Origin of the sequence: Chitinophaga tropicalis (assembly GCF_009758205.1) — a bacterium.
Taxonomy (GTDB): domain Bacteria; phylum Bacteroidota; class Bacteroidia; order Chitinophagales; family Chitinophagaceae; genus Chitinophaga; species Chitinophaga tropicalis.
In genome coordinates this window covers 1-57,671 of sequence record NZ_WRXN01000019.1, presented here as the reverse complement: position 1 = coordinate 57,671, position 57,671 = coordinate 1, and the positions used below count along the sequence as shown (strand labels likewise).

At 43.3% G+C, this 57,671-nt stretch carries 43 protein-coding genes (1 of these 43 running past the window's edge); 30 read left to right on the top strand and 13 right to left on the bottom strand.

Annotation, left to right across the window (positions count from 1 at the left end):
* The 4 genes from GO493_RS27920 to GO493_RS27905 all read left to right on the top strand — a co-directional run.
* On the top strand, positions 1-236 hold the end of the coding sequence (locus GO493_RS27920; RefSeq protein WP_157309534.1) for a sporulation-delaying protein SdpB family protein. 670 nt of this gene lie to the left of the window's left edge; only the last 236 of its 906 coding nucleotides appear in the window; its start codon lies beyond the left edge, outside the window; it ends in the stop codon at positions 234-236.
* On the top strand, positions 226-537 hold the full coding sequence (locus tag GO493_RS27915; RefSeq protein ID WP_157309533.1) for a hypothetical protein: 312 nt from the start codon (positions 226-228) through the stop codon (positions 535-537). Before GO493_RS27920 ends, GO493_RS27915 begins: the two co-directional genes overlap by 11 nt.
* A gap of 110 nt (positions 538-647) precedes the next feature.
* A complete protein-coding gene (locus GO493_RS27910; RefSeq protein ID WP_157309532.1) occupies positions 648-1,817 on the top strand; it encodes an acyltransferase family protein in 1,170 nt (389 codons plus the stop codon).
* Positions 1,818-1,867: 50 nt separating this feature from the next.
* Positions 1,868-3,298, top strand: a complete 1,431-nt coding sequence (locus GO493_RS27905; RefSeq protein ID WP_157309531.1) for an alpha-L-fucosidase — start codon at positions 1,868-1,870, stop codon at positions 3,296-3,298.
* A 121-nt stretch (positions 3,299-3,419) separates the two neighbouring features.
* On the opposite strand, the gene GO493_RS27900 is transcribed toward GO493_RS27905, so the two are convergent.
* Positions 3,420-4,433, bottom strand: coding sequence for a hypothetical protein (locus GO493_RS27900; RefSeq protein ID WP_157309530.1), 1,014 nt, complete (start codon positions 4,431-4,433; stop codon positions 3,420-3,422).
* 141 nt (positions 4,434-4,574) lie between these two features.
* Here GO493_RS27900 and GO493_RS27895 point away from each other — a divergent pair, with 141 nt between their 5' ends.
* Both GO493_RS27895 and GO493_RS27890 read left to right on the top strand, forming a co-directional pair.
* The gene (locus tag GO493_RS27895) at positions 4,575-5,990 is read left to right on the top strand and encodes an aminotransferase-like domain-containing protein (RefSeq protein ID WP_157309529.1); all 1,416 of its coding nucleotides are present in this window, start codon (positions 4,575-4,577) and stop codon (positions 5,988-5,990) included.
* Positions 5,991-6,069: 79 nt separating this feature from the next.
* Positions 6,070-6,855: a PhzF family phenazine biosynthesis protein gene (locus tag GO493_RS27890; protein WP_157309528.1), complete on the top strand. Its 786-nt coding sequence runs from the start codon at positions 6,070-6,072 to the stop codon at positions 6,853-6,855.
* A 131-nt stretch (positions 6,856-6,986) separates the two neighbouring features.
* Here GO493_RS27890 and GO493_RS27885 read toward each other — a convergent pair whose 3' ends face one another.
* On the bottom strand, positions 6,987-7,544 hold the full coding sequence (locus GO493_RS27885; protein ID WP_157309527.1) for a dihydrofolate reductase family protein: 558 nt from the start codon (positions 7,542-7,544) through the stop codon (positions 6,987-6,989).
* A 22-nt stretch (positions 7,545-7,566) separates the two neighbouring features.
* Positions 7,567-7,953 (bottom strand): VOC family protein, encoded by a 387-nt coding sequence (locus GO493_RS27880; protein ID WP_157309526.1) that lies wholly within the window; start codon positions 7,951-7,953, stop codon positions 7,567-7,569.
* A gap of 296 nt (positions 7,954-8,249) precedes the next feature.
* Between GO493_RS27880 and GO493_RS27875 the strand changes: the two genes are divergently transcribed.
* On the top strand, positions 8,250-9,431 hold the full coding sequence (locus tag GO493_RS27875) for a hypothetical protein (RefSeq protein ID WP_157309525.1): 1,182 nt from the start codon (positions 8,250-8,252) through the stop codon (positions 9,429-9,431).
* 322 nt (positions 9,432-9,753) lie between these two features.
* Here the strand turns inward: GO493_RS27875 and GO493_RS27870 are convergent, their stop codons facing one another.
* The 4 genes from GO493_RS27870 to GO493_RS27855 all read right to left on the bottom strand — a co-directional run bounded on the left by GO493_RS27870 (position 9,754) and on the right by GO493_RS27855 (position 12,997).
* Positions 9,754-10,221 carry a DUF6934 family protein gene (locus GO493_RS27870; RefSeq protein WP_157309524.1) on the bottom strand — a complete coding sequence of 156 codons (468 nt, stop codon included), beginning with the start codon at positions 10,219-10,221 and terminating at the stop codon, positions 9,754-9,756.
* A 148-nt stretch (positions 10,222-10,369) separates the two neighbouring features.
* On the bottom strand, positions 10,370-10,810 hold the full coding sequence (locus GO493_RS27865; RefSeq protein ID WP_157309523.1) for a nuclear transport factor 2 family protein: 441 nt from the start codon (positions 10,808-10,810) through the stop codon (positions 10,370-10,372).
* Between the two features lie 63 nt (positions 10,811-10,873).
* Complete coding sequence (locus tag GO493_RS27860; RefSeq protein ID WP_232539135.1) at positions 10,874-11,872, bottom strand: NADP-dependent oxidoreductase; 999 nt, start codon at positions 11,870-11,872, stop codon at positions 10,874-10,876.
* 219 nt (positions 11,873-12,091) lie between these two features.
* A complete protein-coding gene (locus GO493_RS27855) occupies positions 12,092-12,997 on the bottom strand; it encodes a helix-turn-helix domain-containing protein (protein WP_157309522.1) in 906 nt (301 codons plus the stop codon).
* A gap of 561 nt (positions 12,998-13,558) precedes the next feature.
* Between GO493_RS27855 and GO493_RS27850 the strand changes: the two genes are divergently transcribed.
* On the top strand, positions 13,559-16,237 hold the full coding sequence (locus tag GO493_RS27850) for a leucine-rich repeat domain-containing protein (RefSeq protein ID WP_157309521.1): 2,679 nt from the start codon (positions 13,559-13,561) through the stop codon (positions 16,235-16,237).
* Positions 16,238-16,408: 171 nt separating this feature from the next.
* On the top strand, positions 16,409-18,064 hold the full coding sequence (locus GO493_RS27845; protein ID WP_157309520.1) for a hypothetical protein: 1,656 nt from the start codon (positions 16,409-16,411) through the stop codon (positions 18,062-18,064).
* A gap of 159 nt (positions 18,065-18,223) precedes the next feature.
* On the opposite strand, the gene GO493_RS27840 is transcribed toward GO493_RS27845, so the two are convergent.
* On the bottom strand, positions 18,224-20,785 hold the full coding sequence (locus tag GO493_RS27840; RefSeq protein WP_157309519.1) for a TonB-dependent receptor: 2,562 nt from the start codon (positions 20,783-20,785) through the stop codon (positions 18,224-18,226).
* Positions 20,786-21,434: 649 nt separating this feature from the next.
* On the opposite strand from GO493_RS27840, the gene GO493_RS27835 reads away from it, so the two are divergent.
* The 8 genes from GO493_RS27835 (at position 21,435) to GO493_RS27800 (ending at position 29,936) form a co-directional block, all read left to right on the top strand.
* Positions 21,435-23,981: a histidine kinase dimerization/phosphoacceptor domain -containing protein gene (locus GO493_RS27835; protein WP_157309518.1), complete on the top strand. Its 2,547-nt coding sequence runs from the start codon at positions 21,435-21,437 to the stop codon at positions 23,979-23,981.
* Positions 23,982-23,994: 13 nt separating this feature from the next.
* Complete coding sequence (locus GO493_RS27830) at positions 23,995-25,956, top strand: sigma 54-interacting response regulator (protein WP_157309517.1); 1,962 nt, start codon at positions 23,995-23,997, stop codon at positions 25,954-25,956.
* Between the two features lie 200 nt (positions 25,957-26,156).
* Positions 26,157-26,378 carry a 2TM domain-containing protein gene (locus GO493_RS27825; protein WP_157309516.1) on the top strand — a complete coding sequence of 74 codons (222 nt, stop codon included), beginning with the start codon at positions 26,157-26,159 and terminating at the stop codon, positions 26,376-26,378.
* A 10-nt stretch (positions 26,379-26,388) separates the two neighbouring features.
* Complete coding sequence (locus tag GO493_RS27820; RefSeq protein ID WP_157309515.1) at positions 26,389-26,970, top strand: cupin domain-containing protein; 582 nt, start codon at positions 26,389-26,391, stop codon at positions 26,968-26,970.
* Positions 26,971-26,973: 3 nt separating this feature from the next.
* Positions 26,974-27,552, top strand: coding sequence for a carboxymuconolactone decarboxylase family protein (locus GO493_RS27815; protein ID WP_157309514.1), 579 nt, complete (start codon positions 26,974-26,976; stop codon positions 27,550-27,552).
* Positions 27,549-28,361 carry an alpha/beta fold hydrolase gene (locus GO493_RS27810; protein WP_157309513.1) on the top strand — a complete coding sequence of 271 codons (813 nt, stop codon included), beginning with the start codon at positions 27,549-27,551 and terminating at the stop codon, positions 28,359-28,361. Before GO493_RS27815 ends, GO493_RS27810 begins: the two co-directional genes overlap by 4 nt.
* 12 nt (positions 28,362-28,373) lie before the next feature.
* On the top strand, positions 28,374-29,108 hold the full coding sequence (locus tag GO493_RS27805; RefSeq protein WP_157309512.1) for a putative quinol monooxygenase: 735 nt from the start codon (positions 28,374-28,376) through the stop codon (positions 29,106-29,108).
* Between the two features lie 18 nt (positions 29,109-29,126).
* Positions 29,127-29,936 (top strand): DJ-1/PfpI/YhbO family deglycase/protease, encoded by an 810-nt coding sequence (locus GO493_RS27800; protein ID WP_157309511.1) that lies wholly within the window; start codon positions 29,127-29,129, stop codon positions 29,934-29,936.
* 106 nt (positions 29,937-30,042) lie between these two features.
* Here the strand turns inward: GO493_RS27800 and GO493_RS27795 are convergent, their stop codons facing one another.
* Together GO493_RS27795 and GO493_RS27790 are read right to left on the bottom strand one after the other, a co-directional pair.
* Positions 30,043-32,367 carry a GH92 family glycosyl hydrolase gene (locus GO493_RS27795; protein ID WP_157309510.1) on the bottom strand — a complete coding sequence of 775 codons (2,325 nt, stop codon included), beginning with the start codon at positions 32,365-32,367 and terminating at the stop codon, positions 30,043-30,045.
* A gap of 23 nt (positions 32,368-32,390) precedes the next feature.
* Complete coding sequence (locus GO493_RS27790) at positions 32,391-33,509, bottom strand: acyltransferase family protein (protein ID WP_157309509.1); 1,119 nt, start codon at positions 33,507-33,509, stop codon at positions 32,391-32,393.
* Positions 33,510-33,918: 409 nt separating this feature from the next.
* On the opposite strand from GO493_RS27790, the gene GO493_RS27785 reads away from it, so the two are divergent.
* The 9 genes from GO493_RS27785 (at position 33,919) to GO493_RS27745 (ending at position 50,582) form a co-directional block, all read left to right on the top strand.
* The gene (locus tag GO493_RS27785) at positions 33,919-35,127 is read left to right on the top strand and encodes an MFS transporter (protein WP_157309508.1); all 1,209 of its coding nucleotides are present in this window, start codon (positions 33,919-33,921) and stop codon (positions 35,125-35,127) included.
* On the top strand, positions 35,127-35,876 hold the full coding sequence (locus GO493_RS27780) for a DeoR/GlpR family DNA-binding transcription regulator (RefSeq protein WP_157309507.1): 750 nt from the start codon (positions 35,127-35,129) through the stop codon (positions 35,874-35,876). Before GO493_RS27785 ends, GO493_RS27780 begins: the two co-directional genes overlap by 1 nt.
* Before the next feature lie 10 nt (positions 35,877-35,886).
* Entirely contained in the window at positions 35,887-36,279 is a 393-nt protein-coding gene (locus GO493_RS27775) for a VOC family protein (RefSeq protein WP_157309506.1), read from the top strand.
* Positions 36,280-36,449: 170 nt separating this feature from the next.
* The gene (locus GO493_RS27770; RefSeq protein WP_157309505.1) at positions 36,450-39,305 is read left to right on the top strand and encodes a TIM-barrel domain-containing protein; all 2,856 of its coding nucleotides are present in this window, start codon (positions 36,450-36,452) and stop codon (positions 39,303-39,305) included.
* A 19-nt stretch (positions 39,306-39,324) separates the two neighbouring features.
* Complete coding sequence (locus GO493_RS27765) at positions 39,325-42,447, top strand: SusC/RagA family TonB-linked outer membrane protein (protein ID WP_157309504.1); 3,123 nt, start codon at positions 39,325-39,327, stop codon at positions 42,445-42,447.
* A gap of 18 nt (positions 42,448-42,465) precedes the next feature.
* A complete protein-coding gene (locus GO493_RS27760) occupies positions 42,466-44,058 on the top strand; it encodes a RagB/SusD family nutrient uptake outer membrane protein (RefSeq protein WP_157309503.1) in 1,593 nt (530 codons plus the stop codon).
* Positions 44,059-44,170: 112 nt separating this feature from the next.
* A complete protein-coding gene (locus GO493_RS27755; protein WP_157309502.1) occupies positions 44,171-47,461 on the top strand; it encodes a T9SS type A sorting domain-containing protein in 3,291 nt (1,096 codons plus the stop codon).
* Between the two features lie 281 nt (positions 47,462-47,742).
* Positions 47,743-49,641, top strand: a complete 1,899-nt coding sequence (locus GO493_RS27750) for a glycoside hydrolase family 97 protein (protein WP_232539133.1) — start codon at positions 47,743-47,745, stop codon at positions 49,639-49,641.
* Positions 49,642-49,664: 23 nt separating this feature from the next.
* On the top strand, positions 49,665-50,582 hold the full coding sequence (locus tag GO493_RS27745) for an alpha/beta hydrolase (protein ID WP_198315852.1): 918 nt from the start codon (positions 49,665-49,667) through the stop codon (positions 50,580-50,582).
* A gap of 134 nt (positions 50,583-50,716) precedes the next feature.
* Here GO493_RS27745 and GO493_RS27740 read toward each other — a convergent pair whose 3' ends face one another.
* The gene (locus GO493_RS27740) at positions 50,717-52,618 is read right to left on the bottom strand and encodes a helix-turn-helix transcriptional regulator (RefSeq protein ID WP_157309501.1); all 1,902 of its coding nucleotides are present in this window, start codon (positions 52,616-52,618) and stop codon (positions 50,717-50,719) included.
* A gap of 154 nt (positions 52,619-52,772) precedes the next feature.
* Between GO493_RS27740 and GO493_RS27735 the strand changes: the two genes are divergently transcribed.
* Positions 52,773-53,003 (top strand): WGR domain-containing protein, encoded by a 231-nt coding sequence (locus tag GO493_RS27735; protein ID WP_157309500.1) that lies wholly within the window; start codon positions 52,773-52,775, stop codon positions 53,001-53,003.
* Positions 53,004-53,158: 155 nt separating this feature from the next.
* Here the strand turns inward: GO493_RS27735 and GO493_RS27730 are convergent, their stop codons facing one another.
* On the bottom strand, positions 53,159-53,890 hold the full coding sequence (locus tag GO493_RS27730) for a PQQ-binding-like beta-propeller repeat protein (protein ID WP_157309499.1): 732 nt from the start codon (positions 53,888-53,890) through the stop codon (positions 53,159-53,161).
* Positions 53,891-54,129: 239 nt separating this feature from the next.
* Here GO493_RS27730 and GO493_RS27725 point away from each other — a divergent pair, with 239 nt between their 5' ends.
* The 3 genes from GO493_RS27725 (at position 54,130) to GO493_RS27715 (ending at position 56,755) form a co-directional block, all read left to right on the top strand.
* Entirely contained in the window at positions 54,130-54,609 is a 480-nt protein-coding gene (locus GO493_RS27725) for a DUF2975 domain-containing protein (protein ID WP_157309498.1), read from the top strand.
* A gap of 3 nt (positions 54,610-54,612) precedes the next feature.
* Complete coding sequence (locus GO493_RS27720) at positions 54,613-54,840, top strand: helix-turn-helix domain-containing protein (protein ID WP_157309497.1); 228 nt, start codon at positions 54,613-54,615, stop codon at positions 54,838-54,840.
* A gap of 376 nt (positions 54,841-55,216) precedes the next feature.
* Complete coding sequence (locus tag GO493_RS27715; RefSeq protein ID WP_157309496.1) at positions 55,217-56,755, top strand: ATP-binding protein; 1,539 nt, start codon at positions 55,217-55,219, stop codon at positions 56,753-56,755.
* A 346-nt stretch (positions 56,756-57,101) separates the two neighbouring features.
* Here GO493_RS27715 and GO493_RS27710 read toward each other — a convergent pair whose 3' ends face one another.
* Positions 57,102-57,497: a hypothetical protein gene (locus GO493_RS27710; RefSeq protein WP_157309495.1), complete on the bottom strand. Its 396-nt coding sequence runs from the start codon at positions 57,495-57,497 to the stop codon at positions 57,102-57,104.
* Positions 57,498-57,671: the final 174 nt, after the last annotated feature.

The following is a 57,671-nucleotide window of genomic DNA, read 5'->3' as shown; positions in this document are numbered from 1 at the left end:
TGACAAACAGTTATTTTGTATTTCTTTTATCATGGGGAGTAATTGTTTGGGAGCTTATTTTAGCTGCTGCCATTTTCATGGAGAAGAAACATTATAAACGTTTATTTATAATAGCTGTAGGATTTCATTTTCTTATTGTAGTTGTGCATGGCTTATTCAGTTTCTTTTTCGCAATGACCGGGGCGCTATGTCTGTATTTCCTGGTAGAATACAATAACAGGATTTATGAAAAGTAAGAGGCTGAACCTTGTCACGATCATAGTTATACTGCTCCTGGTTGCCCATGCTATCTGGAAATGGGTAACACAGGTATGGGATATTGATAGCTGGATTGCTCCTTTTTTAGCTGTTTGTATTTATTTTCTTTTCCAGCTTTTTATTAGCAACCCTGAGCTCCTTGTTAAGAGATCTCTTTATGAAATTGAGCATCCCGGATCACGGAAAGACGAGATAATACAAGCCTGGAAAATAAGGTACTATTATTTACGGCTTATATTGATTGTTTTTATTGGCTTGCTGGATATATTTGTTCGATGAATGTATTTACTACTATAAGTAGTAGTTGGACAGGGCATTATGATATTTGGCAGGAATTGCCCTATATTTGAATGCCTGATAATCGGTTAGAGACACGTAAATCATTTCCTATGCAGAGAAAAATCCATTTTTTGGATGGACTTAGAGGTATTGCTGCTTTTTATGTCATGGCTGGACATGCCAGGTGGCTTCTATGGGAAGGATTTAATGAAGGCTACCTGAAGAATGGTCATTTGTACTCCTCTGTAGATAAATTATGCATGTACTTCCTCTCACTTTTCAAGTGGGGGCATGAATTCGTTTTATTCTTCTTCGTTTTATCCGGTTTTGTAATTCATTTAGGATATGCTAAGAAATTAACTGCAGATCCGGAAGTGAAGATCAGCATAAAAGAATATCTCTACAAGCGCATAAAAAGGATCTATCCTCCATTTCTATTTGCCATTTTCTTAACTGCATTGCTTGACTTCATTGGAAGTAAATATGGTTTCTCTATTTATTCAGGAGATACCCCTTATTCTTCTATAAATAAACAGATTGGTAATACAAGCCATTCAATCTCTACTTTATTTGGCAATATATTGTTTCTGTTTCCGGAGTATGTACCAAGATTTGGTACCAATGGTCCTACCTGGTCATTAAAATTCGAATGGTGGTTCTATATTCTGTATATACCATTCCTGTTCATGTCCCGGAAGAATATTTATTTATCAACTGGATTGGTAGTACTACTATTTGTAGTAAGCTTTTTCCCCGGCATCTGGCCTGTAGCTATATTACAAACTATTTTCTCATCAATGCTTTGCTGGTGGTTTGGAGTATTGATCGCAGAAGTTGTGGCAGGCAGGCTTAAAATTCCCCTTTTATATTTAACAGGGGCATTTTTAGTTGGTTTTGTGGGCCTCTTTTTATTTAAAAGCAGGTTAGACATAGCCGATCTCAGAACTGCATTCTTTTTCTCCGCTCTGCTTTCCTTCTTCCTTTGGTACAATAACAAAGAATACAGCCTGCGGTTGCTTGAACGCTTAAAGCCCCTGGGAGATTTCTCCTATACTTTGTATATCATACATTTTCCTATCTTGGTCTTCTTATCAGGAATAATCTTAAAGATCAATAACAATTATCTGCCAAGGCATTCCTGGTATGTCTTTGCCGGCATGGTTGTTTGTATTGTTATTGCCTATTTATGTTATTTCCTTGTTGAAGTACCATTTATGAAGCCTTTAAAATCCGGTTCAGAGGCTCGCAAAAAGAAGGATGTCAGTGCTGTTGGCAGCTAAGAGTTTTCTAATTGTAGCAGAAATATATTCCACGTAACCCATACAAAAAAATGAAAAGACTACTCCTTATCGCTCTGGTGCTTTTTAGCGCACCCATGTTTTCTAATGCCCAACAGCAGCTCTCTAAAGACGAACGCATGAAATGGTGGCGCGAAGCCCGTTTCGGCATGTTCATTCACTGGGGGGTATACGCACAGTTAGCCGGCGTTTACCAGGGCCATGAACAGCGGCGCGGCGGCGCAGAATGGATTATGAACAGGATGAAGATACCTGTTGCTGAATACCAGGCCTATGCGAAAAAGTTCAATCCTGTAAAGTTCAACGCTGATGACTGGGTAAAGACCGCCAAAGATGCCGGCATGAAATACATTGTCATTACTGCCAAACATCATGATGGTTTTGCTATGTTTAAAACCAGCGCCAGCAAATGGAATATTGTCGATGCAACACCATACGGCAAAGATGTCCTTAAGCCATTAGCAGATGCCTGTAAGAAGCACGGCATTAAGCTGGGTTTCTACTATTCCCAGGCGCAGGACTGGAATAACCCCGGTGGTTCTGCCGCAAGAAGGGCCACAACAGAAGGGTGGGACAACCCCGACAGTGCAAAGATCGACGCTTTTACCAAAGAACATAACGGTCACTGGGACCCCGCCCAGGAAACAAAACCATTTGCAAAATACATAGATGACGTAGCAGTTTCCCAGGTAAGGGAACTGATGACCAACTACGGTGAAGTCGCTGTTTTATGGTGGGACACACCCACTAATATGACTGATGACGCAGCATCAAAATTGCAGGAATTACTAAAACTACAGCCTGGCATCATTACGAACGACCGTTTAAAAAGACCCAACTTCCCGGGCGATACGAAAACACCCGAACAAAAAATACCCACACAGGCCGAACTGGATGGAACTGATTGGGAAACATGCATGACCATGAACGGCACATGGGGATTCAGGACATCAGATACCAAATGGAAATCTACCGAAGTCCTGATCCGCAACCTGTGCGATATCGCTTCAAAGGGTGGCAATTACCTGTTGAATGTTGGCCCTGAACCCGACGGCACTTTTCCCGAAGAAAGCGTGAACAGGCTTGCCGGAATAGGAGATTGGATGAAAGTGAACGGAGAAGCCATCTATGCCTCCAAAGCAAGTCCATTATTACCTTTTACCTGGGGCCGTTGCACACAAAAGGTAGCCAATGGTAATACTACACTTTACTTTTCAGTATTTGACTGGCCTCGGGACGGAAAGCTTGTCGTTACCGGCTTAAACAATGATGTTGTTGCTGCAACACTATTAGCCGGGAATACTACGCTGAAAACAGAGAAGTCCGGAGGAAATGTCATTATACATGTTCCATCCCGGCCGCTGGATACTATAGCAACCGTTATTAAAGTACGGGTCAAAGGAACTATCGAAAACCAGAATATAGGTTCTAAAGGCAAAATGAAATCAGGTTCAATAGATTAGTGTAGATAATGGCAGGGATAGGTCTGTTTGCCAGATCTGAAGCCGGTTTTAATATTCTTTTGGAATGTCCTTCTGATTTGTTGAGGACATTCCAAAAGAATAAAAATTAATTTGTATTTTATTATACGTCATATTTATTTACAGGAACACTGGTAACATAAACACCTCCATCCTGATACTTCATGGAAGTTATCTCGTCTAAATCATCATTTCCGCCTCCAAAACTTCTTACAATGTCTATCCCGCCAACGTTTAAACTTAAATGAGCTATCGCCGCATAAATTCCTACATAATCGCTGTAAGTTGTAAATCCATTTAATTCACCTCCGGCAAAATACCATAGTTCATTGGCAGGATTTAAAATTACAGCATTATCTTCTGCCTCCATTTCATCAGCTAATTCCAATCTTATTGATTCTCTCATCTCTTCCATTAAATTAACCATTGCGCCCTGGTCATCATAGTCGGTATCTACATGTTTGACCGTTACTATAGGATCTGCATCATCTTCTTCTGGTTCATACACTAACATAAAAATAACACAAGGTCCTGCCCCTGTAGAACCGATCATAGCATCAGGATCCGACATAGTCGCTGTGGTATTTTGGTCGTTCCCCTGGGGGGCATGATAGTCATTCTCTTCATCGAAATCATCTTCAGTTTCAAAATCTGCATCATTATCATCCACTTCAATTAACTCATCTTGTGTCCAGGCAATTTCAAGCTGACTGTAAATCTCAGATACTTCCTCAGGCGTAATATTCTCTTGATTAACTAATTCGTTAATTAAACGTGCTAATGGCCAAAGCCCATTGGGATGTAAATCAAGCCGGCTATCATTCAATGAAAATTCGCTGTTAGTATCACTTTCCCGGTAGAGATTTCCCTCCGGATTATAGGCCCAGACTCTCTGAATAACATGATCTGTCGTATCTGTTAATCCTGTATTATGATGCTTTAACTGAAATGGCTCAATATCTTTAGAGCGGAAAGGGCTGTTCTGTGGTTCAGTCAGAGAGAAGGCCTTTTGAAGCGGACTTACTGCCGGATGAGAGGCTTCCGGACTGCTGCGATCATTGGCGGATGCTGAAGATAAAAAATGGGCTGTGGTAGTAAAAGTATTTTCCTTTGTCATAGCGTTAGGGTAAGGGGTTATTATGAGTAATAATTCAGGCAAAATAAGTAAAATAACAGAAAAGAAAGCCTGGTTTTATATCTCTTTCTATGGTTACAGATTAAATTACTATAATTTTGTAGGGTACAGAATGCCCAAAAGATGAAAGAAAACGCTTTATACATAAAAATTGCAAAAGTCATAGAAGAGCAGATTGAGAATGAAACACTGAAACTCGGCGATAAACTACCGTCAATCAGGGACATAAGAGCATTTTACAACGTCAGCATAAATACAGCTATACAGGCTTACCTGGAGCTGGAGAGTAAATCATTAATAGAATCAAGACCCAAATCCGGCTACTTTGTCAGCAAATCATCCAGGCGTAAATTTTCGCTGCCAGGTATCAGCAAGCTAAAATCATCTGTTAACGGAAAACGCCCTGAAGATCTGATCACTAAGGTTTTCGATACCTTGCAGGATAAAGGGATCACGCAATTCTCACTTGGAGTGCCGGATAAAAGCCTCTTACCAGTAGCCAGGCTGAACAGGAGCGCAATGCAGGTGTTCAGCAAGCTGGAAGATGGTGGAATAAACTACGAGCCCGTTCAGGGCAATATTAATCTCAGAAGGGCCGTAGCCAGGTGGTCATTAGTACTCGGCGGAAAACTGACGGAAGATGATCTTGTCACTACCTCCGGGTCTATGAATGCCATTTTTAACTGTCTGATGGCAGTTACCAGGCCAGGAGATACTGTAGCTATCGAAAGCCCCGTATATTTTGGAATACCTCAGATATTAGGCGCCCTCGGACTAAAAGCCATTGAGATTCCAACACATCCTGTTACAGGAATAGACCTGGACGCATTAAAGAAAGTACTGCATAAGATCAACGCCTGCTGCTTCATCACCAATTTCAACAATCCGCTGGGAAGCCTTATGCCCGACCAGCATAAGAAGGAGCTTGTAAAAATGCTGACAGCCTATGATATACCGCTGATCGAAGATGACCTGTATGGCAACCTTTTCTTTGGTGCATCAAGGCCTGCACCATGCAAAGCGTTCGATGAAGCAGGTATAGTAATGTGGTGCTCCTCTGTATCAAAAAGCCTGGCTCCAGGTTACAGGGTAGGTTGGATAGCGCCAGGGAAGTTTAAAGAAAAGATCATCAGGCAGAAACTATTACAAACCATATCTACACCAACATTATACCAGGAGGTAATAGCCGATTTCCTCGAATTCGGAAGGTTCGACCACCACTTACGTACTTTCCGGAAAACCTTATACGCGAATTGCCTCCGGTTTCAGGGGGCTATTGAGAACTATTTCCCTGACAATACAAAGGTATCCAGGCCGCAGGGCGGATTCCTGCTCTGGATTGAACTGGATAAGAAAATAGATACTGCAGAATTATACGATCTTGCTATCAGACAAAAAGTAAGCTTTGCACCCGGAAGAATATTCACGCTGCACGATCAGTATCAGAATTGCATGCGATTGAACTTTGCACTTGAATGGAGTGAGAAACTGGAGGCCGACCTGAAAAAACTAGGTAATATCATTAAGAACGAACTATAAACTGTACCCTGCTAAATATCAGCATCTGTGTCTGTATCCATATCTGTAGCTTTTTTAGTTTTACAAAAACATTATAACTATGGAATTGAAACTATATCAGGTAGACGCTTTTGCAGATAGCGTATTTACAGGCAATCCCGCCGCGGTATGCCCTTTACAGGAATGGCTTCCGGATGATGTATTACAGAAGATCGCGGTAGAAAACAACCTTTCTGAAACAGCATATTACATACCTAAAGGTGATAAATTTGAGATCAGATGGTTTACACCAGGCATGGAAGTAGACCTCTGCGGACATGCAACATTAGCTACTGCATATGTTTTACATAACCTTGAAGGATTTAAGGCAGATGTGATCAACTTTATATCCCCACGTAGCGGACTTCTACCTGTAACCGTTCAGGGAGACAGGTTCCTGCTTAATTTCCCGGCAGATAAATTTGAAGAAGCAGAACTCACGAATGAGTTACTATCAGCCACAGATAAGAAGCCAATAACAGCTTTTAAAGGTAAAACAGACTACATGCTGGTGTTTGATAGCCAGGAAGATATCCGTACCCTGCAGCCTGACCTCGCAGCTATTGCCAGGCTTGACGCCCGCGGACTCATAGTTACCGCAAAAGGGACCACATACGATTTCGTTTCCCGTTTTTTCGCTCCTGCCGCTGGTATAAATGAAGATCCGGTTTGCGGTTCTGCTCATACTACTCTTGCGCCATACTGGGCAAAACAGCTAAATAAAACCGAACTGAAAGCATTTCAGCTGTCAGACCGTAGTGGTGAAGTGGCCTGCCGTTTATTAAATGACAGGGTTGAATTAGGAGGAAAAGCTGTGCTGTATTTAAAAGGAGGAATATTCATTTAAGTGCAGCAGTAAATTATTAGCCGGCCGCAGGCCCCAAAAAGATTTCGGTACTTATACCGTATTTCATATTATGTTGCTATGTTTGTCAACACGAATATTAGCAACATAATTAGCTGAACTTTCTGAAAATATCAGTGATCATTTTTTGCCGGTTCATAATAAAGCACGATCGAACCATTACCAAAAGTTTTTGTCTTTAAGAGTGTAAGAACAGTTCTGTCGCTTATTGTTTTAAATAATGGCAAACCACTTCCTACTATGACCGGGTGAATACAAAGTTGGTATTCATCTATTAAATTAAGCTTCATTGAAGCTACTATCAGACTTGGACTGCCAACGAAAATATCTTTGCCCGGCTGCTGTTTGAGTGCCTGGACCTCTTCTTCAAGACTCCGGTCTGCCAACCGTGCACTTTCCCATTCTACACTTTTCAGTGTGTGGGAAAAAACAATTTTCGGCACCTTGTCCATTAGCACCGCAAATTCATCTGTTCCTTTGTTGCCGGTAGGATTTTTCACAACAGTTTGCCAATATTCCATAAGCTGATATGTTATTCTTCCATATAGAATAGCATCTGCGGTACTTAACAGGTCAGCGTAATGTTGATGTAGTTCTTCATCTGCAATCCCTGCGGTGTGGTCACAATAACCATCAAGTGTCATGTTGATTGCTGCAATTAATTTTCTCATTCTATATTGTTTAAATCAATTGTCACATATGAAATACATTGAATTTATGACCGTCGGGGTCAGCAAATACAAAACCATAATAACCCTTTCCAAATTCCTCTGGTCTGGAAACTATTGTACCACCGGCTTCCTGCACCTCTTTTTCCCAGCTATTAACCTCTTCCTTACTGTCAGCAGAAAGGGTGAATATAATTTCATTACCGCCTTTGATATCAGTTATCTGTCCCTTCATGGCGGGTTCAAGTACATCCTTCAGAAAGAAATGGATAATAAAGCTTTCCTCGCCAAAGAAGAAGCTGGTCAGCTGGTCTGATGCCCCATTGTGTTTAAATCCAAGTTGTTTATAAAATTGGGTGGTTCGATGTAAATCCTGTACGCTGAAATTGGCCCAGATTTTTTTCGCTTTCATAAAATAAAGGTTTTATGGTTAATAGCTTTTCTTTTTTGATAAGCAGAATCGCTTCTCAAAGGTAAATGATGGGTTTATTTAGCAGGGTGGCCATTTGCGAAATTCTTCAGGGCTATTTCCGCCATTCTCATGGTGATTTGATGTCTTGTAAAATCAGCATGCACTAATTATGTACCTGGTTTCTTTTTCTGCCTGCAAGCTTACCTTGCAGCTGCCCCAATCCTGGCACACTGACAAAACGTCTTATTAAGGCATTTGGAATACTTTTTATGATAGTTTCATATTAAACTTCTGCCATGAGCCAAACTTTCTTCCGGCAACACCCCGGGCCTGAACGTCCTATGGCGCTGGATGGTCAGCCTTTGCCATTATTTATAAAATACCTGGATTGTATATTTGCTGCTATTGCTATCGTTGACTTCTACAATTCGTTGGTCCTATATCCGGCTTTATTCACACCTGCCATCTCCCGGTACCTGTTCCTTTTTCATTATTTCAATCTCCTGCTGGTTGTGGCAGCCTTATTGTTCCTCGTTATTTTCCCTGTTCACTGGCACAGGATAGAAGCTAGAGGCCTGCAAAATTCAGGCCTTCGCCACGCCTGGTTAACAGGGATCATACGCTATTGGATAGCCGTAGAGATATTCAACTACGGTTTTGCAAAGATTCTCGGAACGCAGTTTGCTCCCAGCTACTTTAAGAACGATTCCACCTGGAGTAGCCTGTCAGGGCTGGATCTTACCTGGAACTATTTCAGTTATTCATATGCAATGGCCGTTATCATTGCTGGTATACAGATTGTGGGCTCGGCTTTTCTATTATTCAGACGTACTACTATTTTGGGTATAATTCTTTTATTGCCGGTAATGGTAAATATCGTTTTGATCGATATCTTTTATTCCATTCCATATGGCGCGCTTGCAAATGCGATCCTTTTTACGCTGGGTCTTTCTTATTTACTTCTTCTGCAATGGCCTGCCATAAAAGCCTTCTTCGTTCAGTCCCTTCCCATTCTGCCCGTCATACGTCTGGGAGGCATTAAGAACGTGCTCCGCATCTCCCTTGCCGCCTACGCTTTCGCTTTTATTTATTACGTTACTACAACCAGTGCTCCGGGCAGCCTTACCGGAAAATGGAGGGTTGATCAACTGGTAAGACATGGAGATACAGCAAAGGTCAATGACTGGCTGACAGATAGTATGTCGTGGAAAAACATCTATCTGGAAGAATATGGACGGGCGGTATTCAATCCAAATCCTTATGTAGTGGAGACAGGAAGAGCGATGGCCGGTACTTATTTGTACGAGAGAGATAAACGAACCATAAAATTTGAATTAAGCTCCCATACTTCTGCCGCTAACACTTTATATGCTGATGTGACCATGCTAACTCCCGGTCATATGAAATGGAAGCTTATCCGTCAGAAAGACACGGCTTTCCTGCTTCTTACAAAAATACCTGTAGATATACATCGTTAACAGGTAAACGAAATTGACTAAAGCATCTAATGATTCGCGACGCAGTAAAAGTGTTTTTGTATAATGTTTTTAATAATCGAAATAGCAATGCCTCACTTCTGTGAGGCATTGCTATTTCGATTATCTTAAGTGTATTATCTTGTCTTTAACAATTCAACAGGAAATGGATGTTCTGTTAGTCTGCGCTTAGCCTGTTCTATCTTTTTAATAATAAAAGGGCTATTTCGTACAGCTTCTTCAGAAACTGTCAATTTCTTCACTACCGGTTTTCCCCGTTTATCAAGGAATTTAGAAAATTTTGTAGACATATATTTTTTCCCTTTTAATCAAATTTACGTTTTTTCCTTGTAACTAAAAATGCGTTATAGTTCTTTCCTGATTCGAATTTCTTCCATATCGCATCATCGCAGCCATAAATATCAAAAAGTTCTTCTATCTCCTTCCTATTTGCATTAATACCCATTTGGTATAATCGTGTTCGGGCAGGTGTACTACCTTCTGCATACACAGCAATGTTGCCTAAATGGGCCATAATATCAACTACTGTATTTGCTACGGTAGATAATACTTTATTCCTATCCGCATTATTTGAAATTGTTGAATCACTTATTGCGTTATTATGTTCATCCCAGTCTCCAAAAGCCAGATTATAAACTGGTGTTCCATCGATCCACTCTCCAATTTCAAAATAATCGACAACCTTCTTAATTGTACCATTGGGCCCCTGACTTTCAAACTCAAATCTGGCAAAATTTTCATTTGTTATATAAGGATAATTTTCTTTTTTCATATTAAATGCAAAAGTAGATTGTGGATCGCAATCCAGTTCTGTTCATTTCTTTTATCCCACCACTATATCTCTCCGCTTTGATCCAGGTTACTTTTGCATAAAATGTACATCTACTATATCCCCAGTAACTATGCTCTCCATAAATTATTTACTGATCAACTTCACATTTCTCCTGCCAGCCGAAATTTCCAATCCTCTTAGCAATCAACCAGCTGTTGTTCTCCCTGACAAAATCATCCTGGTAAATAACCCCGATAGTAGTCTTCATTTTCTTACTATCCTCAATACCGATCAGTGTAACCAGGCAATAACACGTCCCTGTTGCATTATCGCCATTTACAGTTACTATCTGCTGACCATTAAAATGATAAACAGTCTCAAAATCTTTAAGAAAATCTCCAAACGCTTCTTCCATTTCCTTCCGGCCCTTCAGTTTTAAAACTGACATACCCCCGGCAAAAGTTTCTGATATTGCATCTTCAGAAAATAGCTGCACCTGGGAGTGCACATCTTTCTTATCCGCCAGGATAGAAACGGTATCAACCAGTTCTTTGAGCAAAGCCCTATCCTCCAGTTCTTTAATATTCATGTTTATGCTTTTATTGAATCTGATAATAAAGAACACGCTCCGGAGGAACGTGCTCCTTAAAACTCACACAACCGTAAGTACGATCTTTCCCTGAATATGCCCACTTGCAGCCCGTTCGTGCGCCTTTTGTGCATCGGCAAGCGGGAATGTACTATCTATAGCAACACGAACCGTCCTTACATCAAGCAAACGTCCCAGTTCCTCAAGCTGCAAACCATTTGAACGCACCTGTGTCATCGAGACTGTTACGCCTCGCTTTACAGCCTCCTCAGCGTCTGAGAAGCCTAAGAACACCGGGAACAAGGCGCCGCCACGCTTAAGTGTACGCAGGAAACGACCGGTAGTAGGTCCGCCAAGGGTATCAACAACAAGATCAATATCCTGGGCAACATCCTCAGGAGCATTCTTTTTATAGTCGATGAATTCGTCAGCGCCAAGCTCACGCAGGAACGACTCATGCTTGCCCGATGCTACCGCAATGACATGGGCCCCCTTCAATTTTGCCAGCTGCACCGCGAAATGTCCCACACCACCCGCGGCGCCATTAACAAGCACCGTCTTACCATTAAGCGGTACCGGTTGATGTTTCTCTGGTTGAAGCGGGTTCTGTACATCATGCCCCAGCTCGATCAGGAACTGCCACGCAGTAAGACCCGCCATCGGCGCCCCTGCAGCCTGCACATGATTAATACCTGCCGGTTTATGTGCAAGGTCTGATGCGGGCGCTGCCACATACGCTGCATAAGCAGCGCTCTCCCCGAAGCTGGGAAAACGGATCATGCCGAAAACCTCATCCCCGGCAGAAAAACGCTTTACATCCGGGGCAACTGCCTCTACAATGCCCGACACGTCTGTTCCCGGAATAACAGGCATGGGTATCGATGGCCTCCACTCCGGAGGAAGCATTTTATACCCATCACGCAGGTACCAGTCAGGAGGGTTGATGCCTATGGCATGAACACGGACAAGCACCTCACCGGGTTTCAGCTCTGGAATCGGCGCTTCTTCGTAACGCAACACCTCAGGACCTCCGAACTCGTGCAGGCGGATCGCCTTCATCATAGGTGCACTCTCAATTTTGTTCTCTTGATTTTTTAATTGTTCCATTATTATAATGTGAATTTTGTGACTTGGAGGCACGCAGAACCATAATAGGCGCCGCAGCCCTATATAAAATATTATCAGATGAATGGTGATGAGAAAAAAATGGCCTTATTCCAGTATAATGACTGCCTGGAATTCACTTCTTAAGAAATAATGCCCTCATAATTCTGACAGGCGTCAGTTAAAAGATTTCCTGAAAATGTTTGGTGAAAGATTGGTGTGTCGCTTAAACAGTTTATTAAAAGACTGCGGGTGTTCAAACCCAAGCTGATAAGCAATTTCCGCAACGGTCAGCCTGGTAGTGCTTAATGTCTCCTTGGCCTTCTCAATTAACCTGTCATGAATATGCTGCTGTGCACTTTGCCCAGTTAATGACCTGAGCATATCCGTCAGGTACCTGGGCGAAACCTGGAGATGTTTAGCCACTTCCGGGACCGTCGGTATGCCGCCCGATTGATCTGCAAAACGATCTGCCAGGTAAGCATCCATCTGGCTGATCAGGTCATGATGAATGGCTTTACGGGTGAGGAACTGCCGGTTGTAAAAACGATTACCATAATTAAGCAGCAGTTCTATCTGGGAAACCAGCACATCCTGGCTAAAAGCATCTGTATTATTATCCAATTCGTCAGCAATGTTTTCAAACAGGCCAGCGATCACTTTTTTCTCTTTATCTGACAGGAACAGCGCTTCATTCACGGCATAAGAGAAGAAACCATACTGCTGAATATTCTTCCCAAGCGGATAATTCCGGATAAGGTCAGCATGAAAGAACAGGATGTAACCATCCAGGCAACTTTCCTCTCCTGACATTGTCACCACTTGATTGGGCGCTAAAAAAGCCATACCGCCCTCCTCAAAATCATAATAACCTTGTCCATATTTTATCTGCCCCCTGAAATCCTTCTTAAAGGAAACTTTATAAAAGTCGAGCATGAACCTGTGTCCGGCCAAATTACCGCTGCCCTTCTCCTTATCATAGTTCACCAACGCCACCAGGGGATGCCGCGGTTTAGGCATATCAATATCCCGCATGAACGCGGAGATACTTTTATAAACGATGGGAGGAGGTATTGCTTTCATGGTTTAAACTAAGTTATCATTGACAATACAAAGGTCAGCAAAAATGGCAACTAAAAATTAGCCTATACTGTAAAAAGTGTAGCCTGAATCACCGTATTAACATTAACGAGACCAATATGTTATAATCTTTCACCGTACTGCACCGGTTTAAACTCTCAGCCGGCCATAGGCTAGAAAAGTACCCTCAAAAAATCGCATTAAGTATAATATAAAGCTTCAAGCTGTCACAGTCACCGGTTTAAACTCCCAGCCGGCCGCAGGCCAGAAAAGCGCCCCTCAAAAAATCGCTTTTACCGAAGGTAAAAGCGATTTTTTGAGCAGTTTCTTCGCATTGAGTATAAGCTCCAAACCGATAAACTAATCTTTTCAAATACAATTAGATATTTATATTACTTTTATTATCTTCATACCGGAAACTGGTGACAATGAAATATGTTATCCTTCCGGTAATCTTATTCTTCAACCGGTATACCCAAGGCTCCAAAGTAAATATAGATCTGCCGGTCACGTTGGCCCGTATTGACTATAGCATATATCACTATTTTAAAACCGATCAGCAAAATGCTCCAGTACTTCGAACTGCAGGAAGGGACATCCTCAAAATTCTGGGAGATATCATTGAATGTCAACACCATTACTACCCGGTACGGAAAAATTGGTACTCAGGGTAAAACGACAGAAAAAGACTTTGAAACCCCTGTAAAAGCCCGTCAGGAATATGACAAACTCGTAAAAGAAAAAACCGGAAAAGGCTACCAGGAGATCATCAGGGATGGGAAGACGTTATTACCAGGCGATTATACCATTATCTCTGAAAAAGAAGCCGTAAAGAAGCATAAACTTGACAAGTATATTAATGCCCTGTATGACGATGGTGGCAAGTACATGTTGTATAAAGGCGATGTTGTATTTAACGGCGCACTTGATACTTACAAACATTGTTCTGCTGCTAAAGATGACATATATGGTATTATCGTAGAAGGTAATCTCACAGTAAAGGGAGTATTATTCCAGCCGGATATGGACAATGGCGAACACCTCCTGGTCACCGGCAACGTTTATGCTCAAAGTATCAATAAAGGTGGTGGCGAATTCTATATAAAAGGAGACCTGACGGCAGAACAAACCATCTATGGTTACTATAACCATGGTGAGCTGACGGTAGAAGGGAAGACAAAGGCCGTAGCTATCCTTGCAGATGACCAGGTCTTCAGATTCCAGGGAGAAGTATCCGGTACTATTATCGGCGATCAGGAAATAGAAGGCGCAGAAGATGCTGAATACAGTGAGATAACCGTACTACGCCCTGAGCTGATCAAAGAAGAGGAATACGCCAACAGCGATAAGATCTCCAATTACATCAATAAAGGTAAACACATCCTCAGAGATGAATTCCTGCCAGGATTTAACGATACGCCGGCAGCCGGAGCACCCAAAGAAACGGTCATTTCGGCTAAACCGGGAAAGCTCACATTGAAAGAGGAGAGGGCAGGAAAGGTTGTGCTGCAGGCGCTGGAAAAAATGAAAGTCTCTCCGGCAGAAGTGCAGGTACTTGATCTTAGTTATCAGGACCTGGATAGATTCCCGATGCTGCTTACAACCCTGAGGTCTCTTAAGCAGTTGAAATTGAATGGGAATGAAATAAAGACATTACCCGCAGAAATAGCACAGCTTGATCAACTTGAAGAATTACATCTTTCCGGATGTGAATTGAAAACATTACCGGCCGAATTAACCCAGCTAAAGAAACTACGTGTACTTGACCTTTCTCAGAATGCTGATCTGCAGCTGCCGGAAAGTCTTACTCAACTGGTTTCCCTGCGTAAACTGGATGTTTCCGGATGTAAAGGTTTTCGGTTGACTGCCAGCCTTCCTGGCCTGGAGGAATTGCGTTGCGACTCATGCACAGCAGCCAGCCCGGTAGACTTTCCCAAGGCAGTCCTTGGATGTACAGGCTTGAAACGCCTGTTAATGAACAGCAACTCCCTTAAACAAATTCCGCCTGCATTGACGGCGTTGAAAGAACTGGAAGAACTGTACCTGGATGGAAGCCTGGGTTATGTTAATGAATTTCCGGACCTGTCAGGGCTGAAGAAGTTAAAGATATTGCACGCTTCGGGCATCTGTAATGATTCTGAAAGTCCGCTGGCTAAGCACAGTCTGTTAAAAGATATCTTCCGCATTACCTCTCTTGAAGAACTGAAGATCGATCTTTACCGCAGGTGGCTGGAAGATCTGAGCAAGGAAACGTTTAAGGAGATGGCGAAAAATTTGTCGCATGATCCTGGAAGGTTAAAGGAAATATCCGACCTGCAGGCAGAAAAGGTTGAAGCCGGTGATGGGAAAAAGAAAAAGACAGGCTATTTACGGAAACCACTGACTACAGCACACCTGGAAGGTATCGGCGCATTACAGCAGTTACGCATACTTGATCTTGGCGATAATATGTTGTCAGACCTGCCTGAAGAAGTTTACAGCCTTCCAAACCTGCGCTCATTGAATCTGAAAGGGAACTCTTTCAAAATATCCGACCGCCTGAAAATGGCAGAACGGTTGCCTGAGGTAGAGCTGGACCTACGGGAGAACTGGATGGAAAAGGAGATCATTGATACCGAAGCAGCCAGGCTATGGAAAGAAACGGCGGATCTTATTGAAAAAGGAAATGAGTTGTGGTTTAATGATGCCGGAAAGCCAGTAAAAGCCATCGCAATATACGATCAGGTACTAGCCAGCTTCAACGATGGTAAGGTGGTAGATAAATACCTGCGGCTGTACACTTATTACGTGTTGACAAACGCATACAGCAACATACCGGCGGATGCTGCATATAAGAAGATGTCTGCAGAAAAAAAGCGCGAGTACAACCAGCTTTGTATTAAATCAGGTTTGATGACGTTGTCCCTGTTACCGGAGCATATACTGCATTCCACCAGTATGGGCGCTTTTTACAGGGAAGTGATCCGTATAGTAGCCAATGCGGTGGCATGGGCTATGTATGAGGTTTATGAAGATAGGGAGAAGACCGAAGAAGCGCTCAATATGATCAACAAAGCCGTAGCGTATATTGAAAATGAAAGTGAATATTATATCTACGATACCCAGGTCCGTATCCTTTTACGGCTCGGCCGGCAGGAAGATGCCTGGCAGATTGTGAAGCAGACATTAGAAAAAGATGAATACTTCAGCAATTTTGATGACATCGTGGAAACTAAAGAATATAAAAAGTGGCTGAAAAAATAAAGCTTCAGACCAAAAGCCTTCAGATCATTTGGATCTGAAGGCTTTTGGTTATTCTTTTCTTTTTATAAAAAACAACACAATCGCCCCAACTACAACATGTAATACTTACCCCGGTAAAATTAATTTTATTTTTTACCCCCCTTTCCTTACTATTACCTGTCTATATAATATATGATCAGAAAGAAAGTAATACAGGTACTGCTGCTGGCCGGTATAAGTATAACAGGTCTGTCCCGGGCAGCAGCCGGTCAGGAACCAAAGATTATCAATATCGTTAATTTCATTCGCCTGCTGGAGCCAAGAGATCAAAGGATCACGGAAGATGTGCTCTATCAGACCGTAGTAAAGCAGGTAAATATCATGAGGACTTATCACCTCACGGGTACATTCCTGTTGCAGTATGATGCTTTGATGGACCATCGTTACCAGGAGCTGCTCAGAAGCTTGTCCCGCGATTCATTTGAGATAGGCGCGTGGTGGGAGCTCCCTCAGCCGCTTATAGAAAAAGCAGGGCTGAAATGGAGGGGCCGCTATCCCTGGGACTGGCACGCAGACGTGGGCTTTTCTACCGGCTATACGCCAGCCGAACGGGAAAAGATAGCAGACGTATATATGGAAAGCTTTAAGAGCATATTTGGGTATTATCCCCGTTCCGTTGCCTCCTGGTTTATTGATGCACATACCTTACAGTACCTGTATGACAAATACAGGATTGTAGCTTCTGCTAACTGCAAAGACCAATATGGCACCGACGGCTACACGCTATGGGGAGGCTATTGGAACCAGGCTTATTATCCAAGCAGGGTCAATTCCTATATGCCGGCCCAGAACGCGGCCAGCCAGATCCCCGTACCGGTTTTCAGGATGCTGGGAAGTGATCCCGTCCGTCAGTATGATCAGGGTATCAGCGCAGAAAGACAGGGCGTGATCACCCTTGAACCTGTATACCCGGAGGCTGGCGGCAGTGAAAGCTGGGTTAACTGGTTCTTAAAGACTTTCACTGAGGATCCCTCCCTGAACTTTAACTATACCCAGGCAGGGCAGGAAAATTCTTTTACCTGGGATGCCATGGCTAAAGGTTTTGAGATACAGATGCCATTGATTGCCAACCTGAGGGACAAAGGGAAGATCAGGTTGGAAACCATGGCGCAATCAGGCAACTGGTTCAGAACACACTATAAAGTAACGCCTCCTACCTCGTTCTCCGTTACAAAGGATGTAGAAGGCAGCGACCGGAAAACCTTATGGTATAACAGCCGCTTTTACAGAGTGAATATGCTGTGGGAGGGAGGCGACCTCCGTATCAGGGACATACATCTGTTTAATGAAAAAATTCCTGATATCTACACTACCCAGGTAGCCACCTCAAATGAATGCACATTCTTTACACTGCCCGTTGTAGACGGATACCTCTGGAGTAAACCCGGACAGCTGGCCGGCTTACGGGTAAAAGCCCTTGTTAACGGACAGGAAGCGACATTAAAAGGTGGTGATCCCATATTCAGAAACCTGGACAAGGAAACCGTGCTGGTATCATGGCCGCTCAGCCAGGGCGGTACTTTACAGGTGACGCTTAAAGAAAAAACCATCTCCATGAAGTTAACAGGTAACAAGTCGCTTAACTGGTACCTTGACCTGGAAACAGCGCCTGGAGCTACACTTCCGTTCACAAATGTCTCACCACGACAGGTAGACGGCAGCTTTGAAACATTTAATTATCATATATCCGCAGACAAAGGCAGTTTCTCAAAACCTTCCTACGGTGTAGTCTTACGCCTGCAGCCGGAAAAGAATGAAATACACCTGGACCTTGCGGCCATTAACTAGGCATTCCCTGTTTTTTGCTATCCCCCCAATGCGCTTTCTTAGAATTTTCTAAATAGAGTTAAAAGGGGCCATGGTAAAACAGAATAGAATACCCTGACATGTACATAAATAAGAAAAACCGCCAGGAGTATACTGGCGGTTTTTTCTATATTGTTATTTTTAATTGGAAGGATTGAATACATAACGAAGCGTTACTCCATATGTTCTCGGATCTCCCAGCACCGCGGCATAATGCCCTGCATTGCCTGCAGCCACAAGCAGTTGCTCAAAGTAATTCTTGTTGAGCAGGTTACGTCCCCATATAAACAGGGATACTCCCTTTGCAGCCCGGAAGCCAAACCTGCCGTTGAGAAGCACATAGCCGTCTACATTGAGATATGGAGAAGGGGAGGGACTGGACGAGAATTCAGAACGATAATAACCATCCAGCGCCACAAAGTATCTGCCGCCTTGCCCCAGGAACTTTCCACCGGTAGACGCTTCTCCACCCAGGGAAGCCGTCCATTTTGAAATTCCTGGCAACCTGCCGCCGGAGATGTCTTTGAATGCACTCGGACCTCCGGTTTCTTCCAGTGGCACGGGTGCATTTTTGAAGGATTTGTATTTACCGTCCGTATAAGCTATGGCGCCAAAGAGAGAGAAATGGTCATCGAACCTGATGTTGCCATCCAGCTCAGCGCCACGTACCCGCACCTTTTCTGCATTTGCCAGGTAACCCCGGTTTACGCCCAGCTCAGCTGTTTGTACCTGTGTCTGGAAATCCTTGATGTCTGTGTTGTAGATTGCCAGGTTAAGGACAGAAGAAGCAGATGGGGTGGTTTTGATCCCCACTTCAAAATGCTGTACATATTCTGGTTTGATCTCTGCCAGCTCCAGCATAGGCTGACCGTTGGATGTTGGTAGCCCACCGAGATTCAGGCCTACCGGTTTATAGTTGGTAGAGTAAGTAGCGTACGTATTTACACGGTCACTGGCTTTAAAAGAAACTGTCAGCTGACCGGAAAGATTAGTGTTGTCTGTATTGGCGTTAAACACCTGGTCCGTGTACACAACATTTTTCAACGCCAGCAGGGCAGGGTCTGTCGTTTCCAGGCCTCCATATGTTTTACGGTTGAAGTCTACTTCTTTATCGTCGTAATTGTATCTCAGGCCGGGAAGTACATGCAGCCGCTCGGTGATAGCCCAGTCCAGCTGTCCGAATATGGCAGCGCTAAGCGTTTTCAGCCGGGAAGTTGTGCGGATGCCATATCCTTCCAGTAGCCCAGGTGTTTTCCAAAGTTCGCTGGTGGAGTTCTGGGAAAAGCGCCATTGCGCCGAACCAGATTCCTCTACATGGTAAGGATCTGTTTTAAGGTTCTGTCCAATTACAAAAATACCTATTACCCCACTCAGTTTTGAGGAGAAGTTGCCTGCATACCGCACTTCCTGCGACCATTGCTGGTGTCTTGAAGTGGCCTGCGATAATGTAAGCACAGGCAATCCCGTAAAGTCACGGTCGTTGGATGGGTCCCAATGCCAGTAGCGCCAGGCAGTAGTAGATGTCAGTGTACCCCCGCCGATCTTTGCGTCCACATTCAGCGATACTCCGCCCAGGTCGTTACCGGAGCGCCAGGTAGTGTTGTGATCTATCAGCCTGTCGAAAGGATTACGGCTGGGTAGCTGGTAATGAAGATCAGCTATGATGTTATCAAACTGGCGGTAAGCCGGCCGCTGTGTTTTCACAACACCTGCTACTACCTGGGCATACCCTTCAGGACGTTGCTGGGTGGCGTCCCCGATAAGAGTGATACTTACACGTTCACTGGGAGTATAGAGCAGCTGCGCGCGTCCGCCGATATTGTTAATGTCATTCACATGTTTCAGGGAAGACACATTGTAAATGGTGCCATCACGCTGTGTGCCGGAGAAAGAGACCCTGCCGGCCAGCTTGCTGGCAATTGCACCTGTAACAGAGGCCTTGGCCTGTATATAACCATAGTTACCATAGCTGACTTCCGCGGTGGCGCCGGGTGAGAAAGATGGTTTACGGGTAGTAATGTTCAACGCCCCCGCTGTCGTGTTCTTACCGAATAACGTGCCCTGCGGACCGCGCAACACTTCGATCTGTTCCACATCTACGAAATCCAGCGTAGTAGCAGCCGGGCGAGCGTAGTAAACACCGTCCAGGTAGAATCCCACACCCGGATCAATGCCGTCGTTGGTCAGGCCGAAAGTTGAGCCCAGGCCACGGATGTTGAGAGTAGTATTACGCGGATTGGAAGAGTAAAGCTGTACCGTAGGTATCAGCTCCTTCACCCTGTTCACGTTAAAAGCGCCCGCATCTTCAACTACATTACCGCGTACCACGGAAATGGCAATGGGTACACTCTGGATCTTCTCATTACGGCGGCGCGCTGTAACTGATATTTCGTTGAGCTGACGGTTATCTACTATCAGAATAACTTCGAGCGAGTTTTGGTTCTCTTCAGTCACCTGCACTTCCCGCGTGGCAAAGCCGATTGAAGTAACGGCAAGCGTAAGGGGGAACGGCGCATAGGTACGTATGCTGAATTCCCCTTTGTTATCAGCAACAGCGTGATTGGTTGAGCCTTTAAGGCTGACAGTGGCCCCTGGTACAGGGGAACCTTTTTCACCCCTTACAACGCCTGTAATGAGTTTTTGTGCGAGCACCGCGTTAGTCAGAAGTATAGTAAAAAAGAGGGGGGGGAGTAGTTTTTTCATGAGCGCTATAATATAGGTTGCGTTAATTCTATTAGTCTACTAGAATTGTAGACAAATATAGTCACGTATTTTTAACTTTTCAGTTTTTTTTTGAATTTATAGCCAAACCCTCCCGAGGAGCTGGAAATCGTCATTTTTAATGTAACCTATATTAACTTGTTATACAAACAGGAGAAGCCCGGAACAGAAGCAAATAAAATATCTTCCAACCCGGTTAATTATATTATACCCGCCAGCCTGCAGAATTATTTGCCAACGGCATTAGGCGTTTAAAGGGGTACTGACTTGTATCGATGTATAGTATAACTTCCGACGGATTTTGAATTATAAAAAAATTAAAAACGCTTCATACAGCATTTAAAGGATTTCTTTTTTTTAGCGTAGCTGAACGATAGTCTAACCTGTTAATGAATGTCTTACCGGAAATCTAAGGCTTTATGTATCTTTTAGAAACAACTAAGGCAAAACAGTTGCCAGAATAATAAACTTAAACGATCATCATTTTCGCTAATTTAGTATTGGTATTTTAGAATTGCATCCGGTTAAATCGGCAAATCACCACTCAACCAGTTGATACATTGGAGGAAAGTACCGGAAAACATAGCAAACGATATATTATTGACCAATTAAATAAGTTGTTGTTTCCCAAATGCAACACTGTAGCAAAGCGTTCTTCTGTATTTTTACTACCATTTCTATTTTGGTGGTTTCCCCGTTTTTATCATTTTCCCAGTTAAAAGATAGTATTCATTCCCGATTGGTTTTCCAACTTCAGAAAAGTAAAGCGGATACAAATCGTGTGTCTCTTTTACTAAAGCTTGGTCAATATTATATTTACCGGGAGTATTATTTATACAAAACCGGTAATCCCCGAACGCAATTGGACAGTGCCTGTTACTTCGCAGAAGAGGCCCTCCATTTAAGCCAGGTCTTAAAATATAAAAAAGGCAGAAATGAGGCGATTTTGATAAAAGGAGATGCATTGATCAGGAAAAATGAAATACGACAAGCTCTTACACTGTTGGGAGTACTAAATGATTCAACCCGCTTTCGCTTATTAATAATATTGGGCCGGCATTATCTTTTTCACACCGAAAGGATCCAAAAAAACCTGGATAGTTCACTGTTTTTTTTAGAGCAGGCAAATAAAATTGCCGGGGATCATTTGACTGAAAAATGGCCGTCAGAGCGTATACATATCAAAGCAATGCAGTCCTTTATTACCGAAGGTTTGCAGCAAAGTAAAAAGCTATACCAAGCAACAATAGATAAAATAAGCCAGCCTGGTAATGAGGAAGAAGAAGCGCTTTTGTGGCATGAATTGGCAACGCTGATTCCATTACGCGAGAAAACCGGAATAACCAGGCTTTACTGTTTTGAGAAAATGTATGCGCTGTATGAAAAAAGTGGTAATCAGGAAAGACAGGCCTGGGTATTAAAGACAATTGCCGATATACACATGGTGGATGGAAAGCTGGATCTTGCCGAAACAGAGTTATTGGATGTACTTGGACGTTACAAAGCCATCGGATACCGGGACCTGCACTATATTTACGATCTGCTGGCGGTAACCTGCCGCTATAAAGGTGATTTTAGTAAGTGTATCTTTTATGGCTCAAAGGCAATAGAAAGCGTGGAAACTACTCATGACTCTGCCTCAGCCACTACTTTTTATCGTCGCCTTGCAAATATGTACCGGGAATCCGGCCAGCCGGATAAAAGCGTAGAATGGTATTCAAAGGTGCTCAGAGGCCAGGTATTTAAAGGTGATAACAATGGTTATATATTCAGGGATGCGTTCTTTTTTGCAAGGGAGCTCATAAAAATAAAAAGAGCAAAAGAAGCACTGGAGTATATTCTTGATATCTACGGGAAAAACAAACCCATTGGCGTTCATGCAGAAGCATGTCTGTTCGGTGCATTGGCGTTTTGTTATCACGCTGTAAAGCAGGATTGGCAGGCTGAAAAATATTATCTTGAATTGATAAAGCTATCCGGCCAGCTGCGGAAAGACAATGAAATTACAACCGATATTCAATACGAGTTAGGCCAGTATTTCATCGGTAAAACGCAATACGGAAAGGCCTCCGCCTATTTGCAAAAGGCCCTGGACGCTGCTGAAGCTACTAATTCGCTTCCTGAAGCTAAAGATATTCACCTGATGCTTTTTCGGGCCGATTCCGGCATGGGGAATTATCCTTCAGCTATGAAACATTTGTTAAGGCACAAACAATTGAGCGATTCTATCTTCAATGAAACCAAAAGCTGGCAAATGGAAGAATTGAGGGTTCAGTACGAAACTGCTAAAAAGGAAAAAGATATTGAAACCTTAAATAACCAGAACCAATTGCAGCGTATCGGAGTGGAGCAAGCCAACAGAACAAAAAATATTACCCTGGCCTGCGTAGTATTATTAGTGATCATTGTGGGATTATTATTTAACCGTTATCTTCTGAAACACAGGAGCAACCACAAACTGCAGGTGCATCAAAAAGAATTAGACCAAAAGAATATGTTTTTAGAAACACTGAATACAAAACAGGATATATTATTGAAAGAAAAAGAATGGCTCATTAAAGAGATCCATCACCGCGTAAAGAACAATCTTCAAATGGTGACCAGTCTGCTTAATTCGCAGTCCGTCTATCTGGATAATGACGCGGCCGTGCTGGCAATAAAAGATAGCCTGAGGCGTATGCAGGCCATGTCGCTTATACATCAGAAGCTTTATTTGTCCGGAAATATTTCAACCATTTCCATGCCTGAATACATCAACGATCTGTTGAGTTACCTGCATGAAAGCTTCGATACCAGCAACCGGATCGTTTTTCAACAAACCATTGAACCCATTGATCTTGATGTGTCGCAGGCAATTCCGCTCGGACTGATCATCAATGAATGTATCGTGAATGCTATTAAGTATGCATTCCCCGGTCATCGGAAAGGAATTGTCAGTATTAATTTGCAACCTGTCAGCGACGATTATGTGTTACTCAATATTTCCGATAATGGTATTGGCCTGCCAGCGGGTTTTGACGTAATGAAGCATAATTCGCTGGGACTTAGGCTCGTACAAGGACTCGCAAAGCAATTAAATGGTAATGTTAATATTGTAAGTGATAACGGGCTAAGTGTAGTAATCCGGTTTGAAGTGATGAGTAAGCCGGTTTTGGACGAACCATTTGTTAATTCCTGATAAGTATGTTTCAATGAATAAAAAATTACTCATAGTAGAAGATGAATTCGTAGTAGCCAATGACCTGCTATTAATATTAACGAAAGCCGGATATAATGTAATAGGAATTGCTGTTTCAGTAGAAGAGGCTGACACGTATCTGCAACAGCAAACACCAGACCTCGTGATTTTGGATATCCGGTTAAACGGAAAACGCTCAGGAATTGCGCTGGCACGGAAGCTGAAGGATGATAATATCGCATTCATTTATGTTTCCGCCAACTCTAACCAGAAAGTACTGGAAGAGGCAAAGACAACAGAGCCTTACGGGTTTCTGGTTAAACCATTTAGAGAGAAAGACCTGCTGATCACTCTCGATATTGCATGGTATCGCCATACGCACAGCCTTGAGTCAAAATTGCGAAATGAAGAGCGTTTACAAAGATTGCTGACTGAGATAACTAATGAAGAATCTGATATTCAGTTGAAATTATTAAAACTGGCCGGGGCTATGCAATCTTTTATCCCGTTTGACTTTATGGCAACAGGAGTAAGGCCCTTGAATGGAGAACGGTTCACTGATATAGGTTATTTGCGGGTTGGTTTTGATGAACACCAGCATATTGGTGAGAAAGAACTACTCACCATGACGGGTTTAAACAATAGATCTTTTTACGCAGCTATTGAAAATTGCCATACCGACAATAATGGGAACATTTATAACAACGAAACCCCAAACGGTAATTTTCATAACAATTCACTGCAAAGAATATTGTTAGATTGTTTGCGAATGGGATCATATCTGGTATTTCCTGTTTCGCTTGGCTATGGATTGTCAGTTCATTATTTTTTTTATAGTCGCCAGTCCGGTATTTACAGTAAAAATCATCTTACCTTTCTAAACCGGATAAAACAATGCCTGACTGACCTGGCAGAAAAGGTCATTTATTATGAGACATCATCATCTGTAGAAAAGGATGGGCCTGTTTCTCCGGATAAGAAACAAAATAAAGCGGAGTTTTATCCCGGATTCAAAAGCATTATTGGGAATCATCATCTTTTATTAGCTGCGTTAGACCTTGCAACGCAGGTGGCGCCGTATAATACATCCGTTCTGATACTGGGCGAAAGCGGCACAGGCAAAGAAAAAATAGCTCAATCCATTCATGAACTTTCAGCCAGGAAAAAGGGCCCATTCATTAAGGTTAATTGTGCTGCTATTCCTGAAACACTGGTAGAATCTGAGTTGTTCGGTCACGAAAAGGGCGCTTTCACAGGTGCAATTGAAAAAAGGAGAGGAAAGTTCGAACAGGCCGAAGGCGGAACTATTTTTTTAGATGAAGTCGGAGAACTGCCGCTTGTTATACAAACGAAATTATTGCGTGTTTTACAGGAAAGGGAAATCGAATATGTCGGTGGCCGTTCACCGGTAAAAGTTAATGTTCGCATTGTTGCCGCCACAAACCGTAACCTGGAAGAAGAAGTAGCCGAAGGAAGGTTCCGTCTTGACCTGTATTACCGGCTGAACGTTTTCCCTATTACTCTACCGCCGTTGCGTGAACGTAAAACAGATATAGAAGCGCTAACCCTGTTTTTTGGAAAGAGATTTTGTAAAGAGTTCAACAAACCCTTTAATGGGATCTCAGATTCAATGATCCAGAAAATATACGCATATAACTGGCCTGGAAATATTCGCGAACTGGAGAATGTTGTGGAGCAGTCCGTTGTTCTTAATGATGGCAGGTCAAAATTGCAACTAATGCGGGACCTTTCATCGCAGGCTTTTAGCTTTGCCAGAAAAACCGGTATTAATACATTTGATGAAGTAAAACATATTCAGCAGGAAACAGAAAGAGAATATATTACTTCTATCCTCAAAAAAACAAAAGGCCGTATACGGGGAGTCAACGGAGCCGCTGAATTATTGAATATAAAACCTACTACCCTCGAATCAAAAATAACCAGGCTGAATATAAAAAAGCAGGATTTTGACTAACGAGACTCCAATATTTTCGGAGTTTGATGAATTAAACTCCGAAAATATCGGAGCGCCATACCATTGTTTTTTCTCCTCTCTGTATTGTTAACTATCGTTATTGATCTTACTTTCAGTATATTACAGAATTACTTTTCCCCGCATATTATCCTTGTAGCAGAATGGCATACAAATAGTCAACATAGATCAAACCTAATTGTATGACATACCCGAATCAATGGAGCGAAGCCTCCGTTAACCCTAAAAAGGGTTTCAGAATCCATTTCATCGTTTTCCTGTTTTCCCTTCCTGCTATGTGGATCGTATGGTACTTCACAGATAGAAGCTATCCCTGGCCGCTATGGTCCACAATTGCATGGGGTATCGGTATTCTGTTTCATTACCTGGGAGTATTTGTTTTCAAAAAATCAAAGAGCAATTAAAAACAGATACATGAACCAGCAACAGAAAACATTCAGACGTATTATAACAGGTCATAACACTGATGGTGCAGCGGTTATTATTTCCGATGCGCCACCTACACATACTCAACTTGTTGGCGGACCAGGCGGCCCTACTTTTTTTGAAGTATGGCATACGTTGGAAACACCTGCGTTGATCCACGCACAGCCGGCGGAGTCAGAGGAAAAGGGCCTGATATTGCCACCTCCTAAACACGGGACACGAATACGGGTGATTGAATTTCCGCCGGAAGGTGAAGAGATACGAAAACTAACTGGCGCAGATGCAGCAGCTAAATTCAAATCAATGGGCGATGAAAAAGCCTCCACCTCAAACGAAGCTGCCCCGCATCCGTTGATGCATCGCACCCAGACAGTCGATTACGGAATTGTACTTGAAGGCGAAATAACATTGGTGCTGGATCAGGAAGAGACAATTATTCAGGCTGGTGATATCATTATTCAAAACGGCACCAACCATGCCTGGGCCAACCGCTCCGGCAAAATCTGCCGTATGGCCTTCATTTTGATCGATGGGGAGTTTACACCTGAAATTGTAACCCCAAAAAATTAGATCATGCGTATAAAACCATTACCTCCGGATACGCTTGGTAACGAAGCCCGTTCAGTACATAATGAGATTGCCAGCGTAGTTGGCCGAAGCCAAAGCCAGGTAACTATGATAGATACACATGGGGCATTATTGGGCCCTTTCCCGGCCATGTTACACTATCCGCAGTTCGGCATTCCAGCGTTGAGTTTTCTCAGAACACTCGACACGCATGCAACGCTTGACAAAAGTGTTCGTGAGGTGGCTATACTAACTGTTGCAGCATCCTTTGGCGCACGCTTTGAACTGTATGCTCACGAGATCATGGCCGAAGCATTTGGTATTTCACCCGATGTTATCGCATCGCTTGCAGCAGGCAATCATCCTTATGGCCTGAATGAACAACAAGCCATTGCACATAGTGTCGCCCATATCCTGGTTACCGGTCATGTTGTGCCTGATTCAACTTATAAACGGGCAGTTCAGCTACTTGGACAGGATGCAATAGCGGAGCTCTTCTTTCTTATCGGAGGCTACTGTTTTATAGCAATTATTTTAAACGGATTTGATATGCCGGCACCCGAAAATTTAAAACCTCTAACATGAAAAAGTCAATTATATCGCTGCTTGCTGCTGCAGCGCTCATCACAACAGCAGCTTCATGCGCCGACAATCAAAAAGGACCAGGTGCCGCTTCCCGGACTTTTGTACTGGTACACGGCGCATGGCAGGCCCCGTATGTCTGGGATTCCGTACAGGCCGACCTTGTTAAAAATGGCAATAAAGTGATTGTCGTGAAGTTGCCAGGTCATGGCTCCGACACAACAGCTCCGTATCGGCTGAGTCTTGATGTTTACAGGGACGAAGTGATCAATGCTATTGCTAAAGCCGACAGCAATGTAATTCTCGTAGGACATAGTATGGGCGGAATGGTAATTACAAGTGTGGCGGAAAAAATTCCCAATAAGATCCGGAAACTGGTTTACATAGGAGCTTTTCTTCCTTCAACAGGACAGGCGCTTACGGATCTTGCTTATTCAGATCCTGGCTCTGGTTTGGGGCCATTGCTGGTACCTTCAGCCGATCGATTGACGCTTGATGTAAAACGCGACAGCCTCACATATCTTTTTATCAACGATGGTTCGCCAACCGTTAAAGACCTGGTACTAACCAACTACCGGGCAGAACCGGCAATTCCATTTACCAACAAGGTAACCCTGACAAACGAAGGTTTTGGCTCAGTAGATAAAATATATATTAAGACACTGAAGGATGTAGTGATCTCACCAGCTCTGCAGGACCGTATGATAGCAGCGGCAGGTATAAAAACCGTGTACACGGTGAACACAAGCCATTCTCCCTTCCTGGCAGAGCCACACACTGTTTCAGCGTTGTTGATCAAGGCCGCACTATAAATACGATTTGTAATGACAAGAAATCTGATGTTCGCAATATATATGCTGCTGGGCAGCATCAATGTAAAAGCGCAAAAAACATTTAGTATGGAGGACGTAGTTGTATTAACGCGGTATGAAGTAGAGAAAGACCTCGGGAAGGAATTTTCTGAGCTACTTGCAAAGTATGTGGAACAGGCTGTTGGCAATAAAAATAACATTATGGCTGAGGCGTATTATGAAGATAAAAGCCCTTCTGTAATGTGGCTCATTGAAAGGTGGACCGGTAGACAGTGGTTGGAGAAGTTCAGAGACGGTGTAATATTTAAACAGGTAAGAACATTGTCTGAAAAGGATGTAGTGAAGCCTGTAAGAACCATCTATGTAAAAGACCTGGAACCGCTTTCAAAAGAAGAATGGCGAAGAGAACCAATGAAGGAGGATACACCTATCACTATTATGCTGTTTGTGGAGAGCAAGGCCGGGACCGGGGATCGGTTTAAAGAAGTGTACCATACAGCCATGCCGCAATTCAGAAGCGAGCCAGGTGTCATTAATTATCAGCTTTCACAACTTGAAGAAGACAGCACACAGTTCGTAACATACGAAAAGTTCAGGAATGAAGACGCCTTTCAATATCACCTGAATTTTCCTCCTATTCAGCCTGTTATTGACTACTTGAACAGCAGCATTAAGAAGCAACCCTTCCAGGCCGGGCTTCACAGGCTGATAAGATTTGCACCATTTGGTAATGGCAAGTATATGTAACAATTAAAATTTGATGAAATGAAATTTTTTAATCAATCCATGCTGGCCGGTATAGTAAGTGTTTTTACTGTATTGAATGCAACAGCACAGGTAAAAACAACAGAAATGAACAGTCACGAACTTTCAGTATTGAATCAACTTGGATCTTCATCAGCAGTTGTGAATATGCCTGTATCCCAGCTTTTAAATGCTCCAGGAAACGAGGCATTAAAGGCTTTCTTCTTTACACCTGTAACAGATCCAACTGTATTAAAAGATAAAAAGATCGCCGTATTGGCTGCTGATGGTTTTGAGGAAATTGAATTACTCGGGCCTGTATGGTATTTCAAACAACTCGGCGCCAAAGTAGATATTGTAGCGCCAAAATACAATCCTGCACCAGAGAGGTACGGCCTGATGTACCCGGAAATGGCAAAAACACACATCATGGCTATTCAGTATTTACAACCCGTTGGCTGGATAAAATTCGATCGTACTGCAGACAAGATCAAAGTAAGCGACTACGATGCTGTATTTATACCCGGTGGGGCATGGAACCCTGATAACCTGCGCTATGACAAAGATGTGATAAAGTTCCTGCAGGACTTCAATAAGTCGGGAAAACTGATTGCCGCTATTTGTCACGCACCGGTTGTATTAGCTTCTGCTGATATTTTAAAAGGAAGAACGCTGACAGGTTACTGGAATATACAGGTGGATTTGAAGAACGCCGGAGGTACAGTATTGGATCAACCTGTAGTGACAGAGGGAAACCTGGTAACCAGCAGGCATCCTATAGATGTAGCCGAATTTTCGAGGGCGGTAGAAAGCTGGTTGATCAAAAAGTAATCTTATACATTAAAAATAAAACCCTTCAAAGTCGGCGGTTTGAAGGGTTTTATTTTATCATCGGCTTAAAAGTATTTGAACCTTTTCCTGCCGTATTATGTAATCTCTATTTTGAAAAGGGCTTTGACGCCATTTTGAGATTGAGTGTTCCTCCTTTCATGATGTCCTGGTACGGTATTTCTGTCGCAGGTTTTCCATTCAGAACAGCCTCATTGATGTAAATATTGTCCTTTCCATTATTTTCAGCGGTGATAACAAATGGATGCGTCTTTCCATTTATTGTAATTTTATTGAACAAAGGGCTTCCTAACTGGAAGGACGCATTAGGCGCCGTCAGGCCTTTTACATCGAACAGGCCGATTCCGGCAAGTACATACCATGCCCCCATCTGTCCCTGGTCTTCGTCCTGGCCATACCCATACCCATGTATACCTTCTGTGCCATAAAATTCGTTGCAGATAGCTCTAACCCATTTTTGGGTCAGATCAGGTCTCCCTGAAAAATTGAAAAGCCAGGAGATATGCAGGTTGGGTTGATTACCCTGGTTGTATAATCCTTTCAGTCCTGCAAAAGCATCAATTTCTTTGCCTCCGCCAAATATATTTGCCTGGGAGATTGTAAAAATGCTATCCAGCCGTCTGTTAAAGATATCCTGACCTATACGGCTGATCAGTTCCTCTGGAGCATGGGGAACGAAGAATGTATACTGCCAGGCGTTACCTTCCTGAAAACCTACCCATGGCGCCGAAGGATCAAAATCCTTGATAAAATCTCCGTTAATATCCCGCGGACGAATAAATTTTGTAGTTGAATCATAGAGGAATTTCCAGCTTTCAGCTTGTTTGCTGAGTTGTTTATAATCATCAGTTTTGCCCAGTGCTTTTGCAAACTGTGCCACTGCATAGCTGCTGAAAGCGTATTCAAGCGTGTGCGATGTACCAAACTGTGATCCATTCGTGGTCAGTTCCCTGCTGCCTTTGTCATCATTAAGGATATATGGGCTGAAACCCCTGTTAACAAAGGCCCCAACATCCATTTTACCAGCGCCTGGCACCCTTCCCTGGTAACCAATCTCATTTTTAAGAGCAGCTTCGTAACCAAGATTAACATCAAAATCTCTTATTCCAGCATTGTAGCCGGCAGCTATGACCAGTCCTGTAAAGTTGGTACCAACACCTGATACATACTTACCTGCGGCAAGACCATCTGCCAGCCAGCCTGTTTCCTTATATATCAGTAACTGGCCTTTAATAAAGTCGGCATAATATTCAGGATATGCCAGTGCCCATAACGGCGTCAGGTTCCAGTATCCTCCCCAGATAGCGTCGGTATTATAGAAAGGATGTACCGGTTTCCCATTGTTATCCAGTTGTATCTGTCCTATAGAACCATCATTTTTAGGGTAAGCCCCGTTCACATCACTTGCAAGGCCTCTCCCCAATATTGCATGATATAAGCCGGTATAGAATTTCACTTTGTCATCTTCCAGCCCTCCTTCCACTGCTATCCGTCCAAGTTGTTCATTCCAGGTAGCTATTGCCTTTTCTTTGGCCTGATCGAATGTTAAGTTACTGGCCTCTGTTTCCAGGTTAAGCCTGGCGTTAGCAACAGAAGTATATGACAGACCTGCTTTGATATTGATCTGTTCTCCTTCTGATGTCTTAAAGGTAAGATACACGCCTGCGCCTTTCCCTTTGATCGCTTTCTCTCCTTTGGTAACTGCGCTATCTGTAAATACTCCATATGCTTGCGGAGTCTTATCTAAAACTGCCGAAAAATATAAAGGAACAGTGGCATCGCTTTGATACTTTCTTACATACTCAGGCTTGGTGACAACATATCCTTCAACCCGGTTACTATCCAGCAGCTTTACTTCTGCATCCAGTACCGGTCCGCTTTCACCCATACGATGACCAATGTCAAAAATGATATGCGATGAATCAGACTTGGGAAATGTATAACGATGGAAACCAACCCTGTCAGTGGCTGTTAATTCAGCAGTGACATTATAATCTTTGAGTAGTACTTTGTAATAGCCCGCGGTTGCATATTCGTCCTTATGATCAAAACGGGACCTGTAACCGCTCTCAGGATCTTCCAGCTTCCCTGGCTGGGTTTGTAGTGTACCTACAGTTGGCGCAAAAACAACTCCTCCGATCTGAAATTCATGAAAATTGGGAAATCCCTCAATAGAAGTATGGCGTTCGTCGTAGCCAACTGCTTCCCAACCATCAATATTTCCATAACTGCCATTTGTTGATGGGGCTAATTTCGCCATTCCAAATGGTACCGCAGCAGGTGTATAAAAGAAATACCGGCTGTGGGCAGTACCTATATTAGGTTTAACATATTTTGTATAATCCTCCTCAATTTGCTTTGTCTCATGACAGGCAGCCAGGGAAATTAAAACCAGGTAAAAAAAATTCCTCATGTTTTCCGGTTATGCTTGAGTATTTATTTATTTTTTTTGCTGAGCCAGGCCCTCACCGGCTCATCGTAAAATTTCAAAGTAATATAGCCAACTAAGAAGGCAATAACAAAAGTAACTATACCTAACAGGATGTGCATACTTAAAGGAGCCCCCGTGTTCTTACTCACCCAGCCTGAATATATATAGATGAATGGAAAATGTGTAATGTAGACCGGGTATGAAACATCTCCCAGGAACTTACAAATACGGGTTTCCATCTTGCCCTTTATATTACCGCTGGCTCCGATATAAATAATAAGTGGAAAAAGTGCAATGACGGTTAAGGATTCAAACAATCCATTTTTCCACGTTTCGGCACTGGTGCCGATTCTTGGCATGAACAACACTATGATAAGTAAAAGACTGCTTAATAAAAACGCGCCCTTAATGTTACCGGGTTTAACAACTCTGGAAAGTAATAAACCTGCAAAAAACGGATAACACAAACGGGTAAAGCCAATAGTCAATTGCTCCCTGGTAAGAGACCAGCCACCCATCAGGTCTCCATTTGCGGAAGTCACGGAATAGTAAACAAGCCATATTCCACACACAATAACCAGTATTGATAATGCCGTTTTTGACAGCTTTCTGATCCCTATTGCATATAGGATATTGGCAACATATTCATAAAACAGTGACCAGCCGGGACCATTAAGAGGATGCATCTCCTCCCAGCCCCGGATATCCATGGAGACAGGAACTGGTATCAGTGTAAATCCAATCAGCATGATCATTATCACCTGCCACACAGGTATAGTATGTATCATAGGCCATTTGGGAGAGTCTGCAAAGTAAAACAGTGCGGCCCCGATCATCATTCCCATAATTACCATGGGCTGGAGCCTTTGTAATCTTCTTTTAAAAAATGAACCAATAGTTAACTTATCCCATTTTTCATCATAGGCATATCCTATCACAAAACCAGATAAAGCGAAAAAGAAATCTACAGCCAGATACCCATGGTTAATAATCTGATCTGAACTGTTCCTCGCATGTGGTTCAAATACATGAAACGCAACCACGATAAGAGCTGCAACGCCACGTAATCCATCAAGAATTGGATAATGTGGTTTGGTTTTAAGAGAATTGAGACCTGTAATCATTATTAAAGCGCTGTGAATTAGTGTTCGCTGTTACGATAAAGACTGTGGTTTAAGGTTGTCGTTGGCATAATGAGAAAAAGACAATGCTAAGAGTTGCAAAATATTGCAGCATTGCATTTAACATAGGAATACTGAGACCTGTCTTAAAATTCAGGAACTAAAATATAGATAATGCTTTGATAAAAAGAAATTTATAAATATATTAATATCCTGTGAATGATTTTGCAATTATAAAAACCCCACAATGACAAAATAAGTGAAATATTTCCGTAATTGCAAATGTTTGCGATTTGCTTATATTTGCAATCTTGTTTTGCTTTTGATAGTGAAAAATAGCTGAAGGCAGTCTCCATGAAATCTCATTATATAATTAAGGCCTTATTAGCTGTTATTACAGATAATTGAATATATGAACGTAGATGATAAAAGGTTAATGATGGCTCGCAGGGCTACCAGGTTTATTTTTTTTGTATGCGGACTAGGAATTTCCAGCTGGGCGCCGATGGTGCCATATGCTAAAGATCGCCTTGGCTTACATGAAGGACACCTGGGGTTATTACTTTTATTTATTGGTCTCGGCGCATTAGTGATGATGCCGGTTACCGGTCTTTTGATCAGCAGGTATGGAACACGGAAAGTAATTGCATGTTCCGCTATTTTAATTGCGCTGTTGCTTCCCTCCCTGATTGTGATCAAATCCGTCATAATCATGGCGGCAGCATTATTTATTTTCGGAGCTGCCATTGGTTCCATTGATGTGGCTATGAACGCCCATGGAATATATGTGCAAAACCTTTACGGACGGCCTGTAATGTCGTCTCTGCACGGACTTTTCAGTGTAGGTGGACTTGCCGGATCACTAGGTCTCGGCTTCCTTGTAAAGGCAGGCCTGGACCCTTTACATGCAGCATTTAGCATCGCTGGTCTTTTGCTTGTTATCTGCCTGAGCCAGTATCGGCATCTTTTTCCTTACCATTTGGAACAGGATATTAATACTAAATATTCAACAGTAACAGATACGGCCCTCACTTCAAACAACTTTCTCTGGCTGAGAAGAAGTGTTGTCTTTTTAGGCACGATGTGTTTCATCGTATTCCTTTCAGAAGGCGCTATGCTGGATTGGAGTGCTGTATTTCTGCGCGATACCAAAGCCGTTCCGCAGACACTCAGTGGCGCCGGTTACGCAGCATTTTCAGTAGCTATGGCCACGATGAGGCTGTTGGGTGATGGGCTGGTTGAAAAATTTGACAGGACAACCATTGTATCCGGCGGTAGCTTGCTGGCAGCTTTCGGCCTTTTAGTAGCAATATTTAGCCCCTGGTTTTACATGGTGCTGGTTGGATACATTTTGCTGGGGATAGGCGCTGCCAATATTGTCCCGGTCTTTTTTAGCGACGGAGGGCGCCTGAAGGGAATTCCTGCTTCGGTCAGTATCCCCGCAATAACCACCATGGGATACGCTGGTCAACTGGCAGGCCCTGCGCTGTTAGGCTTTATTGCTCATCATATTTCATTGCCGGCGGCCTTTGGGTGCTGTGCAATTTTATTGATTATTACATCGCTTTCATACTGGATAAAAGAACAGAAATATCCATTAACTATTTCAAAAATACAGTGATGATCAAAGAGCAAAGATTTGAATTTATTCTTAATAAGATAAAGACCGATCAACAGGTTACTTACGAGCAGATTGCCGGATCATTAAATGTGTCAGAGGATACTGTCAGAAGAGATATTGATCAGCTATACCGTAATGGGTTGGTTTCAAAGATCCGCGGTGGCGCAATGTTGCCATCAAGAAATCCTTTGACCTTCCAGGATCGCAGTAATATTCTTTCAGATCAGAAAGACATTATAGTAGCCAAAGCACTGGGGTTCATAAAGGAGGGCATGACCGTTTTTATGGACGGTGGCACAACAATATGCGCACTGGCAGGCCGGTTACCTTCTGATATAAATATGCGTATCATAACCAACAATATTCCTGCAATACAATTGCTCGTTAACTATCCGGATATAGAGCTCATTGTTCTTGGAGGGGTCTACGAACGCAACAGTGCAACAAATACCGGTACGGTAACCTGCCTTGACCTGGAACGCTATACCGCAGACCTCTATTTAATGGGTACCTGCGGTGTTGACGACAAATTTGGAGTTACCGCAACAATAGAATCTGATGCCCATGTTAAACGTGCAATGCTCAGACGCTCCAAAAAAACGGTTTCTCTGGCAAACCAAAAGATATTACATCAGGCAGAAGCCTTTCGTGTTTGCGACTTTCAGGACCTGCATGCAATGATCACTAATATGGATAGTGATCATGCAGATCTTGATGGCTTTAGAAACCTGGGAGTTCAAATCATATAATACTATTCAAATGAAAATACATCATCTGGCAATATGGGTCGATGACCTGGAGGGTATGAAAAACTTTTATCTCAAATACTTTGAGGCCTCCTGTGGCAGCCTTTATGTTAACCCGGTAAAAAAATTCAGTTCTTATTTTATCAGTTTCTCTATGGGCGGTAGCCAGATTGAACTGATGCACCGACCTGGCATTGACGGAGCTCCGGAAAAAAGAGGTTTTAACAAGGGAATAGCGCACCTGGCAATTACTGTTGGCGATAAGGAAAAAGTAAATGCTATGGTTGAGAACTTCCGGCAGGAAGGATACATGATACAGGGAGAACCCAGGACAACCGGGGATGGGTATTATGAAGCGGTAGTACTTGATCCGGAAGGAAACCTGATTGAACTATTGGCAGGCTAATAGGTCTTTCCGTTCGATCCATTGGAAAAGAGGGTTACTTCGACCGCTCTATCGAAAAAAAACAGGATGAAAATCAGTTGTTTGTAACATTTAACCCCCCAGTTTGAAACATTCGACCGCCTGCTTTCAGAAGGTCAGGTAATAGCTTTACAGCATACTAATCCACGTATATGAAATTGAGATTGTTGCTGTTTAGTCTGCTGACTTTTGCATTTTTGAATGACTTATTGGCAGTGCCGCCCGCCTATATCAGACTTCCTGATGGCGTAATACTTTTTACAGACTCCCTGTTTACGGGTTCACCGCATGCTGTTAAACTGGAGGTAATTGCGGATAATATTATAAGAGTGATCGCAGCTCCGGGAAAAGAAATAATCCCTGGTAATAGCCTGATCACTGTTTACGAAAAAAAGCCCGGGCTTACATGGAATGTTATTCCTTCAAAGGAAGGCCTGATCCTCAAAACAAAAAAATTAACCGCTATTGTTGACCGGAAAACCGGGGCCGTCACTTTCACAGATCTCACCGGCAAAAAGATACTGGCTGAAAAACAGTCATTTGGAAGAAATTTTCAATCCGTAGTGTTTGACGGTAAACGGTCTTACACGCTGACGCAAACCTTTCAGACCACGGGGGATGATGCGTGGTATGGATTGGGCCAGCACCAGGACGGTATAATGAATTACCGGGGACAGCAGGTTACTTTCTTCCAGAACAATACAGAAGTAGCCATTCCCTTCTTAATATCCAATAAGAACTATGGCATTTTATGGGACAATTATTCCCTGACCAGGGCTGGCGATGTCAGGCCACTTCATCCGCTTTCTTCCATGCAGCTTTTTTCAAAGAAGGGAGAACCGGGCTGGCTTACCGCTGCCTATGTCAATAATACACATAAACCGCAGGAAATAAGTACAGAAAGGGCAGAGGCAAATATTAATATGGGATTCCTCGGAGACTCAAAGATCCAGCTCCCCCGGGAATTTACACCTGCTACAGGCATAGTAACCTGGGAAGGAAGCCTTGCCAGCCATCTGTCAGGCCTGCATCAGTTCCGGTTCACTTATGGCGGTTCCCTGAAAATGTGGCTGGATGGAAAGCTGGTCTTAGATCGCTGGCGAAAAGCCTGGAACCCCGCGTCTGCATTGGTGCCCTGGAATTTCAAAAAAGGAGAAAAGGTACCTGTTAAAATTGAATGGATACCAGAAGGCGCTGAATCCTATCTCTCTCTGAAATGGCAGGAGCCATTGAACGAAGAAGAGCAAAACAGCTTTGGCTTTTGTTCGGAAGCCGGCCAGCAGGTCGATTACTACTTCGTTTATGGTAACAATATGGATGAGGTGATCTCCGGTTACCGGAACCTTACAGGTAAAGCGCCTATTGTGCCCAAATGGGCATTGGGTTTCTGGCAAAGCAGGGAACGGTATAAAACACAAGAGGAAATACTTACCACTGTCGATGAATTCCGCAAGAGAAAGATCCCCCTGGACAACATTGTGCTGGACTGGAGCTATTGGAGAGAAGCCGAATGGGGCAGCCAGGAGTTTGACGAAAAACGCTTTCCTTCTCCAGACAGTATGATCGGTGTGCTGCATAAAAAGTACAACACCCGGATCATGATATCGGTATGGCCCAAATTTTATGACGGCATACCAGCGTACAACAAGTTTGATAAAAATGGATGGCTCTATAAAAGAAATATAGCCGACCGGCAAAGGGATTGGATCGGTGATGGATATGTATCCACTTTCTACGATGCCTTTAATAAAGCAGCCCGGAAAGGTTTCTGGGACCTGATCAATGAAAAGATCTACAGTAAAGGAATTGACGCATGGTGGATGGACGCGAGTGAGCCTGACATCCTTTCTAATGTGGACCCGGAGAAAAGAAAGCTGCAAATGACACCTACCGCTTTAGGTAGCGCAGCCGAATTTCTGAATGCCTACCCCCTGCAAAATGCAAAAGGGATCTATGAAGGACAGCGTTCAACAGACCCTGACAAAAGGGTTTTCCTGCTCACACGCTCAGGCTTTGCAGGTTCACAACGTTATGCTGCAGCCATATGGAGCGGCGATATCGGGTCCACCTGGGTCGATCTGAAAGCGCAGATAGCTGCAGGCGTGAATTTCTCCATGTCCGGACTTCCTTACTGGACCATGGATATAGGTGGTTTTGTGGTGCCCCGGAAATTCGAAAGCCCGGATAGCGAAAACCTGGAAGAGTGGAGAGAGCTGATGACCCGTTGGTCGCAGTTCGGCACATTTGTTCCTTTGTTCCGTTCCCACGGGCAATTCCCATATCGGGAGGTATATAATACGGCTTCTGAAGACCATCCTGCTTATAAAAGTTTCCTCTATTACGATAAACTGCGTTACCGTTTACTTCCTTATATCTATTCACTGGCCGGCAGGGCTTATCATGATGACTATACCATCATGCGGGGGCTTGCAATGGACTTTGCAACAGATACAGCGGTATTGAACATCGGCGATCAATATATGTTCGGGCCTTCACTGCTGGTAAATCCTGTTTGCGAATACAGGCAAACGGAACGTGCCCTGTACCTGCCCCGATGTGCAGGATGGTATGATCTCTATTCCGGAAAATGGTACGCAGGCGGTCAGAAAATTATTGCCGAAGCTCCCTATGAACGGATGCCTTTATTTGTAAAAGCCGGATCCATCGTGCCTTTCGGGCCTGCATTACAGTACACCACAGAGAAACAGGCGGATACCATTACATTAAACATTTACACCGGCGCAAATGCCTCCTTCAACCTGTATGAAGACGAAGAAGCCAATTACAATTACGAAAAAGGCGCTTTTTCCATCATCCCGGTAAAATATGATGAAGCAACAGGAACCGTTACCATCGGCGACCGGAAAGGTTCATTCAATGGTATGCTGCAGAAAAGAACATTCCGTATAAATATGATAAAACCGGATAAAGACAGGCGCCTGGATTTTGATACAGCATGCGATAAAGAAGTGGTTTATGAAGGGAAACATTTAAACATAAAAAAATAGCCAATTTAAATTCACACGTATGAAGTCAGCCAAAATTATTCGCTTGCGAATATTGCTGCTCTGGGGGACAATTATGATTTTTACCCTAAGCAAAAGCACTTTTGCTCAAACGCCGAAAGTGAGTGGAACAGTAACCAGCCAAAGCACATCCACCCCGGTTCCGGGGGCTTCGGTTACAGTAAAAAATACCCATACCTCCGCCGTTGCCGACGAAACAGGAAGGTTTTCCATTAACGCATCCACCGGCGATGTGTTGGTGATCTCTTCCATAGGGTTTATTGCAAAAGAGGTAAAGGTTGAATCGCAGGAATTGAATATCCGGCTGCAGGAATCAGAGAACCAGCTGGAGAATGTAGTAGTGATCGGTTACGGTACACAGAAGAAAAAACTGGTTACAGGGGCCAACATACAGGTAAAAGGCGCCGATATTCAAAAGCAGAATACTACCAATGCACTGCAGGCTTTGCAGGGGCAGGCGCCTGGTGTACAGATCACTTCTTATTCAGGACAGCCTGGTTCAGGAATGAACGTTATTATCCGTGGTAAAGGTACGGTTGGCAATTTTTCTCCGCTGTACATTGTTGATGGCGTTCAGACTGGCGATATTTCATACCTGAATCCTGCGGATATTGAATCCATTGACATCCTGAAAGATGCCGCTTCCGCCGCCATTTACGGTTCCCAGGCGGCCAATGGTGTTGTCCTGGTTACCACAAGATCAGGGAAACTCAATCAGAAAGCACAGGTTACCCTCGATGTTTTTTACGGTGCTCAGCGGCCGCCCCGTAAAGCAAAACTATTGAATGCAAAAGAATACGCTACCATTATAAATGAAGCCGCAGTTAACTCTGGTAAAGCTCCTTATTTCAGCAATGACGTAGTTAACAATTTACCTGTGAATACTAACTGGCTTGACCAGATGTTTAAAAATAATGTACCTACCCAAAACTACGTACTCGGTGTACAGGGTGGCGGTGCAGGTTCCGCCTATTCCTTATCACTGGGATACACAGGCCAGGGCGGCATTGTGGGCGGATCTGACATTTCCAGCTTCGAACGCTACACCTTCAGGATAAACTCTGAGCACAACCTATATGAGAATATAATTAAGCTGGGAGAGCATCTTACATTCAATTATCAGAATAGTCATGGTATTTTGGTAGATGGACAGTACAACAATACTTTGCGCAGCGCTTTCAGCACAAGCCCTTTACTGCCCATGTATGATTCGGCCGGTAATTATTTCAGCAGCGACAAAAAAGGCTGGTACCCGGGAAAACCCGATCAGGCATGGAACAATACGGAAGCCAATCCCTATGCAGTAATGGACTATACCACCCGGAACCGGAACAGCAACCAGGGTTTGTTTGGTGATGTGTATATACAGGCAGAACCCATTAAAGGATTAAAATTCCGCTCCAGCCTGGGTATAAATTATACCTCTAATCAAAGTCATGGTTATACACCGGTTTATCACCTTTCTATTTATTCTTTTAATGACACCTCCAAGGTGACCCAGTCAATGGGTAACGGACTAACCCTTCAGTTCGATAATTTACTGAGCTATGATTTTAATGTAACCACCAACCATCATTTCAGCGTAATGGCCGGTAGTTCCTCACTGAAAACAAAAACAGTGGGTATGAATGGTAGCAACTGGTACCTGCGTGTGGCCGACCTGCAGCACGCTTATCTTTCTGTAGCCCAGAATGTGAACAGGGGCGCTCCGTATATGAGCGTTGGCGGGTCCCCGACTGAAAATGCTTTACTGTCTTATTTCGGACGTTTACAATACGACTTCCGGGAAAAATACCTGTTGAATATCACCTTCAGGTCTGATGGGTCATCAAGATTTGCACCCGGGCACCGCTGGGGATATTTTCCTTCCGTGTCCGCAGGATGGGTGGCCTCTATGGAGAACTTTATGCAGGGCGCTCATTGGCTGGACTTCCTGAAAGTTCGCGGTAGCTGGGGCCGGGTAGGCAACCAGAATGTGGCTGCCTATCAGTATCTGTCTCCCATCAGCTTCAGCAATACGGCATATATCTTCGGGCCCGTTGAAGGAGCGAATACACAGGGGGCCTACCCAAGCCGCATCGCCAATCCCGATGTAAAATGGGAAACCTCAGAACAGACCAACATCGGCTTTGACGCTACCGTGCTGAAAAAATTGAACGTAACCTTCGAGTATTATAACAAAAAAACAAAAGACTGGTTAATTACAGTACCTATTCTGGCCACCGCCGGAGCTGATGCCCCGCTGATCAACGGTGGCGATGTACAGAATACCGGTGTTGAGCTTGCGCTTAATTACCGCAACAGCATCGGTAAGAACTTCCATTATTCAATTGGTATAAATGGCGCCTATAACAAAAATAGGATAGGAAATATTCCTACAAACGACCATGTGCTTCATGGCAATACCAATGTGCTGTATGCTAATGCAGGTGAGTTTTACCGTGCGGCAAACGGTGAGCCGGTAGGCTATTTCTGGGGACTTAAAACCGACGGCATTTTCCAGACAGCAGAAGATGTACTGGCCTATAAAGGTAAAACAGGCACGCCCATCCAGCCTAACGCCAAGCCGGGAGATGTTCGTTACGTTGATCTGAACAACGATGGGGTTATTGATGCTAATGACAAAACAAAGATCGGTGATCCTAATCCTGATTTCACATTTGGTTTTAATGTAGCGCTGGACTACAAAGGCTTTGATCTCTTTATTCAGGCATCCGGTGTTTCAGGTAATCAGCTGGTGCAATCATGGAGAGGTCCGGGTGGCTTCGGTAATTATACTACGGAGATCCTGGAACGTTGGCATGGTCGGGGAACATCCAACAGGATCCCCAGGGTAACAGAAGATGGCGCCAACTGGGCGCAGTTCTCCGACCTGTATATTCATGATGGGAAATTCCTTCGTATCAGCACTATTACACTCGGCTATGATTTTGCGAACCTGGTTAAGAAAAGTTACCTGGGCAAGCTGAGAGTATACGCTTCTGTGCTGAATGCTTTTACAATTACCGGGTACAGGGGAATGGATCCGGAAGTTGGATATAATGAAGGTTTTTCATCAGGAGTGGACCTTGGATATTATCCCAGGCCCAGAACATACATGGTTGGGGCAAACATCCGCTTTTAAATTAAAAATGAATCAGCAATGAAAAACATTAAAGTTTATATACTGTTTACCGCATTGTTATCATTGATAGCCTGTAGTAAAAACTTCCTTGACACGGAAGATGTAACATCTGCCACAGAACAGAATTTTTATAAAACACCGGACGATGCCTGGAAAGCATTGGTAGGCGTATACGATGGCTTGCAGCGTGTGTGGTCAGGTGGGGTTGCTTTCCCTGTGGCGTCGACGGTCATGTCCGACGAGGCTTTCGGAGCTACCGGCAATGCAGACGGATTTGGTTTTCAAATGATGGACGAGTTTGATAAGCTTCGTTCACCTTCTGACCAGAATATGTTTGGCGATAGCTGGAGCCTTTATTACAAAGCTATTTACCGCGCCAACATGCTTTTGTCACACCTGGACGGAGTGGATTGGAAAGGAAATGACAATCTGCGTAATGTTTATGAAGCTGAAACAAGGTTTATACGCGCATACTGCTATTTTGATATGATCAGGTTATGGGGCAGTATTCCATTGATCACAAAACCTACTACCGATAACGTGCCTCAGGCCAGTCCGGACAGCGTTTATAAGCTCATTACCAACGACCTGAAGTTTGCAGCTTCCAATCTTCCTGCTACCGGTTATGGCAGTCAGGACGCTTCCACCCGCGGACGGGTAACCAAATGGGCCGCTGAGTCTTTGATTGGCCGCGTGTTCCTTTACTACACCGGCGCCTATAGCAAAGCAGACCTGGTAGGGGAGGTGTCAAAAGCACAGGCGCTTGCTTATTTGGAAGATGTTATTAATAACGGAGGATTCGGGCTGGTTGACAAATTTGCCAATTTATGGCCTGCAGCCTCTCTCAATAACTACGTAGGAGAGGATAATAAGGAAACCGTGTTTGCCATCAAATACACTTATACCAGCGACTGGAACGGCAACGTGGATGGCAATAACTGGATGGTAATGTTCGGTATCCGTATCCAGAGTATTTATCCCTATGGAATGGGCTGGGGAGGAGCAACGGTGAACCCCAGGCTTTGGAATGCCTACGCCCCGGAAGATAGCCGGAGAAGTGCTTCTATTATTTCTATAAAGGACGAAGGACTTGATTTCCAGAATATAAAAGATCAGAGAGAGTATACAGGCTACTGCATAAAAAAATATACGCCAATGGCTGATGCAGCAGGAAAAAGCCTGGCGGAAAAAATGGGTGGCGTGAGCTTCATGATCAGCCAGTACCAGGACTATGTATCTATCCGTTATGCGGATGTATTGTTAATGGCGGCTGAATTAGGTGCCGGGGGCGCACAAAATTACTTTGATGATGTACGCAAAAGAGCTTTAGGCGCCAGCTTTGTTCAGATCCCGGTAAGCCAGGAAAATATTATGAATGAAAGAAGGCTTGAGTTTGCAGGAGAGGGGATCCGCTACTGGGACCTGCTTCGTCAGGGCATAGATGTTGCTGCATCTGCCATTGCTGAGTCAGTAACCCTCCAGAATGGCGGAGTGAATACAACAAAAACCATTTTAGCATCAAAGATTACGGAAACAAAGGGTCTGGTACAAATACCTTATTCACAGATCACTTTGTCAAATAACGTATTGAAACAAAATGCCGGATGGTAATTAGCTTTATTTAAATCGTTTGCCGGGGGGATCAGAATATCCCCCCGGCAAAATCATTTGAGACTCAGAGGACCGCGCTGCTACACATTTTTACTTAAACCATATAAAATCTATGAAAACCAAATTACTGGCGCTATTTAAACAAAAGGTTATGCTGCTTTTTGTCTTCGGATCTTTCATATCCCCTCATTTGTTCCCGCAGTTCAGGCAAAAGAAACTTGCGTTTCTCTGTTTACTTCTTGTAAGTATCGTGTTCCTGGGCTATAAAGCGGAGGCGCAGAACACCGGCTATACCTGGAAGAATGCACCTATTGGTGGCGGCGGCTTTGTGACTGGGATCGTTACCCACAAAACATCGGGCGATAGATATTGCCGCACGGATGTAGGCGGAGCTTATCGCTGGGATGCCACTAACAATAAATGGGTTCAGCTGCTCGACTGGCTTAACGAGTCAGAAAATGGATTTATTGGTGTGGAAGCGTTAGCGCTGGATCCGCAAAATCCTAATAATGTTTACATGCTCTGCGGGACTTCCTACATCAACAACGGAAGAACGGCTATATTGAAATCCACCGACAAAGGAAATACGTTCACTTACACAGATGTTACGGATAAATTTAAAGCGCATGGAAATGGGAGCGGACGCGGAAACGGAGAACGTCTTGCCGTAGATCCCAAAAACAGTAACATATTGTTCTGCGGAACCAGGGCTAACGGACTATGGAAAAGTACAGATGGCGGCGTTACCTGGAACCTTGCGTGGAACGGCGTAACTACTACCCCCAATGAGAACGGAATATGTTTTGTACTTTATGATCCTTCAGGCGCCGTAGTGAACGGGGCTTCTCAAACCATATATATAGGCGTTTCCCGCACCGGAAGCGAGAATATTTATAAAAGTACAGACGGAGGAGCCACCTTTACCGCCATTTCCGCAACCACCGGTTTTATGCCGCACCGCGCAGCGCTGCAGGGAACTACCATGTATGTTACCTATTCGGATGAGGCAGGACCCCAATCTGGAGGAGGAGATGGGAAGTTATATAAGCTCAACACCACTACCGGTGTGTGGACAAACGTTACCCCCGCTCATTGGAAGGATTATTCATACGGCGGAGTAAGCATAGACCCGACCAATGTTGACCGGGTAATAGTTTCTACCTGTGGCTTGTATTGGAATAACCAGTTTGGTACCGGCTGGGGAGACTTTATTTTCCTCTCTGCCGATGGCGGATCAACCTGGACGCTTAAAAACGGTACGAACGCCACCTATGATAGTAACGGCATGGAATGGTCTGCCGGAGGCGGTGTTAACTGGATGGACTGTATCGAGTTCGACCAGTCCAACCTTTCAAAAGTGCGGGTGATCGGCGGAGGTGGAATATATACCTGTTCCGATATTACAGCCACAAATCCCTCATGGAAATATGATGTGATCGGGATTGAAGAAACAGCGTTGCTTGACGGGATAAGCATTCCGGGAGGGCCGTTTATTTCTTCTTTCGGAGATGTAACCGGCTTTGTGCATGAGCCGCTGACTTCCTATCCATCAAAAAGACTTTCTCCTACAGACGGGAACAACCAGAGCATTGCTTATGCTGCAGGTAACACAAACAAAGTAGTAAGAGCTTCTAACGGGGGAAACATTGTTTACTATTCGACGGACAAAGGTGCTACGTGGACAGGAACCCCCACCAATATGGGTTCACAGGGAAAGGTTGCCATCAGCGCCGACGGGGGAACAATACTGCATTGCCCCGGAGGTTCGGCAACTACCTACTATACGACGAACAACGGATCCAGCTGGACCGCCTGTTCGGGTGTATCCCTCGGAGACGCAGCTCCTGTTGCTGACCAGGTAAATCCAAACTACTTTTATATATACAATCCAGGCAACGGACAAATGCTGAGAAGCTCCAATAAAGGAGTCAGCTTTTCAGTAGCGGGCACGCCGGGTGCGTCAACAGCGAATTATCCTTGGGAATCAGCCCAGATCCGGACAGCGCCGGGTCTTGAAGGGCATGTATGGGTACCTCTTGGCCGTAATGGCTTAAAATATTCAAGCAACTATGGAGCGGCTTATACAACTGTTTCAGATGTAACTTATTGTAAAACGGTAGGAATGGGAAAGGCGATGTCTGGATCCAGCTATCCTACTGTTTTCATCTGGGGAACAGTCTCTGGTGTGACAGGGCTTTTCAGATCAACAGATCAGGGTGCTACATGGACCAGGATAAACGACGACGCCAATGAATTTGCAGGCGCGCCATTGCTGGTCGGAGACATGAACGTTGCCGGAAGAGTATATATGAGCGCCGGCGGAGGAAGAGGTTTAATTTACTGGGACCCTGCTCCCTGTACACCTACTGCCATCACACCGTATGTACAGCTCAACGGCGGGACCTGGCAGCAAACAGCCAATGCCTCTGTATCTGCAGGTGGCAGCGTACAGTTTGGCCCTCAGCCCATACAGGGAGGATCGTGGAGCTGGAGCGGACCGAATAATTTCAGTGCTGCTACGCGGGAAGTAACCATTTCAAATATCCAGGCCAACCAGGCGGGCAACTATGTGGCTACCTACACCAATAGCGGAGGATGTCAGAGTACGCAAACCTTTAACATCACCCTGACCGGCTCCATACTAAGAGAATCCTGGACAGGGATTGGCGGAACTGTTATTGGTAGCCTGACCTCCAATGCCAGTTATCCAAACAATCCTACCGGCAGGGATCAGATCACCAGCCTGGAAGGCCCCACAAACTGGGCGGATAACTATGGAACCAGGATCCGCGGATATATCCATCCTCCTGTAAGCGGAAGCTACACTTTCTGGATAGCGGGAGATGACAACGCGGATTTATACCTGAGCACCACCGATAACCCAGCCAATAGCTCCAGGATAGCTTATGTGAATGGGTGGACCACTTCAAGACAATGGAATAAGTATAGCACACAGCAATCCGCTGCCATTAGCCTGGTTGCCGGGCAAAAATACTACATTGAAGTGCTTCATAAAGAAGGTGGTGGTGGTGATAATGTAGCTGTATCCTGGCAAGGGCCTGGCATTTCACAACAGGTGATCGCCGGAAGTTATTTATCCCCGTTGGTTTTGGAAGCAGGAACGGCTTCAGCTGCCAGAGTATCATCGAAGGTCAGCATTAATGAAAATGCCGTTAGTATATATCCGAATCCCTCCATTGAAGGAAGATTTACGGTCCTTCTTCAGGATATTTCAGAAAGTGCGGTCGTAAGAATTTATGACAACCAGGGCAGAATGCTTTACGAAAAGAAAACTTACGGCAGTAACAAGATAGAGATCGATTCGCGGCTTAATGCAGGGTTCTACATTGTCACGATAGATTCGAAAGGGGAGAGTTTCACTAAGAAGCTCATCGTTCATTGACAGATTTTTCACCAGTTTCCGGGAATGCTTCCAGCGAAGCATTCCCAATTTTTTGCATAAATGGTGCTGTTAAAAAGCAATGTATGTTTGAGCATTGAAAATTGAGCCCGTTTTAACTTAACTTGGTAGTGGTCAGCAAGCCCATTTGAACCCTATGGGAAGATCGATATTTTCTTTTGGATTTGATAAAATTTTAAGTCATAATGGTTATGAAAATGAGTTTTAAAAACACAATTCTCTTAGTTTGGCTCCTTATTGGCATGAATGGCCGGGGAATTGGAATGATGAATCTGTTACAGGCACAACAGGTTGCTCAACTGCAAAGCCCGGATAAATCCATTGCGCTAAATGTATTCTTGTCAGCTTCAGGTGAAATTCAATACAGGATACAAAAATCCGGCATTAACGTCATTCAGCCTTCGGCTTTAGGTGTGATGATGAAGGGGCATGATTTTACACAAGGCATGAAACTGGTCATGACATCAAAACCAGAACGTATAACAGATAGCTACCAGACAAAGAATGCAAAGAAAAGCAGCATTCTTTACCAGGCCAATCAATTGGTGATATCTTTTGCTAATCCTGAAAAGGAAAAAATGGATATCATTTTCAGGTTATCTGACGACGGCGTTGCTTTCCGTTATCGGTTTCCCTGGATAAAGAATAATGAAACGATAGTTAAGGAACAGTCCTCATTTACATTCGACAGGAAAACAAGAGCATGGCTGCAACCCATGAGTGAAGCAAAAACAGGTTTCGAACACTGTCATCCGTCTTATGAAGAACATTATTTGCAGGACATTTCTGTTGGCACGGTATCGCCGTTAAAGTCGGGCTGGGTATACCCTGCTTTGTTTAAAACAGATCAAACATGGGTATTGATCACCGAAGCAGCACTTGATGGCACTTATTGCGGTACAAGATTGATAAATGATTCTGCCTCCTCTGTTTATTCAATTGGCTTTGCCGATCCGAGAGAGGTATTTACGGGCGGGGGCTATTTACCTCAGAGTAATAAGCCGTGGCTTACACCGTGGCGTATTATTGCCATCGGAAGTTTGAAAACAATTGCTGAGTCAACATTGGGCACCGATCTGGCGCCGGCAGCAGTATTAAAGGATACATCTTTTGTAAAACCCGGAAGAGCCAGTTGGAGCTGGATCAATAGCAAGGATGATAACATCACTTTTGAGGAACAGAAAAAATATATTGACTATGCTTATAACATGCACTGGCAATATTGCCTGGTAGATGCAGACTGGGATACTAAGATCGGATATGATAAAATAGCCGAACTGTCATCTTATGCAAAACCAAAGAATGTTGGGTTAATATTATGGTACAATTCTGCAGGTGACTGGAACACGATCCGCTATCATCCTAAAGACATATTGCTTACGAAGGAGGGACGGGAAAAAGAATTCAGCCGTTTACAGGCAATGGGTATTAAAGGCGTAAAGATTGATTTCTTTGGTGGAGATGGCCAGAGCATGATTCAATACTACATTGACATTTTGAATGATGCTGCAAAATATAAGTTGCTCGTAAACTTTCACGGCGCTACATTGCCAAGGGGCTGGCAAAGAACATATCCTCATCTTATGACAGCCGAAGCAATTTATGGAATGGAGATGGTAACATTTGATCAGAAGGCTGCCGATAAGCAGGCCAACCATTGCGCTATGTTGCCGTTCACCAGGAACACATTCGACCCAATGGATTTTACACCCATGAATCTTACAGGACTTACATCGTCTAATTGTACCAGGAAAACCACTCCCGCTTTCGAACTGGCCCTTTCGGTTTTATTCTTGTCAGGCATACAGCATTATGCGCAATCACCCGAAGGAATGGTACATGTACCTGACGATGTAAAAGAGTTTTTAAGAAAACTTCCTGACAACTGGGATAATGTGAAATTTCTGGAAGGCTATCCCGGGAAATACGCTGTCATCGCCAGGCGAAGTGGTGACCGCTGGTACATTGCCGGCATCAATGGAGAAAATAGTGAAAAGAAAATTAATCTTGACATTAGCTCATTTAAGAAAAGAAAGGCAACGCTGTTCACAGATGGTACAAACAGTGAACTGTTTTCAAAAACAACCCGGAACACAACAGGACAAAATAAATTTGATCTTACCTTGAATGCAAATGGTGGATTTGTAATGGTGCTTGAGTGATTGGAACGAATAAAATTAACGTTATGAAAAATAGAATGAGTAACAGGTATTTATTTATTTCGATCGTATTTATTATTGCCAGTCATATCTGTCAGGCACAAACAGGTAAGATTTCAGTTAAGGCGGATACTATACTCACTTTTCCTGATCCTCCTGCCGGATTTAATGTGCAGCGTAATGACGTACCTCACGGAAAGTTAACAGTGGTTCAGTACACCTCAAAAACGGTCGGAAAGCTCCGGGAAATGAGCGTATATACACCTCCGGGATATTCCTCTGATAGGAAATATCCTGTGTTATATCTGTTACATGGTTTGGGGGTAGACCGTCGCCAATGGACGGAATGGTGCCAGGCAGATATCATTGCAGATAACCTGATTGCAGATGGTAAAATTCAGCCTCTGGTGATGGTTTTTCCTAACTGCGATACTAAGCTGACTGTAACAGACACTTCGGCTGCCAGCCGTTCCGGAAGAGCAGATAATTTTGAAGGTTACAGGAGATCATTTGAAGAGGATTTATTGAAAGATATAATTCCTTACATCGATTCTCATTATTCCACTATCAGCGACGCTGAACATCGTGCATTGGCCGGTTTGTCAATGGGCGGCGGACAGTCGTTAAATATAGGCTTGTATCATCCGGAGACGTTTGCCTATATAGGCGGATTTTCTTCAGCGCCTAATACGAATAAATTTGGCGGTATGTATGATGTTCAATTCATTCCGGATATTAAAGTCGCCCGGGAAAAGTTAAAACTGCTATGGATAGGATGTGGTACTAAAGATGGCCTTTGGTGGGTCAGCGAAAGGGCCCATCAGTACCTTAACGAAATCAGTCTTCCTCACGTCTGGAATGTAGACAATAACGGGCATGACAATACTGAGTGGGATCGTAACCTGTACCTGTTTTCCCAACGTATTTTTGGAGTTGCCCGTTAATGAAACGGGCAGTGAGAATGATGATGGGGGAGGAGCTTTTCAAAGGTCTATAGGTCTATGACAAATGGAATTGGATATTAGGTCCGGGGACATAATTGTACACACTGGACATCATAATCTCTATATTCTGGAAATCAGAGCGACCTGATATATTGATCCAGCTCCTCCTCCTTTCCCAATCCTAGTTTTTGTTTGATACGGTAACGTGCCATCAGGATGCTTTTGGGAGCTATTCCCAGTCTCTGGGAAACTTCTTTATTGGTAAGTCCCAGGTATATATAGGAACAGTGCTTCAGGTCCAGTCTTGAAAGTGAATTGGCAGAGCGCTCTTTTAATTTATCGAAAAAGTCGGGATTGATATTATCGAAATCGGTTTTACTGCCGGCCATTGATTCATCCAGCCTCCTATCCTGGTCTATGATCTTGTTGAGTTGTGTCAATACGGTTTTGTCGTTCCTGTTTTCCGCAATTTTCTTTTGGAGAGTTTGTAACAACACTGTTTTTTGCTCTACCAGCAAGGTGCCCGCCAGCAGATCTTTTTCCAGGCGTTCCTGCCTTTCCTGCAGGAGTTGCTGTTCCGCAGCAAGGCGCAAGGCTTCTTCCTCCCTGAGACGGGCCTGTAGCTCCGCCTCCTGTTTTTCGAATGCAAGCTGTCTGTTCTCCTGCTGCTTAAGCTGCGAAACCAGGGCGGCATCCTTCTTCTCCTTTTCTGCGAGTTTCAGTCTGAAACGAAATAAGCGGAAAAGAAATATAGCTGCCGCTATTGATGCCAGGGCGAGGCCTATATAAAGATAGCCCAGCCTTTTATGGAGCATGGCTGTTTGCTGCATTGTTTTGAGCGCGGTAGTATTTTTCTCCGCCTGGTATTTAGCTTCCAGCTCCTTTGTGATATTCATTTTCTCTTCGTTGTAGAGATCCGTATACAAAACTGAATATTGCTTCTGGTATTGAAGGGCTTCTCTATAGTTGCCCCGTTTTTCCGAAATACCGGAAAGCGCGGTCATGAACTGGATCCGCGTTGCCAGGTTCCTGGCACTGTCTGCATTGGCTACTTCCAGGCCTTTTAGCAGAAGGGCCTCTGCTTTCTCATAATTGCCGGCTGCGGCTTCATAGTCGCTCTTCATGCCATAACAGTTCGCAATAACTTCCGCATGATGTGTTTCAATACCTATGCTTTGTGCGAGGTCCAGGTAATGAAATACCGAATCACGGTAAGAGGAGGGGAAGTTTTGTGCATAGAGATCCGCCATGTTAATAGCAACAATGGCCATAGTACTTTGAAAAATGATGCGTTCCCTGTTTACCAGAAAAAGATGGAGGGCGTTCCGGTTATAGAAAAAGGCAGAGTCCAGGGATGACCGATCGTCTTCATGCTGCATATGATAATATTGCCAATATGTGCCCAGCGTCTGGTTGGCCAGGAGAAGGTTATCATAGTCCGTGCTTTTGAGCGCCGTTTGCAGGCATAGCTGTGCATATTTTTTATGAAGTGGACCATCATACTGGTTCGCATATATGCTGGCAATAATATAATAAACAGAAGATACATAATTCACGGCTGCCGTTCCTTCCAGGAATTTTAGTGCCCGTTGCGCACTGACCAGCGCTTCTTTAGGTTGACCTTTAAGATTTTCCAGCCAGCTTTTCCTGTACCAGGCCATTCCTTTAACCACTTTGCTTTCCGTCTTTCCTGCATAAAAAAGCGAACTGTCTACAGCCTGAGCACATTTAGAAATATCGTTATCCTGGATATACACCTGCGACAATATGGCATATGCAATAGCGATGTATTGGGCATCAGACAACGTACGGCCAAGTTGCACTGCCTGTATGCCTATACGAATTGCATTACCGGTTTCTTTAATGGATTTGGCCCGCGCCAGTAAGCTAAGCGTGATGACTTTCTGCTCTGGTGTAATATTTTTTTGCGTCAGGACTGTATTAAGTGAATCAGCAGGTGTTTGGGCAATACTACCGGTTCCCTGCAGGAGGATCAGTGCAATGGATATGGTTATCTTATTGATTATGTGAGACATGTGAGTTTTTGTAGAGTGTTTGTAGTTCGCATTCCTTCGCCCATGTAGAGGGTTTGTAGATACATGATTTCCATCTTTGCTACCCTCCATAAGTACTTTTAGGAGACAAAGCCGGCTATAAATATAAAATAAGAAGATAAAAATAGACAGAGAAATGATACAGTATTTCGAATTCCAGGAAGAGAATGTACCCTGCTTTTGGGAGATCATGCTTGAGGACAAGATAATCAGAACTCGTTACGGACAAAAAGGCACAGCCGGCGTTGTCATGGAAGAAGTATTCGAAGATGCAGGTACAGCTGCCAGGGAGTATAAGCGGCTGGTGCAGGAAAAGAAAAAGGATGATTCGTTTTACTTCAGATTAGGGGATGATTACCGGTTGTGATAAAAAAATGTATGAGAAAAGAACTGAGCAATATAATTTCAACTATATCTTACCATCAGAATTTGTCTCATTGATAATCAGTTTAGTGTTCGGGTAACAGTCTTATTTTGATAGTTAAGTGCCGCGAGCCTTTCCTCTGAGTTGATTACAAATACTTATCCCCTTTCAAATACATGTAAGGTTTGTTCTGAATCCAGCACATACAGGCGGTTATCAAACACATAAAATACATCTTTGGTTGCGGGGATCATAATACCCCTGCCGCCCACTTTACTGGTGTCGTGTATCCTGTAATGCCATAATAGCTCGCCGGTCTTTATATTCCATTCGCTGATAATGTTATCCAGGATACCTGCCAGGTACATTCTATTGTTTCTGAATATCACGTTGGCATAAGGATCAATACCTGCTGACTTAATATAGGATGACAGGTTTACACAGTGAAGATGTGTGCCATCCGCGGCATTGATCTGCCATATTTCCGTATTCACAAAACATAGTATAGCCTGATCCGTTGTCTGGAATCTCATACCTGCGTCTTTCACCTGCCAATTTAACTGGCCGTTGCCGGCATCCGTTTTATTGCGAATGATCATGTTATCATCATACAGCAGCTTGATCTGGAGACTGCCAGTATAATTGAACGGATATTCCTTTCTAACATTGTTATCTGTATCCCAGGCAATGATCTTATCCCTTGTCCGGATGATCACTTCTCCATTTACCATTGCTGCCAGCACAAAAGGCTCCGCATCTGGCGCGCTTTCGGTAACTGAAAGATTGTTGTCTATCCGGACAATGGCATTATCGCTGTTCTTATAAACAAAGCCTGCTGCCGTAATAAGCGGTTCCGGTACCTGGTGGAACTGGCGGACTAATTGCATCATATTATCTGACTAAAATATAGGTTCAAAATTGGCATTAAAGAACGCACATACATCGCATATCCTTATACCTACCAAGGATGTACCCGCTAAAATACAATGTTTTCTTTGCCGTGAATTTGTAAATCAGTTTGGCAAGACAAAAATTTACTCCCCAATATTTTCTAAAAACGCTAAATATTTATTGTTTATCAATAATTATTTATTATTTTTATAGTGTAAACTAAAATTTAGAAATCATTATGAAAAGAATTTCAATAATATTTCTACAGGCAGTCATCGTGCTTATCGCCATTGTGGCACTTGCCATTTTGATTCGATTTCCCCTGGCCGAAGGAAGAGCCGCAAATTTAGACTTGTTTAGCATTTACTTAGACCCGTTGATCTTATATGGATACGCAGCATCAATCGCTTTTTTTATTGCGCTGTACAAGGCATTCAGGTTACTTGGATACATCGGGCAGAATAAAGTATTCTCATCAAATTCTGTTAAGGCTTTAAAGAGCATAAAGTATTGTGCAATCATACTAAGTGTTTTAATTGTGATAGCAGGACTATACATAAGGGTATCCCATAATAAAGAGGACGACCCTGCGGGTTTTATTGCCATTTGTATCGTGACTACTTTTGTTTCTGTCGTAGTTGCAACTGCTGCAGCAATATTTGAAAAAATATTGCAAAATGCTATAGATATGAAATCTGAAAATGACTTAACAATTTAAGCTATGCCAATTATTGTAAACTTAGACGTGATGATGGCAAAGCGAAAAATTTCTCTAAATGAACTTTCTGAAAGAGTTGATTTGACATTATCCAATCTTTCTATCTTAAAGACAGGGAAGGCAAAAGCAATTCGTTTTAGCACATTAGACGCAATTTGTAAGGCATTAGACTGCCAACCGGGTGACATTTTGGAATACATAGATGACGAGAAAAAAGTAACGAACCGCTAACAATTGAAGCAGAATTAGTGCAGTAGTACAATTGTTTCTGGCGTTCAATGAACCGTCCATCTCATTAAAGTGACACCACAACACCGAAAAACTGAATCTTAAGAAAAAGCATTAAATTATACCCTGTTAACTATACGTAATAACCCTTTACCCCCTCAACCAATTATGATGAAAAGTCATTGTGCTCGGAAATATTAGTAACGGACACATTACCGATTTATAGATAGATTGAATGTCTTTTAGGAATTAATAAATTAAATATATATATGATTGTTATTAAGAAAAGTTAATTGTCTCATTATATTATCAACAAAACCTGTTTCCTCATAACGACTTATAGCTGGCGTATTAATTTTCAATGGATTATATTTGCATTATGGCAAGAAAGTATCCCATTGGTTTACAATCATTTCGAGAAATACGTGAAGGTGGATTCGTTTATATTGATAAAACGGAAAAAATTCACCAGATGGTGGATTCTGGGAAGTATTATTTCTTGAGTCGCCCGCGTCGTTTTGGAAAAAGTCTTCTGTTAGATACTATATCAGAACTATTCAGTGGGAGTAAAGAACTTTTCAAAGGCCTATGGATCTATGACAAATGGAATTGGGATGCTAAAAATCCGGTTATTAGAATCTCATTTTCAAATATTGGTACTGGTACAATCGGATTGCAAAATGCTATTAAAGGTGCATTGCATGAAAATGCCCAACGACTACAGGTGGAACTAACCACCACTGCTTACGATCAATTATTTAAGGAATTAATTACGAAGGCTGCTCAAAAAAACAAGGTTGCGATCCTGATCGATGAATATGATAAACCACTTATCGATTATTTAGATAACATTCCCAGGGCTGAAGAGAACCGTATTATTTTAAAAAACCTGTATTCTATATTGAAGGATGCAGATAAAGATATTCGCTTGTTAATCCTTACCGGTGTAAGCCGGTTCTCTAAAGTGAGCATTTTTTCTGACCTTAACAATCTTGAAGATATCACTCTCAGTAAGCACTTCAACAATATTGCCGGAATTACCCAACATGAATTAGAAACAAATTTTTCGGAAGAGCTTGAAACATTGCCAGGGGTATTGTGTATTGAGAAGCTGCAATTACTGGAGAACATCAAAGATTGGTATAATGGCTATAGTTGGGCTGGAAAGGAGACGGTGTACAATCCGTTCTCTTTACTCTCTTTCATGAAAGAAGAGGCCTTTAGAAACTTTTGGTTTGCCACTGGCTCCCCATCTTTTTTGGTGAATCTTCTTAAGAAGAAAAAGGAATACAATTTTGAAAACGTCCGTGAATCTGACATATCGTTAGGAAGCTTTCAAATTGAGAACCCTGTTTCTGCGCCCCTGTTATTTCAAACAGGTTACCTCACGATCAAGAGTTACGATCCCGAGTCACAATTGTACACGCTGGATTACCCAAATAGGGAAGTAAAGGTAAGTTTGCTGGATAACCTACTCAGCGCTTACCGTGAAATATTTCCCGCCACCTCAATATCTGTCACTGCCGATCTCAGAACCGCATTTGAGCATGGTGATACGAACCGTATCATCAATGAATTAAATGCAGTGATCGGAAGTATTCCTTATGAACACTGGAAGGCAGATACTGAATCTATTTTTCATATTATTACACATCTCACCTTTAAAAAAATAGGAGTAGATGTTTTTACAGAAGTACATAGCAGCAAAGGCCGCGCTGACATTATTGTAAAAACAAGATCGTACATCTATGCACTGGAATTGAAATTGGACATTTCAGCAAGTGAAGCCCTGTCTCAGATTTTTGAAAAAGGCTATTTACAACCTTATATGGCAGACGAGCGTAAGAAACTGGCTATAGGCATTGAATTTTCTTCTGAGCAACGGAATATTGCTGATTATCGCGTTAAAGAATTATAATAATAACAGTCCTTAAGTGAATTCATAACGGTCATACAACCCATATTCAGAAATTACTTTTGTAATGGCTCTTGCTGTTGATAGATTAAAAGGGCACAGAAGGCGAAATTTTGAAACATTAAAATTGTTCCGAACTATCTGATCGCAGAAACAGTGTGTACTGGATGAGTAATGGAAAGTAGCCAGTTTTAAATCCGGGCTGTTGCTTTTCTATGGGAAGATCAGGTTCACTAAACTAAACCATCAAAGTATAGTTACTTCTGTTACTCTCTGGCTGAAACCAATTTCACGTTTTTACTGATGGTTTAATCCTCAAAGCAGCCTTCTGTTTTGTAACTGATACCCATTACCTGGCATTATTAATTTCACTAATCGCTTCATCTACATTTTTTACTGAAACATTGTCATTGAACAACATTCGCTTCTTTTTAATTTCTTTCAGCAATTCAATAATTTGGGGAGCTATCCCGTATTGTTTACCCAGTATACCCAATTCTTTAATAGCAACGATACCCTGTATAGCAAACTGCGGGTTTTCAACCCGGCCTGTCAGGGTAGCAAGTTGTTGAACGATGTTATTTCTTTTAGGTGGTGCCAAAGATTGAAACAAATTGTATATGTAAGGCCATTGTTCATTTCCGCCATAGTTTGTATAAAGGTTCAGGATAGCATCATAAACCGCAAGTTTATTATCGCTTTCAAACCTTTTGGCCAGCATTAAAGCTTCTTGGGAATTAATCAACCCGATAGCATTTAAAGCGGCGGCTTGTACAGTGTACGATTCAGTATTGTAGATTCCGGAGTATGGTATCCCCCCATACCGGAACATGGTACCCCCTCATTCCGCTGATGGTAACCCCACCCTAATATTACTAGGATTGGAGTATATGAAGCTATAAATTTCACCCATCATTAC

Bases quoted from the DNA above. Each gene is read 5' to 3' on its own strand.
- GO493_RS27785 (WP_157309508.1), top strand. From the start codon at position 33,919: ATGAACGTAGATGATAAAAGGTTAATGATGGCTCGCAGGGCTACCAGG.
- GO493_RS27750 (WP_232539133.1), top strand. From the start codon at position 47,743: ATGATGAATCTGTTACAGGCACAACAGGTTGCTCAACTGCAAAGCCCG.
- GO493_RS27830 (WP_157309517.1), top strand. From the start codon at position 23,995: ATGAATAAAAAATTACTCATAGTAGAAGATGAATTCGTAGTAGCCAAT.
- GO493_RS27720 (WP_157309497.1), top strand. From the start codon at position 54,613: ATGCCAATTATTGTAAACTTAGACGTGATGATGGCAAAGCGAAAAATT.
- GO493_RS27815 (WP_157309514.1), top strand. From the start codon at position 26,974: ATGCGTATAAAACCATTACCTCCGGATACGCTTGGTAACGAAGCCCGT.
- GO493_RS27865 (WP_157309523.1), bottom strand. From the start codon at position 10,810: ATGAATATTAAAGAACTGGAGGATAGGGCTTTGCTCAAAGAACTGGTT.
- GO493_RS27850 (WP_157309521.1), top strand. From the start codon at position 13,559: ATGCTCCAGTACTTCGAACTGCAGGAAGGGACATCCTCAAAATTCTGG.
- GO493_RS27900 (WP_157309530.1), bottom strand. From the start codon at position 4,433: ATGACAAAGGAAAATACTTTTACTACCACAGCCCATTTTTTATCTTCA.
- GO493_RS27890 (WP_157309528.1), top strand. From the start codon at position 6,070: ATGGAATTGAAACTATATCAGGTAGACGCTTTTGCAGATAGCGTATTT.
- GO493_RS27880 (WP_157309526.1), bottom strand. From the start codon at position 7,953: ATGAAAGCGAAAAAAATCTGGGCCAATTTCAGCGTACAGGATTTACAT.
- GO493_RS27845 (WP_157309520.1), top strand. From the start codon at position 16,409: ATGATCAGAAAGAAAGTAATACAGGTACTGCTGCTGGCCGGTATAAGT.
- GO493_RS27910 (WP_157309532.1), top strand. From the start codon at position 648: ATGCAGAGAAAAATCCATTTTTTGGATGGACTTAGAGGTATTGCTGCT.
- GO493_RS27800 (WP_157309511.1), top strand. From the start codon at position 29,127: ATGAAATTTTTTAATCAATCCATGCTGGCCGGTATAGTAAGTGTTTTT.
- GO493_RS27840 (WP_157309519.1), bottom strand. From the start codon at position 20,785: ATGAAAAAACTACTCCCCCCCCTCTTTTTTACTATACTTCTGACTAAC.
- GO493_RS27775 (WP_157309506.1), top strand. From the start codon at position 35,887: ATGAAAATACATCATCTGGCAATATGGGTCGATGACCTGGAGGGTATG.
- GO493_RS27825 (WP_157309516.1), top strand. From the start codon at position 26,157: ATGACATACCCGAATCAATGGAGCGAAGCCTCCGTTAACCCTAAAAAG.
- GO493_RS27915 (WP_157309533.1), top strand. From the start codon at position 226: ATGAAAAGTAAGAGGCTGAACCTTGTCACGATCATAGTTATACTGCTC.
- GO493_RS27725 (WP_157309498.1), top strand. From the start codon at position 54,130: ATGAAAAGAATTTCAATAATATTTCTACAGGCAGTCATCGTGCTTATC.
- GO493_RS27860 (WP_232539135.1), bottom strand. From the start codon at position 11,872: ATGATGAAGGCGATCCGCCTGCACGAGTTCGGAGGTCCTGAGGTGTTG.
- GO493_RS27760 (WP_157309503.1), top strand. From the start codon at position 42,466: ATGAAAAACATTAAAGTTTATATACTGTTTACCGCATTGTTATCATTG.
- GO493_RS27895 (WP_157309529.1), top strand. From the start codon at position 4,575: ATGAAAGAAAACGCTTTATACATAAAAATTGCAAAAGTCATAGAAGAG.
- GO493_RS27885 (WP_157309527.1), bottom strand. From the start codon at position 7,544: ATGAGAAAATTAATTGCAGCAATCAACATGACACTTGATGGTTATTGT.
- GO493_RS27755 (WP_157309502.1), top strand. From the start codon at position 44,171: ATGAAAACCAAATTACTGGCGCTATTTAAACAAAAGGTTATGCTGCTT.
- GO493_RS27770 (WP_157309505.1), top strand. From the start codon at position 36,450: ATGAAATTGAGATTGTTGCTGTTTAGTCTGCTGACTTTTGCATTTTTG.
- GO493_RS27735 (WP_157309500.1), top strand. From the start codon at position 52,773: ATGATACAGTATTTCGAATTCCAGGAAGAGAATGTACCCTGCTTTTGG.
- GO493_RS27795 (WP_157309510.1), bottom strand. From the start codon at position 32,367: ATGAGGAATTTTTTTTACCTGGTTTTAATTTCCCTGGCTGCCTGTCAT.
- GO493_RS27780 (WP_157309507.1), top strand. From the start codon at position 35,127: ATGATCAAAGAGCAAAGATTTGAATTTATTCTTAATAAGATAAAGACC.
- GO493_RS27805 (WP_157309512.1), top strand. From the start codon at position 28,374: ATGACAAGAAATCTGATGTTCGCAATATATATGCTGCTGGGCAGCATC.
- GO493_RS27905 (WP_157309531.1), top strand. From the start codon at position 1,868: ATGAAAAGACTACTCCTTATCGCTCTGGTGCTTTTTAGCGCACCCATG.
- GO493_RS27835 (WP_157309518.1), top strand. From the start codon at position 21,435: ATGCAACACTGTAGCAAAGCGTTCTTCTGTATTTTTACTACCATTTCT.
- GO493_RS27765 (WP_157309504.1), top strand. From the start codon at position 39,325: ATGAAGTCAGCCAAAATTATTCGCTTGCGAATATTGCTGCTCTGGGGG.
- GO493_RS27730 (WP_157309499.1), bottom strand. From the start codon at position 53,890: ATGATGCAATTAGTCCGCCAGTTCCACCAGGTACCGGAACCGCTTATT.
- GO493_RS27790 (WP_157309509.1), bottom strand. From the start codon at position 33,509: ATGATTACAGGTCTCAATTCTCTTAAAACCAAACCACATTATCCAATT.
- GO493_RS27810 (WP_157309513.1), top strand. From the start codon at position 27,549: ATGAAAAAGTCAATTATATCGCTGCTTGCTGCTGCAGCGCTCATCACA.
- GO493_RS27875 (WP_157309525.1), top strand. From the start codon at position 8,250: ATGAGCCAAACTTTCTTCCGGCAACACCCCGGGCCTGAACGTCCTATG.
- GO493_RS27855 (WP_157309522.1), bottom strand. From the start codon at position 12,997: ATGAAAGCAATACCTCCTCCCATCGTTTATAAAAGTATCTCCGCGTTC.
- GO493_RS27820 (WP_157309515.1), top strand. From the start codon at position 26,389: ATGAACCAGCAACAGAAAACATTCAGACGTATTATAACAGGTCATAAC.
- GO493_RS27745 (WP_198315852.1), top strand. From the start codon at position 49,665: ATGAAAAATAGAATGAGTAACAGGTATTTATTTATTTCGATCGTATTT.
- GO493_RS27870 (WP_157309524.1), bottom strand. From the start codon at position 10,221: ATGAAAAAAGAAAATTATCCTTATATAACAAATGAAAATTTTGCCAGA.
- GO493_RS27740 (WP_157309501.1), bottom strand. From the start codon at position 52,618: ATGTCTCACATAATCAATAAGATAACCATATCCATTGCACTGATCCTC.
- GO493_RS27715 (WP_157309496.1), top strand. From the start codon at position 55,217: ATGGCAAGAAAGTATCCCATTGGTTTACAATCATTTCGAGAAATACGT.